At 64.5% G+C, this 55462-nt stretch carries 56 protein-coding genes, 1 rRNA gene and 1 pseudogene (1 of these 58 cut by a window edge); 30 read left to right on the top strand and 28 right to left on the bottom strand.

Annotated features, from left to right (window positions below):
• Together AC56KW_RS08440 and AC56KW_RS08435 are read left to right on the top strand one after the other, a co-directional pair.
• Positions 1-421 carry the 3' end of an alpha/beta hydrolase gene (locus AC56KW_RS08440; protein WP_497170290.1) on the top strand. 605 nt of this gene lie to the left of the window's left edge, so the window shows 421 of its 1026 coding nt (coding positions 606-1026); its start codon lies beyond the left edge, outside the window; the stop codon is at positions 419-421.
• Between the two features lie 583 nt (positions 422-1004).
• Complete coding sequence (locus tag AC56KW_RS08435) at positions 1005-2165, top strand: MFS transporter (protein WP_497170289.1); 1161 nt, start codon at positions 1005-1007, stop codon at positions 2163-2165.
• Between the two features lie 113 nt (positions 2166-2278).
• Here AC56KW_RS08435 and AC56KW_RS08430 read toward each other — a convergent pair whose 3' ends face one another.
• The 4 genes from AC56KW_RS08430 to AC56KW_RS08415 all read right to left on the bottom strand — a co-directional run bounded on the left by AC56KW_RS08430 (position 2279) and on the right by AC56KW_RS08415 (position 7687).
• Complete coding sequence (locus AC56KW_RS08430; RefSeq protein WP_497170288.1) at positions 2279-3103, bottom strand: AraC family transcriptional regulator; 825 nt, start codon at positions 3101-3103, stop codon at positions 2279-2281.
• Positions 3104-3437: 334 nt separating this feature from the next.
• A complete protein-coding gene (locus tag AC56KW_RS08425) occupies positions 3438-4490 on the bottom strand; it encodes a glycosyltransferase family 9 protein (protein ID WP_497170287.1) in 1053 nt (350 codons plus the stop codon).
• 153 nt (positions 4491-4643) lie between these two features.
• Positions 4644-6050, bottom strand: a complete 1407-nt coding sequence (locus AC56KW_RS08420) for a N,N-dimethylformamidase beta subunit family domain-containing protein (protein ID WP_497170286.1) — start codon at positions 6048-6050, stop codon at positions 4644-4646.
• The gene (locus AC56KW_RS08415; protein ID WP_497170285.1) at positions 6047-7687 is read right to left on the bottom strand and encodes a carbamoyltransferase C-terminal domain-containing protein; all 1641 of its coding nucleotides are present in this window, start codon (positions 7685-7687) and stop codon (positions 6047-6049) included. The genes AC56KW_RS08420 and AC56KW_RS08415 overlap by 4 nt, the downstream gene beginning before the upstream one ends.
• Before the next feature lie 217 nt (positions 7688-7904).
• Here AC56KW_RS08415 and nudC point away from each other — a divergent pair, with 217 nt between their 5' ends.
• Positions 7905-8726 (top strand): NAD(+) diphosphatase, encoded by an 822-nt coding sequence (gene nudC / locus AC56KW_RS08410; protein WP_497170284.1) that lies wholly within the window; start codon positions 7905-7907, stop codon positions 8724-8726.
• Here the strand turns inward: nudC and AC56KW_RS08405 are convergent.
• Complete coding sequence (locus AC56KW_RS08405; RefSeq protein ID WP_497170283.1) at positions 8723-9646, bottom strand: hypothetical protein; 924 nt, start codon at positions 9644-9646, stop codon at positions 8723-8725. The two genes, nudC and AC56KW_RS08405, sit on opposite strands and share 4 nt — an antisense overlap.
• A 143-nt stretch (positions 9647-9789) precedes the next feature.
• Between AC56KW_RS08405 and folE the strand changes: the two genes are divergently transcribed.
• The 3 genes and pseudogenes from folE to AC56KW_RS08390 all read left to right on the top strand — a co-directional run bounded on the left by folE (position 9790) and on the right by AC56KW_RS08390 (position 11483).
• Positions 9790-10356, top strand: a complete 567-nt coding sequence (gene folE / locus AC56KW_RS08400; RefSeq protein ID WP_497170282.1) for a GTP cyclohydrolase I FolE — start codon at positions 9790-9792, stop codon at positions 10354-10356.
• Between the two features lie 80 nt (positions 10357-10436).
• Positions 10437-10712, top strand: a pseudogene (locus tag AC56KW_RS08395) (transposase); the annotation flags it as partial.
• Between the two features lie 162 nt (positions 10713-10874).
• Complete coding sequence (locus AC56KW_RS08390) at positions 10875-11483, top strand: phosphatase PAP2 family protein (protein WP_497170281.1); 609 nt, start codon at positions 10875-10877, stop codon at positions 11481-11483.
• Between the two features lie 92 nt (positions 11484-11575).
• Here the strand turns inward: AC56KW_RS08390 and AC56KW_RS08385 are convergent, their stop codons facing one another.
• Entirely contained in the window at positions 11576-11998 is a 423-nt protein-coding gene (locus AC56KW_RS08385; protein WP_497170280.1) for a hypothetical protein, read from the bottom strand.
• Positions 11999-12109: 111 nt separating this feature from the next.
• Here AC56KW_RS08385 and AC56KW_RS08380 point away from each other — a divergent pair, with 111 nt between their 5' ends.
• Positions 12110-13345, top strand: a complete 1236-nt coding sequence (locus tag AC56KW_RS08380; RefSeq protein WP_497170476.1) for an RtcB family protein — start codon at positions 12110-12112, stop codon at positions 13343-13345.
• Between the two features lie 30 nt (positions 13346-13375).
• Positions 13376-13579 (top strand): hypothetical protein, encoded by a 204-nt coding sequence (locus tag AC56KW_RS08375; RefSeq protein ID WP_497170279.1) that lies wholly within the window; start codon positions 13376-13378, stop codon positions 13577-13579.
• 9 nt (positions 13580-13588) lie between these two features.
• Here AC56KW_RS08375 and AC56KW_RS08370 read toward each other — a convergent pair whose 3' ends face one another.
• Positions 13589-14224, bottom strand: a complete 636-nt coding sequence (locus AC56KW_RS08370) for an HAD hydrolase-like protein (RefSeq protein WP_497170278.1) — start codon at positions 14222-14224, stop codon at positions 13589-13591.
• 111 nt (positions 14225-14335) lie between these two features.
• On the opposite strand from AC56KW_RS08370, the gene AC56KW_RS08365 reads away from it, so the two are divergent.
• Positions 14336-14638 carry a hypothetical protein gene (locus tag AC56KW_RS08365; RefSeq protein ID WP_497170277.1) on the top strand — a complete coding sequence of 101 codons (303 nt, stop codon included), beginning with the start codon at positions 14336-14338 and terminating at the stop codon, positions 14636-14638.
• 4 nt (positions 14639-14642) lie between these two features.
• Here AC56KW_RS08365 and AC56KW_RS08360 read toward each other — a convergent pair whose 3' ends face one another.
• Together AC56KW_RS08360 and AC56KW_RS08355 are read right to left on the bottom strand one after the other, a co-directional pair.
• Positions 14643-15572 carry an AraC family transcriptional regulator gene (locus tag AC56KW_RS08360; protein ID WP_497170276.1) on the bottom strand — a complete coding sequence of 310 codons (930 nt, stop codon included), beginning with the start codon at positions 15570-15572 and terminating at the stop codon, positions 14643-14645.
• Positions 15573-15705: 133 nt separating this feature from the next.
• Entirely contained in the window at positions 15706-16098 is a 393-nt protein-coding gene (locus tag AC56KW_RS08355; protein WP_497170275.1) for a hypothetical protein, read from the bottom strand.
• A gap of 101 nt (positions 16099-16199) precedes the next feature.
• Between AC56KW_RS08355 and AC56KW_RS08350 the strand changes: the two genes are divergently transcribed.
• Both AC56KW_RS08350 and infA read left to right on the top strand, forming a co-directional pair.
• Positions 16200-17837, top strand: coding sequence for an ATP-binding domain-containing protein (locus tag AC56KW_RS08350; RefSeq protein ID WP_497170274.1), 1638 nt, complete (start codon positions 16200-16202; stop codon positions 17835-17837).
• A 377-nt stretch (positions 17838-18214) separates the two neighbouring features.
• Positions 18215-18481: a translation initiation factor IF-1 gene (gene infA, locus AC56KW_RS08345; protein ID WP_005664553.1), complete on the top strand. Its 267-nt coding sequence runs from the start codon at positions 18215-18217 to the stop codon at positions 18479-18481.
• A gap of 57 nt (positions 18482-18538) precedes the next feature.
• Here the strand turns inward: infA and leuA are convergent, their stop codons facing one another.
• Entirely contained in the window at positions 18539-20221 is a 1683-nt protein-coding gene (gene leuA, locus AC56KW_RS08340; RefSeq protein ID WP_497170475.1) for a 2-isopropylmalate synthase, read from the bottom strand.
• Positions 20222-20787: 566 nt separating this feature from the next.
• Between leuA and AC56KW_RS08335 the strand changes: the two genes are divergently transcribed.
• Positions 20788-21906, top strand: a complete 1119-nt coding sequence (locus tag AC56KW_RS08335; protein ID WP_497170273.1) for an NHL domain-containing protein — start codon at positions 20788-20790, stop codon at positions 21904-21906.
• Between the two features lie 140 nt (positions 21907-22046).
• Positions 22047-22418, top strand: coding sequence for a nuclear transport factor 2 family protein (locus AC56KW_RS08330; RefSeq protein WP_497170272.1), 372 nt, complete (start codon positions 22047-22049; stop codon positions 22416-22418).
• Between the two features lie 159 nt (positions 22419-22577).
• Here the strand turns inward: AC56KW_RS08330 and AC56KW_RS08325 are convergent, their stop codons facing one another.
• Entirely contained in the window at positions 22578-23015 is a 438-nt protein-coding gene (locus AC56KW_RS08325) for a hypothetical protein (protein WP_497170271.1), read from the bottom strand.
• Between the two features lie 249 nt (positions 23016-23264).
• Between AC56KW_RS08325 and AC56KW_RS08320 the strand changes: the two genes are divergently transcribed.
• Genes AC56KW_RS08320 through AC56KW_RS08310 form a run of 3 tightly spaced genes read left to right on the top strand, consistent with a single transcriptional unit; the run spans position 23265 to position 25581 of the window.
• Positions 23265-24566: an MFS transporter gene (locus AC56KW_RS08320; RefSeq protein WP_497170270.1), complete on the top strand. Its 1302-nt coding sequence runs from the start codon at positions 23265-23267 to the stop codon at positions 24564-24566.
• Positions 24567-24626: 60 nt separating this feature from the next.
• On the top strand, positions 24627-25256 hold the full coding sequence (locus AC56KW_RS08315) for a hypothetical protein (RefSeq protein ID WP_497170269.1): 630 nt from the start codon (positions 24627-24629) through the stop codon (positions 25254-25256).
• A gap of 10 nt (positions 25257-25266) precedes the next feature.
• Positions 25267-25581: a hypothetical protein gene (locus tag AC56KW_RS08310; RefSeq protein WP_497170268.1), complete on the top strand. Its 315-nt coding sequence runs from the start codon at positions 25267-25269 to the stop codon at positions 25579-25581.
• Between the two features lie 94 nt (positions 25582-25675).
• On the opposite strand, the gene gyrB is transcribed toward AC56KW_RS08310, so the two are convergent.
• The 3 genes from gyrB to dnaA all read right to left on the bottom strand — a co-directional run bounded on the left by gyrB (position 25676) and on the right by dnaA (position 30874).
• Entirely contained in the window at positions 25676-28177 is a 2502-nt protein-coding gene (gene gyrB, locus AC56KW_RS08305) for a DNA topoisomerase (ATP-hydrolyzing) subunit B (RefSeq protein ID WP_497170267.1), read from the bottom strand.
• Between the two features lie 71 nt (positions 28178-28248).
• Positions 28249-29355 carry a DNA polymerase III subunit beta gene (gene dnaN / locus AC56KW_RS08300; RefSeq protein ID WP_497170266.1) on the bottom strand — a complete coding sequence of 369 codons (1107 nt, stop codon included), beginning with the start codon at positions 29353-29355 and terminating at the stop codon, positions 28249-28251.
• A gap of 97 nt (positions 29356-29452) precedes the next feature.
• Positions 29453-30874 (bottom strand): chromosomal replication initiator protein DnaA, encoded by a 1422-nt coding sequence (gene dnaA, locus AC56KW_RS08295; RefSeq protein WP_497170265.1) that lies wholly within the window; start codon positions 30872-30874, stop codon positions 29453-29455.
• Between the two features lie 366 nt (positions 30875-31240).
• On the opposite strand from dnaA, the gene rpmH reads away from it, so the two are divergent.
• The 11 genes from rpmH to AC56KW_RS08240 all read left to right on the top strand — a co-directional run bounded on the left by rpmH (position 31241) and on the right by AC56KW_RS08240 (position 40314).
• Positions 31241-31375, top strand: coding sequence for a 50S ribosomal protein L34 (gene rpmH, locus AC56KW_RS08290; RefSeq protein WP_040378179.1), 135 nt, complete (start codon positions 31241-31243; stop codon positions 31373-31375).
• A 31-nt stretch (positions 31376-31406) separates the two neighbouring features.
• The gene (gene rnpA / locus AC56KW_RS08285; protein WP_497170474.1) at positions 31407-31814 is read left to right on the top strand and encodes a ribonuclease P protein component; all 408 of its coding nucleotides are present in this window, start codon (positions 31407-31409) and stop codon (positions 31812-31814) included.
• Positions 31811-32074, top strand: a complete 264-nt coding sequence (gene yidD / locus AC56KW_RS08280) for a membrane protein insertion efficiency factor YidD (protein WP_123067961.1) — start codon at positions 31811-31813, stop codon at positions 32072-32074. Before rnpA ends, yidD begins: the two co-directional genes overlap by 4 nt.
• A gap of 8 nt (positions 32075-32082) precedes the next feature.
• On the top strand, positions 32083-33768 hold the full coding sequence (gene yidC / locus AC56KW_RS08275; RefSeq protein WP_497170264.1) for a membrane protein insertase YidC: 1686 nt from the start codon (positions 32083-32085) through the stop codon (positions 33766-33768).
• Between the two features lie 85 nt (positions 33769-33853).
• Positions 33854-35242: a tRNA uridine-5-carboxymethylaminomethyl(34) synthesis GTPase MnmE gene (gene mnmE / locus AC56KW_RS08270; protein WP_497170263.1), complete on the top strand. Its 1389-nt coding sequence runs from the start codon at positions 33854-33856 to the stop codon at positions 35240-35242.
• A gap of 106 nt (positions 35243-35348) precedes the next feature.
• Positions 35349-35816, top strand: coding sequence for a hypothetical protein (locus AC56KW_RS08265; protein WP_497170262.1), 468 nt, complete (start codon positions 35349-35351; stop codon positions 35814-35816).
• Positions 35817-35959: 143 nt separating this feature from the next.
• The gene (locus tag AC56KW_RS08260) at positions 35960-36703 is read left to right on the top strand and encodes a hypothetical protein (RefSeq protein WP_497170261.1); all 744 of its coding nucleotides are present in this window, start codon (positions 35960-35962) and stop codon (positions 36701-36703) included.
• A complete protein-coding gene (locus AC56KW_RS08255; RefSeq protein ID WP_497170260.1) occupies positions 36700-37818 on the top strand; it encodes a hypothetical protein in 1119 nt (372 codons plus the stop codon). The genes AC56KW_RS08260 and AC56KW_RS08255 overlap by 4 nt, the downstream gene beginning before the upstream one ends.
• Positions 37815-39182 carry a caspase family protein gene (locus AC56KW_RS08250; RefSeq protein WP_497170259.1) on the top strand — a complete coding sequence of 456 codons (1368 nt, stop codon included), beginning with the start codon at positions 37815-37817 and terminating at the stop codon, positions 39180-39182. Before AC56KW_RS08255 ends, AC56KW_RS08250 begins: the two co-directional genes overlap by 4 nt.
• Before the next feature lie 70 nt (positions 39183-39252).
• On the top strand, positions 39253-39822 hold the full coding sequence (locus tag AC56KW_RS08245) for a DUF1439 domain-containing protein (protein WP_497170258.1): 570 nt from the start codon (positions 39253-39255) through the stop codon (positions 39820-39822).
• Between the two features lie 330 nt (positions 39823-40152).
• Entirely contained in the window at positions 40153-40314 is a 162-nt protein-coding gene (locus AC56KW_RS08240; protein WP_497170257.1) for a hypothetical protein, read from the top strand.
• A 34-nt stretch (positions 40315-40348) separates the two neighbouring features.
• Here the strand turns inward: AC56KW_RS08240 and AC56KW_RS08235 are convergent, their stop codons facing one another.
• A complete protein-coding gene (locus AC56KW_RS08235; RefSeq protein ID WP_497170256.1) occupies positions 40349-40876 on the bottom strand; it encodes an Hpt domain-containing protein in 528 nt (175 codons plus the stop codon).
• A gap of 74 nt (positions 40877-40950) precedes the next feature.
• Entirely contained in the window at positions 40951-41922 is a 972-nt protein-coding gene (locus tag AC56KW_RS08230) for a CAP domain-containing protein (protein WP_497170255.1), read from the bottom strand.
• A 142-nt stretch (positions 41923-42064) separates the two neighbouring features.
• On the opposite strand from AC56KW_RS08230, the gene pssA reads away from it, so the two are divergent.
• Positions 42065-42844: a CDP-diacylglycerol--serine O-phosphatidyltransferase gene (gene pssA, locus AC56KW_RS08225; protein ID WP_497170254.1), complete on the top strand. Its 780-nt coding sequence runs from the start codon at positions 42065-42067 to the stop codon at positions 42842-42844.
• A 7-nt stretch (positions 42845-42851) separates the two neighbouring features.
• Here the strand turns inward: pssA and AC56KW_RS08220 are convergent, their stop codons facing one another.
• From AC56KW_RS08220 to AC56KW_RS08170, 11 genes are all read right to left on the bottom strand, one after another.
• The gene (locus AC56KW_RS08220) at positions 42852-43163 is read right to left on the bottom strand and encodes a metal-sensitive transcriptional regulator (RefSeq protein WP_497170253.1); all 312 of its coding nucleotides are present in this window, start codon (positions 43161-43163) and stop codon (positions 42852-42854) included.
• 1 nt (position 43164) lies between these two features.
• Positions 43165-44088: an aldo/keto reductase gene (locus AC56KW_RS08215; RefSeq protein ID WP_497170252.1), complete on the bottom strand. Its 924-nt coding sequence runs from the start codon at positions 44086-44088 to the stop codon at positions 43165-43167.
• A gap of 132 nt (positions 44089-44220) precedes the next feature.
• Positions 44221-45366, bottom strand: coding sequence for a D-alanyl-D-alanine carboxypeptidase family protein (locus tag AC56KW_RS08210; protein WP_497170251.1), 1146 nt, complete (start codon positions 45364-45366; stop codon positions 44221-44223).
• 104 nt (positions 45367-45470) lie between these two features.
• Positions 45471-46100 (bottom strand): alpha/beta hydrolase, encoded by a 630-nt coding sequence (locus AC56KW_RS08205; RefSeq protein ID WP_497170250.1) that lies wholly within the window; start codon positions 46098-46100, stop codon positions 45471-45473.
• A 16-nt stretch (positions 46101-46116) separates the two neighbouring features.
• On the bottom strand, positions 46117-46440 hold the full coding sequence (locus AC56KW_RS08200; RefSeq protein ID WP_497170249.1) for a (2Fe-2S) ferredoxin domain-containing protein: 324 nt from the start codon (positions 46438-46440) through the stop codon (positions 46117-46119).
• Between the two features lie 59 nt (positions 46441-46499).
• Positions 46500-47645, bottom strand: coding sequence for a VanZ family protein (locus AC56KW_RS08195; protein ID WP_497170248.1), 1146 nt, complete (start codon positions 47643-47645; stop codon positions 46500-46502).
• The gene (locus tag AC56KW_RS08190; RefSeq protein WP_497170247.1) at positions 47642-48268 is read right to left on the bottom strand and encodes an ABC-type transport auxiliary lipoprotein family protein; all 627 of its coding nucleotides are present in this window, start codon (positions 48266-48268) and stop codon (positions 47642-47644) included. The genes AC56KW_RS08195 and AC56KW_RS08190 overlap by 4 nt, the downstream gene beginning before the upstream one ends.
• 8 nt (positions 48269-48276) lie before the next feature.
• Positions 48277-49224: an MlaD family protein gene (locus tag AC56KW_RS08185; protein WP_497170246.1), complete on the bottom strand. Its 948-nt coding sequence runs from the start codon at positions 49222-49224 to the stop codon at positions 48277-48279.
• 2 nt (positions 49225-49226) lie between these two features.
• Positions 49227-50096, bottom strand: coding sequence for an ABC transporter ATP-binding protein (locus tag AC56KW_RS08180; protein ID WP_497170245.1), 870 nt, complete (start codon positions 50094-50096; stop codon positions 49227-49229).
• Positions 50096-51229 (bottom strand): MlaE family ABC transporter permease, encoded by a 1134-nt coding sequence (locus AC56KW_RS08175; RefSeq protein ID WP_497170244.1) that lies wholly within the window; start codon positions 51227-51229, stop codon positions 50096-50098. Before AC56KW_RS08175 ends, AC56KW_RS08180 begins: the two co-directional genes overlap by 1 nt.
• Positions 51230-51292: 63 nt before the next feature.
• Positions 51293-52795 (bottom strand): B12-binding domain-containing radical SAM protein, encoded by a 1503-nt coding sequence (locus AC56KW_RS08170; protein WP_497170243.1) that lies wholly within the window; start codon positions 52793-52795, stop codon positions 51293-51295.
• Positions 52796-53001: 206 nt separating this feature from the next.
• Here AC56KW_RS08170 and rrf point away from each other — a divergent pair.
• Positions 53002-53114 (top strand): 5S ribosomal RNA (gene rrf, locus AC56KW_RS08165).
• Between the two features lie 169 nt (positions 53115-53283).
• Here the strand turns inward: rrf and AC56KW_RS08160 are convergent.
• Positions 53284-54162 (bottom strand): aldo/keto reductase family oxidoreductase, encoded by an 879-nt coding sequence (locus AC56KW_RS08160; RefSeq protein WP_497170242.1) that lies wholly within the window; start codon positions 54160-54162, stop codon positions 53284-53286.
• Positions 54163-54258: 96 nt separating this feature from the next.
• Here AC56KW_RS08160 and AC56KW_RS08155 point away from each other — a divergent pair, with 96 nt between their 5' ends.
• The gene (locus AC56KW_RS08155) at positions 54259-55176 is read left to right on the top strand and encodes a LysR family transcriptional regulator (RefSeq protein WP_497170241.1); all 918 of its coding nucleotides are present in this window, start codon (positions 54259-54261) and stop codon (positions 55174-55176) included.
• Positions 55177-55462: the final 286 nt, after the last annotated feature.

Below are 55462 nucleotides of genomic sequence, written 5' to 3'. Positions count from 1 at the left end.
GAAACTGCGCTACCAGGTACTGATGTGGCCGGTGACCGATGCCAACTTCGAGACCGGTTCGTACAAACAATTTGCGGACGGCCACTTCTTGAGCCGCAATATGATGAAATGGTTCTGGGACAGCTATACGAAGGATGCCGCCAAGCGCAAGGAGATCTACGCTTCGCCGCTGCAAGCGACCTTGCCGCAATTGAAGGGCTTGCCGCCTGCGCTGATTCAGGTCGCCGAGAACGATGTGCTGCGTGATGAAGGCGAAGCCTACGGCCGCAAACTGGACCAGGCCGGCGTGGATGTGACCGTCACCCGCTACAACGGCATGATCCATGACTTTGGCCTGCTCAATCCGCTGGCCACTGTGCCGGGCGTACGCTCGCAAGTGCTGCAAGCCGGTACCGAACTGAAGAAACATCTGGCCAAGTAAGCGTTGCTGACTCCTGTTTGGGTCGCCTGAGGGCGGCCCTTTTTTTTATATACAGCTCATGCGTATCTCGAATTCGGTGTCGTTCCGATGCAAGGATTTAACAATTGAGCCGACATCTTTTGGCGAACTCAGCAGAAAGTACGCATGAGAGGGAGGCGAAGCTGAGTTGACTGAATAGTGATTTCAAGGAGCAATCCGAGCCTGTTCGGATACGTAAAAATACGCTGTTCTTGCGCAAAAATGCTGCAATGCAATAATCCATCGGTGTCCTAAGAATCACCGTCCTGTCCTCATGTGCTCAGCAATAACTGGTTACATCTACGCCTATTTCCTTACTTCTCCCTTGGGAACTCATGGGGTGCCGACAATGTTCACTATGTATCTTGCAAGTAAGTTGTCGTTTTTGTGTCAGCGCAATACAACGTCTCAAAATATTTTTCCGCGCGGAAAACAAAAGCCAAGAAAGGTGTTTAGAATTGCCGTCCATCAGCTTCCTGACGTAAATATTTCAGACGCGTCCGGACTGTAGAAAGCACACCCGCAATTATTTGACGCTTCAAACAATTTAACATTTCGCGCCTTCATGCAAACCACTGTTTCTGTTCCACGTCGTTCCTCTTCCGTCCTCGTACAAGGCCAGCTGTTCTCGCTGCCGGTCGTGTTTGCCCTGTTCGGTGTGATCATGGGCTCGTGGGCCGGCCGTATCCCGGCCCTGGCCGCCGGCGTCAACGTATCGCATGCGGCGCTGTCGATGGTGCTGCTGTGCGGCGGACTCGGCGCCGTGATCTCGTATCCGATCTCGTCGTTCCTGATGGCCCGCTTCGGCGCGCGCAAGACCATCATGATCGCGGGCCTGGCCCTGTTGTGCGTGCTGGTGTCGATCGGCATGGCGCCGGACGTGTCGCGCCTGATGATGGCGGTCCTGATGCTGGGCATTACCGCCAGCACCTTCGACGTCGCCATGAACTCGGCCGCCGCCCGCCGCGAAAAGCAGAGCGGCAAGTCGGAAATGTCGCGTCTGCACGGCCTGGCCTGCGCCGGCGGCCTGGTCGGCGCCACGCTGGGCAGCCTGATGGCCAGCATGAAGATTGCACCGGCTACCCACTTCCTGATGCTGGCCGGTCCGCTGGCCGTGCTGCTGTGGCTTGCCGTCAATCTGCTGGAAGCCGATGAAGCCGGCGAGAAGGTCGAAAAGAAAAAGTTCGCACTGCCGCGCGGTCCGCTCGTCCTCCTGGGTCTGCTCGGCTTCTTCGGTTCGATGGCCGAAGGCAGCATCGCTGACTGGAGCGGCGTATTCCTGAAAGAGCACTTCGGTGCGTCGGACGCCCTGGCGCCGCTGGCACTGTCTGCGTTCTCGCTGATGATGCTGATGTCGCGCATGGTCGGCGACAAGATGAAGGAACGCTACGGCGCAAAGCGCCTGGTGACCCTGGGCGCAATGGTCGCCGCATGTGGCCTGTTCTTTGCAGTGCTGGCGCCGAGCGCCTATATCGCCCTGGGTGGTTTCGCCATCGCCGGCGTCGGCCTGGCCCTGGTGTTCCCCTTCGTGTTCAGCGCTGCCGGCGCGCAAGGCCCGGCTGCCCTGGCGGCAGTAGCCAGCATGGCCTACAGCGGTAGCCTGATGGGCCCGCCGGCCATCGGCGCCGTCGCCCACTTCGTCGGCATGCAGGCAGCAATTACCTACGTCGGCGGCCTGTCCCTGGTGATCGCGATAGTGGCGTGCCGCACCCGCCTGCTGAAGTAATCGAGATGGCGGCCGTGACAGCCGCCTGGTAATGCACAACGCAGACGCGCCCGCCAAGGCACGTCTGCGTTTTTATTTGGTACCTATCGGGATAGGCTCGTCGGCTCTGGGTATCAGGCGGTCGCCTGCTTGAGCCATTCGCGCGGTGACGCGCCCATCATGGTGGTGAAGGCGCGCGTGAACGTGGATGGACTGGTATAACCGGTGCGGCTGCTGACCTGCTTGACCGGCATGCCCTGGCGCAGCAGGCGGCTGCCGACGCCGATGCGCCAGCGCGTCAGGTATTCGCCCGGCGGGATGCCCATCACGTCGCGGAAGCGCTCGGTGAAGGCGGCGCGCGACATGCAGGCGACCTGGGCCAGCGACTGCAGGCTCCAGGGCTCGTGCGGGCGCTCATGGATGGCGGCCAGCGCCAGCGACAACTGACGGTCGGACATTCCGGCCAGCAAACCCACCGACAGCCTGCCGCTATGGAATTCGCGGCGGATGACCTGGATCAGCAGGACGTCGCACAACCGGTCCAGGATCACTTCGCGTCCTGGCTCGCTGCGAGCGGCTTCGTCGAACAGCAGGTCGAGCGTGGGTTGCAGGCCGGCGATCTCGCTGAGCGGGAGCACCAGGCATTGCGGCAAGATGCGCGCCAGCGGATTGCTCATGCCATCCTGGAAGACGATGTGCGCGCACAGCAGGCTGGCGCTATGGCCCGATATCACCTGCAGCCGATGGCTGGTGCCGCGGGGATAGAATAAAAGGCTGGGCTCGGTGATGCTGGTAACGGCGCCATCGTCATGGATGAAGTCGACGGGGCCTTCGCGTACCACGTGCAGCTGACCTGACACACCGTCTTCCGGGAAATGATTGGCGTCGCAAAACATCCCGTTATAGAAGATGCGGGCGTTGAAGGAGTGGCGGCCGACCAGCGATGAAAGTTTGTCCATAAAAATAATGATGTGACGTTACCCAGCCATTCTGATGAGAAAATAGTTTGCCGTGTGGGAATTGGTGAGAATCCATCCAGAATACAACGTTTTCACAGCACGCTACCCAGGCTGGGTGAGCCACGGCCAACGCGAACCTGACGAACGCGCACATCAGGATCAGTGAGTTACGTCAGGATTCCAGAGCATTCAACATACACGTGAACGACATGCTTTTGTGTCAAGCTTGGAATAACGGCGGGTCATAGGCTGTTCAGTCATACATGCTTGCTAAACAGGCAAGCATTGCACCATCATGCGCGTTGATAAACAATAAAATACCGTTGTGATGGCTTTACCAGTAAGGCCACATCCCCGCCGCCCGTTGCCTGCTGGGCTCGGCGCCGGTGAGCAGGGCGCGCGCGTGCTGGAGGACGACAGTGGCGCGTTCGGCGCCAGGATCCCAGATGCAGCGATGGCGCAGGCGGTCGAGCGGCGCCCAGCGCGCGATGTCGGCTTTGCTGAAGATCACCACGCTTTTCAGCCCCAGTCCGGCTGCGATGTGCGACACACCGGTGTCATTGCAGATCAGCAGGCGCGCGCGGCTCATCAAGGCCGCCATGGCGCCGATCGAGATCGCCGCGGCGGCAATGACGGCAGGCACGTGCATACGATCGGCGACCGCCTGCGCGAGCGGCGCCTCGTCGGCCGAGCCGGTCAGGACGATGCGCATGCCGAACTCGTCTGCAAGCCGGTCGGCCACGCTGGCGAAGCGCGCCGGGGGCCAGCAGGTGTCGCGCTGGCGCGCTCCCGGGTGCAGGCAGATATAGCTCCCGGGCTCGAGCCCAGCCGCGAGGCCGCTGGCGGCAAGTTCATCCTCGTCTTCGCGCCGGATGGGAAACTCGAGGTGGGGGCCGGCCGCCGGCGCACCGAGCTGGTCGACCAGGTGCAGCAGGCGTTCCGGTTCGGCGCCTGTCTCGGGGCAGGGCGCCAGGACGGTTTTTTCGGTGACCATCGGCTTGCCGCGGCAATGCCCCGCCATGGCGGCCGCGCCGAAACGGGAGACGATGTGGTTCGCGATGTCGCCGCAGCCGTGCAACTGTACGGCCAGGCAGAATTCGCGCGCGCAGACCGTGGCATAGAAGGACGGCAGGTCGTCATGGTGCACGGTTTGCTCGGGCAACAGCGGGTGGCCGGGAAAGGGCAGGAATTCATCCAGGTAGGCCGAGAAACGATGGGCGAACTGCGCTGCCCACGGCAGGCCCACCAGGGCGATGTGGGCCTTGGGCAGGGCCGTGCGCAGGGCGCGCAGGGCCGGCACCGCGCACAGCATGTCGCCAAGATGCAGGGCACGGAATACCACGATGGACTGGACATGGAAACGATGCAGCAATGGTCGCCGGTGCATGACACGCTCTCCTCTCACGATCGTTATCGTCGCGGCGAATTCTTGTCGTTCCCCGCGGTTCCTGCCTGTTGCCCCGATGCTAGTTGCCTTGCCTTGCCTTGCCTTGCCTTGCCTTGCCTTGCCTTGCCGCGCGTGGCGACGGCGTGCGCCGCGTCAGGCCAGCAAGCGGTCCAGCACATTGCGCGTGATGCGTTCGACACGGCGGTCGCGCGGCCCGTCGATGACTTGCGCCCAGTCGGTGGTGCCGGCCGAGAATACGGTGCCGCCGCGCTGGTAGATGCCCAGGGTGGCGGCGTGGATGCCTTCGCGCGCGGCATGCCGTTCACGCGGCGGTAGTTCTTGCCAGTGGCGATCGAGGTGGCAGGCGGCGAGCACCTGGTAGCCGTGCGGCGTGCCGGCGCGGTCGCACCAGGTCGACAGGATCGCCTGGCCGCTGTCGTGGTCGAAGGCGGCCAGCGGGGCACCGTCGCATGCATGGCCGACCAGCGGCGGCCAGGTATCGTGGCCGAAGCGCTCACCCCGCGCCAGGCCGGTGCCGGCGAATACCCAGTGGCTGGCATCCTGTACCCGGAAGCCGCCGGTCTGGCGCGGACCGTCGCGCCAGGCGCCGCCGTGGCGGTAGCTGGCGCCGCTCAGACGGTCTTCGGGCCGGGCCGCGCCGCCCGGTCGCCACCAGTGGTCATGCGCATCTTGCGGACCATCTTGTCGGCAGACCAGGGCCGTTCCGCCATCGACCAGGTGGATGCGCCACCAGCACAGCTTGCCGCCGAAGAAGGCGACATTGCCGCCGGCTTCGACGAACGCTTCGACGGCGTCACGACGGGTTTCGGTCCAGTATTCGTCATGGCCGGCCCCGACCAGCAGCCGGTAGCGGCCGAGCAGGGCAGGATCGTCGTGGATGTCGAGGTCGGTGCAATAGTCGACCGCGTAGCCGCTGCGCTCGAGCCAGCGTACGAAGCGGGCATCCCAATGGGCGAAGGTCTGGCGCGGCGAGCGGCAATCGTAATGGTCGGGCGCGCCCCAGACCGGGCCGCCGATGCCGCCGCCGGGACGGCGCAGCGAGACGCGCGCGCCGGACGGCATTCCGGAGCGGTACGGCGTGGCGTAATAGCAGCCGCCACCGCTGTTGTTGTAGGCGTGGTAGGTGGCCAGCGGCAGCTTGTACAGCAGCCGTCGTCTGGGGCCGTGGCCGGCGTCGGCGGTAGCGCATGTGACCGGCGCTGGCAATGTGTCGGGCTCGGGTTTCACCACGAACAGGGCCGCGCCGGCATCCTGCTCGAGCCGGGGCGGACGCGGGCCTCCGTCTTCGAGCTGGGCCAGGTAGACGCCGGAACGCAAGGAAGGCCCCAGCGCCAGCGAATAGTCGGGCCAGTGCCAGTCGTCGGCCGGCCCGGCGTCAAGCGCATGCTTGCCCGGCAACCACTCGCTGCGCATGATGGGCTCGAAGCCATCGCCCCAGCGGTAGACTGCGGCGCGAAAGCGCGGCCGGTCGGTCGACACGTGCAGTTGCAGGCGCTCGCCGGGCCGGATGCTGGCATGGCGTGGGTAGCCGCGGATCATGCCGGCAACCCGGGTTCGTGGCGCTTCATGACGAGGTAGGGCGGCATGGCCAGGCCGTGCAGCGGCAGGCGACGGAAGGTGGCGACGGCCTCTTGTGGGGTCTCGACGAGGGGCTCGTCCTTGCCGCGCAAGGAGGCTGCCAGCAGGACAGGCACGCCGGTGCGCACTTCGAAGCCGGCCAGCAGGGCGCGCAGCACCGGATCGTCGCTCGGGCCGATCGTCTGCAGGCGCGCGCTGCCGTCGACATGGGTGACCGCCGCCAGCAGCGGCATCACGCTGCTGCGCACAGGGACCGCGAATTGCATGAAGGGCGACGGCGCCTGCAGGTCGAAATATTGGGAGGCGCGCTCTTCGGCCACCATCGGTGCGAAGGGGCGGAACCATTCGCGTTCCTTGACGCGGGCGTTGATCCAGTCGCGCATGCGCTCGCGGCGCGGATCGGCCAGGATGCTGCGGTGGCCCAGTCCGCGCGGTCCGAATTCGCTGCGGCCCTGATAGAGCCCGACGACCCGCCCCGAACACAGCAGGTCGAGCATGCGCGCGCATAGGGCGTCGCGCCCGCGCGGATGCTCGACGATGAGGTCGCTCGCGCCATCCAGCGCCGCCTCGATATCGGCCAGTTGCGGCGCCGGGCCGAGGTAATCGTGCGTCCAGCGAAAGTCGGCGCTGCGCCCGGCCAGCTCGAGCAGGCCGCAGATGGCGCAGCCGAGGGCGGCGCCGGCCGCGCCGGGGGCGGGGGGGGCGAAGATGCGCTTGAATGGGCCGTCGCGCAGCAGGCGCGCATTGGCCGCGCCATTGAGGGCGGCGCCACCGGCCAGGCACAGGTCGTCCAGGCCCGTGCGCAGGTGCAGCCAATGGCCCAGTGCCAGCAGGGCGTCTTCGAAGGCGCGCTGGCCGGCCGCCGCCAGGTTGGCGCAGTCGGTGAAGCTGGCCTGCAAGGCTCCGAAGCGAAAGCGCGCGGCTTCGCCCAGCAGGGATTGCCAGGCGTGGGGAACCTCGACCTGCATGCCATCGATGTCGAGCGACGACAGGCCGAGCGCGTGCGGGTCGCCGTAGGGCGCCAGGTCGCTGACCTTGCCCTCGTTGCCTTCGCCGGGGAACAGCGCCTGGGTCAGCCGGAAATAGAACATGCCGAGCCCCGCCGCGCGGCGGTTGTTATCGTCCGCGACCTGCTGGCCGATGCGGGTGATGCGCTCGCGGTCGACGCGGTAGCATGAGGCCACCTGGTGCCGGCCGTCCGGCCCGGCGCTGCCCTGGCCGCCCAGGACCATGACGGCCGCCTCGCGGAACGGTGAACGGTGGAAGACGCTGTAGACGTGGGCCAGGTGCTGCGGGATACGGGCGCGGCGCACGCCATGGGCGAAGGCGAGCGCATGATCTCCTTCGAGGCCGGCGCCTTCGGTGGTGCCAGCGACTTCGCCGGCGCTCAGGCAATCGACCAGCACATCGATCGGACGCTCGAGCCCGGACAGGTGCGGCAAGTAGATGGCGTCCACGTCGCCCGGCTCGCCCGGGTGGTGTCGGCGACGCGTCAGGCGCTCTTTCTGGATCGCCCATTGCACACGCGCACCATGCATGAGGCAGACACTCGCGTGCCGGTCGCGGTTTATGCCGAGCACAACGGGGGTATCGTCCATCGGGGTCTCCTGGTTGGTGCAGCGGCGAACCGAGGATCGCAAGCGAAAGAGCATGCAGCGGTCAGCCATACTTTGAGCGCGGCCGTTCAGGTTAGTTCGCGGTCGGGCGGTGAATTCAGGCAGCTGCGCGAAGGCCCCCAGGGACGCCGAGGGAGCGCCTGAACGTTGCCGGGAAAGACGGTATGATCGGTGGATTCATCCCACCATCACATCGACCATGCTCCAGACACCCGCCGCCTTCACGCCGCTGTTCGCACCGCATTCCGAGCCGGAACCCCTGAGTTTCCTGTTCCATAAGGGACAGCTCCTGGTGCGCGAAGACGGGCCCGCCTTGCCGGACGCGGCAACCCTGGAGCGCATGGGCGTGGCGCGCGAGACCCTGCAGCCGCTTGGTCTGCTGGATGGACGGTATTGCCAGGCCGGCTGGTTCGACCTGGAGCCGGTCCTGCCGCCAGGGTATACCTGGCGCGGCCTGCGCGCACTGTTCGGCGTGATCGACGAGGCGCTGGTGGGCGTGGCGGGACGCGCAGCCCAGGTGGCCGAGTGGGCGCGCACCCATCGTTTCTGCGGCGTGTGCGGGAGCGGCACCGTGCTGGCCGTGGGCGAGCGCTGCTTCAAGTGCGTCAACTGCGGCCACATGGCGTATCCGCGCATTTCGCCGGCCATGATGGTGCTGATCCGCAAGGGCGATTCGGTGCTGCTGGCCAAGCACCTGCAGCACGCGACGCAGCGCTTCGTGCCCCTGGCCGGTTTCCTGGAAGCGGGTGAATCGATCGAGGAAGCGATCCACCGCGAAGTGTTCGAAGAGGTGGGCCTGCGCGTGCACAACCTGCGCTATTTTTCCAGCCAGTCCTGGCCGTTCCCGCATTCGTTGATGCTGGCCTTCACGGCCGACTACCTCGATGGCGAGATCCGCGTGGACACCAGCGAGATTGCCGAGGCGCGCTGGTTCGGCCCCGACGACGAATGGCCGGAACGGGTGCCGCAGATGTCGATCTCGAGCGTCCTGGTGGACGCCCACCGCCCGCCTGGCCGCTAGGGCTGGAGCGGCGCCACCACCACGGCCACGCCATCGCTCGTGCGGGTGGTGGCCGGCGCGGCAGATGAGACAAGCGCCGGCGCCACGGCCTGTTCGGTATTGAGCGGGGCCGGCTTGGCGCCGGTGCCGCGCAGCTTGATCGCGCGCTGCAGGACGTCGAACCAGAACGGCGCCCCGAACAGGGTGGTGCAGGCGGTGACCAGCCAGCCGGAAGCCTGCAGTACAAAGCCGGCGTCGAGCACCGGCGGGAAGACTTGCCAGCCGATCGGCAGCACCCACAGCTTGGCCATCACCTCGGCATCCAGACCGCCTGGGACGGCGGTGATGTGGGCCGCCATGGCGGGATATTGCCACAACGTCTGGAACAGGTGGATGCTGTCGATGTTGAACAGGATCGTCAGCAGCAGCGAGACCAGGAACGAGATCAGGAGCTGGCGCCGTTTATAGACGCCGGACAGGCGTTCCATGGCGGTTTCGAACCAGCCGGCAAGCGCCGCCTGGAAGCGCTGCAGGTCGCCGCCGGCCTGGTGGTAGAGGGCATGCAAGCTGCGCCGCAACTGGGGGGCGGGGACGGCGGCGATGCCGGCCTCGAGCGAACCGTGGTTGCCGCGGACGGCGTCAACCAGCGCGATCGCGAAGTTCGCTGGTTCGATGTAGGATGGACTTAGCCTGGCCGGCCGGCGCGCGGCGGGATCAAGCGCGCCGGCGCGTGGGTTGACCATGGGATGCGCGTACAGTACCCGCGCCATGCCGTCGAAGCGTGGGTCGTTCAGCATGAGCTTGATGGCGTCTTGCAGCATGCGCGCACGCAGACGGAAGCTCGCGGCCAGGGCCTCCTGCAAAGTGGTGACGACCAGCGCCAGGGCGCCATAGCAAAATGCCAGGCCGATGGCGACTTCCAGAACCGTGCTGCCGAACATAGCGCTCTCCCAGGCTGGAACCACGCTCAACGCTAAGCCATCTGTGTCATATCGGATTTAATTTTGCTCAAGAACAGGGCAGTCGCCGACTGGCTACAGAGCTTTTCTATATACTTGCGGCAATCGTTTTTTTAAGGTGCACCATGTCTGACAAAGAAGCTTTCACCGAACACGACTGGCGTCGTCTCCTGACCAGCCTGGGCGAAAATCCGGAACGTCCGGGCCTGGTCGAAACGCCGGCGCGCGTCGCGAAAGCCTGGAAACACTGGACCTCGGGCTATAACCAGGATCCGGTCGAAGTACTCAAGGCGTTCGAGGACGGCGCCGAGGAATACAGTGAACTGATCGTCGTGCGCGGCATCCCCGTCTACAGCCACTGCGAACACCATTTGGCGCCGTTCTTCGGCAAGGCCACCGTTGGCTACCTGCCGAACGGCAAGATCGTGGGCCTGTCGAAGCTGACCCGCCTGGTCGATATTTTCTCCAAGCGCCTTCAGGTGCAGGAGCGCATGACGATGCAGATCGCCAACGCGTTGATGGAAGTGCTGGAACCCAAGGCCGTCGGTGTCGTCGTCAAGTGCCGCCATATGTGCATGGAAAGCCGTGGCATTCGCGCCATTGGCGAGGAAACCATCACCTCGACCCTGCTGGGCGAGCTGCAACCGAACCTGGCGCTGCGTACCGAGTTCCTTGCGCTGGCGCGCGACTGAAATGTCGGGAATCGGTTAGGCTGTAAATACAACGGGAACCTGTTCCAGATCAGGACCTCCAAGTTGTTTTGGAGGTCAACATGGATCGTCCAGCCTATCCCAGCGATATTCCCCGCGAGCAGTTCGAGACCGTGCGCGCCATGCTCGAAGCGGCCAGGCGCAAGACGCGTCCGCGCAAGCATGATTTATACGATGTGTTCTGCGCCGTACTGTACTTCTTGCATACCGGCACCACCTGGCGCGCAATGCCTCCCGGTTACCCGCCCTGGCGCACCGTGCACGAGTATTTCACCCAATGGACGATGCAGCGTGAAAACGGCCAGTCGTTACTGGAAAGCGTGTTGGAGAGAGCAGGCAGGCAGGCCGAACTGACCCAGTTGCGTAACTTGCTGCACAGGCGCTAGGCGCTGACACTCTGTCATCTTTTGTCACATTCTGTTGCACATTGCCAGGGCCGCGCAAGAATGGATGGGCTAAGCTAATGAAAAAGTTATCAATTTTTCATCACTCCCACTCCCATGTTCGAGCACGTCAACCTGACCCTGTTTTCCGTCCTTAATGCACATGCTGGCCTGACTGGCTGGCGCTTATTGGGCGCCTTGTTTGTGGCCGAGTGGCTGATTTTCCTGGTGCCTTTGTGTCTGGTGCTATTGTGGGCCAGCGGAACCGGGCCGGGACGCGAAGTGGCGCTGCGCGCCTTCCTGGCGGCGGCATCCGCATTGAGCCTGAACGCCATGATCGGGAACCTGTGGTACAGCCCGCGCCCCTTCGTGGCCGAGGTCGGCCATACCTTCCTGCTGCATGCGCCCGACAGTTCTTTCCCCAGCGACCACGCGACCAGCATCTTCTCGGTGGCGCTGGTGCTGGCCTTCAGTCGGGTGCCGGCGGCGCGCAGCCTCGGTCTGGTGATGCTGCCGCTGTCGCTGCTCGTGGCCTTGTCGCGGGTCTATCTCGGCGTGCATTGGCCGAAGGACATGATCGGTGCGCTGCTGGTGTCAAGTGGGGTTGCGCTGCTGGCGTATACGCCGCTGGCGCGCAGCATCTGTGCGCAGGCCTTGCCGGCGCTCGAGCGGGTCTATCACCGGTTGCTGGCGCTGCCGATCGGGCGCGGTTGGCTGCGGCCGTGAATGGTGGCAGACAGCTGATCATCCAGTGCGATGACAGAACCGATCATGATCACCGCGCCGGCGCCGAAGCCGGCCGCGCGCCCCGGCCGACCCTACGAGGCTTCTGGCTTCTCGAACGTCAGTTTGTTGTCGTCGCCGAGCTCGAAGATTCCTAGCGGCAGGCCGGTGACCGCGTCGGCGTCGGGCGCTGCCAGTTCCCTGCAATCGGTGGTGTCGATCTGCCAGGCCTGGTCGTCGGCGCGCAAGGTATAGACGTTGTTGCCGTTGCCGAATAGCTCGACCTGCAAATCGGACAGCCACACCGCGCCCAGCTCGAGCTGGCGCTGGCATTCCGGCAGGCGCGACAAGGTCACGCGCAGCGTCCCTTCCTTGGCCCAGAAAGTTCCCTTTTCGACCCTGACCGTGATCGCGTGATCGGTATTGGGGTCGATGGAATAGGTGGCCGTCTCGATGAAGCAGCCGGTCAGCAGTAGCGGAGCCAAAAGGATGAAAGGAAGGCGCATCGGCAGGTTCATTGTTCATTCGTGCAACAGTGTGGTGGGCCGAGTATAGCAATAGCGACAAGGACAGGGCCGATTCGGTCAGGCGAACACCATGGTTCGCCGATTTGCGCCATCATGCGCCGCATGGAACAGAACGACTACGAAGTGCTCGGCGCCGGCCGCGACGCGCGCGTCAAGATGTGGACCAAGGGCGTCCCGGTCGAGCCCGAAGCGAAGGAACAATTGTCGAAACTGGCGCAACTGCCTTTCGTCTTCCACCACGTCGCCGTCATGCCCGACGTCCATGTTGGCAAGGGATCGACGATCGGCAGCGTGATCCCGACCCTGGGGGCGGTGATCCCGGCGGCGGTCGGCGTCGATATCGGCTGCGGCATGATGGCGGCCAAGACGACCCTGCGCGCCGACGATCTTCCCGACAACCTGGCCCGGTTGCGCAGCGCCATCGAGCAAGCGGTGCCACATGGGATGTCGCCCAGAACGCGCAATGCGAAGGGCCGCGACGTCGGTTCCTGGAACAATCCCCCGCCCGCCGTCGATGCCGGCTGGGCCATACTGAAGGATGAGTTCGACGCCATCTGCCGCAAGTATCCGAAGCTGCGTCATGCGAACCACTACAAGCACCTGGGCACGCTGGGCAGCGGCAACCATTTCGTCGAGGTCTGCCTGGACGAGGAAAACTTCGTCTGGCTGATGCTGCATTCCGGCTCGCGCGGCGTGGGCAATGCGATCGGCACCCATTTCATCGAGCTGGCGCGCCAGGACATGCGGCGCCACATGGTCAACTTGCCCGACCAGGACCTGGCCTACCTGGAAGAGGGCACCCAGCACTACGACGACTATGTCGAAGCGGTCGGCTGGGCCCAGAAGTTCGCGCGCATCAACCGCGAAGTCATGATGCAGAACCTGATCCACGCCGTGCGCAGCGTTATCAAGAAGCCGTTCGAGACGCATGTGGAAGCCGTTAATTGCCACCACAACTACGTGCAGCGCGAGCGCCACTTCGGCAAGGACGTCCTGATCACGCGCAAAGGCGCGGTATCGGCGCGCGAAGGCGAGCTGGGCATCATTCCCGGTTCCATGGGCGCGCGCAGCTTCATCGTGCGCGGCAAGGGCAATCCAGACAGCTTCAATAGCTGCAGCCATGGCGCGGGACGCGTGATGAGCCGTACCGAAGCCAAGCGCCGCTTCACGGTGGCCGACCAGGAGCGCGCCACGCGCGGGGTCGAATGCCGCAAGGATGAAGGTGTGATCGATGAAATCCCGATGGCCTACAAGGACATTGACGCCGTCATGCACGCCCAGCGCGAGCTGGTCGACGTGGTTCATACCCTCAAGCAGGTGGTGTGCGTGAAAGGTTAGCGCCCAGCCATCCATGAAGCGAGCCTGTCCATGCCTGAAGATCCATGCCTGATTGCCCGTCCCGGCGCCATGCCGGCCATGCCTCGCGCCGGCGCCGATCCCGGGGCAGGCGCTGCCGGGCGCATGCCGGCACCCTGCCGCGAGCCCGGCAGCCTGTGGCGCGGCGGCAGCTATGCCGGCATCGTTACGGCGGTGCGCAAGGCGGTCGAGCGCAAGGCCGCCTGCGGCAGCTGAAGCCGGGCGCTAGCGCCGCGCAAGCGACAGCAGGTCGGCCGGCGCGCCGAACTCGCATTCCGGGGCCACCCGGCGCAAGGTCTCGATCGGGACGTAGCCCCAGCTGACGGCGCCGAAAGCGATGCCGGCGCGCCGCGCGGCGTCGGCATCCGTGGTCTGGTCGCCCACGTACAGCGCCTCGGACGGCGGCGTGCTCGCCAGCCGTACCACCTTGCGGATGCGCGCGGCCTTGCCGAAGATCGACATGCCGCATTCGCACTGCCCCATCAGACCAGCCAGCTCGGGCCCGAGCACGGCGCGCACGTTTTCCTCGGCGTTCGAGGACACCACCGCCAGCCGCACGCCGGCCCGGTCGAGCGCGCGCAGGGTCGGGCCGATGTCGTCGAACAGCGGAATGTGGCCGGTCCTGGTGACGGCGCGCATGCGCTCGATGAAGGAGCGCGAGGCGAACGGCAGCTTCCAGGCCGGCATGCCGACGTGGCGCATGACATCGCGCGGACCGTAGTGGCGCAGCCGCTCGGCCTGTTCGGCGTCGATCCGCCGGAAGCCGTGCTGGTCGGCGATGTCGTTGAACACGCTCAGGAAGAACGGCCAGGAATCGGCCAGTGTGCCGTCGAAGTCGAAGATCGCCAGGCGATAGCTCATGGGCGGACCGCACGAAAGGATGGGTTCATGCCGCGATTATATGAGAGCGCGGCGCGCGGACGGTGCGGTTGCCTGCCGAATGGCATGTGTCTTGTTTGCCAGAAAGCAGTCTTGATTGACCATCCATGCATCCCACCCGCGCGCAGTATGCGCTCGACCTCTTGGTACGCAACCTGTTCGAGCGCACGGCCGCCGCTGGCTTCCTGGCGGCCGACCTCGACCTGTGCTGCGTTTTGGTGTGCCTGGCTGCCGGTGCAGCGCCCGAGCGCGCGGCGGTGCGGCGGCGGCACGACCGGACTGGCGCTCGACGATGGGGCGCTGTCGTCGAACCTGATCCAGGCGAATGGCGGCGCGCTGCCGATCCAGGAGCTCAGCGCGCAACGTATCGTCGAGCGGTTTGCGGCGTGTCGATGACCGCCTAGCGCATCGCCTGCAGCAGCCCGGCGCCGCCGTCCAGCAGCGACTGGCGCAGGCGCGTCGAATCGCGTCCCGGCGACAGGCCGAAGAAGCGCGCGTACTCGCGCGAGAACTGCGAGCTGCTCTCGTAGCCGACCGCATGGCCGGCGCGGGCCGCGTCCTTGGCGCCGGTGAGCATCAGGCGCCGCGCTTCCTGCAGGCGCAGCTGCTTCTGGTATTGCAGTGGGCTCATCGAGGTAACCGACTTGAAGTGCTCGTGCAGGGTCGACGAGCTCATGCCCACGTCGCCGGCCAGGCGTTCCACGCTCAGCGGGCGATCGAAATTGTCCTTGATCCAGCAGATCGCCCGCGTAACCTGGGCCATGCGGCCCTCGCCGCGCGCGATGTGGCGCACCACTTCGGCGTGTTCGCCGGTGAGCAGGCGGTAGTGCAGTTCCTTCAACAGCAGCGGGCCCAGGACCGGGATGTCTTGCGGCGCATCGAGCAGGCGCACCAGGCGCGCCGCGACATCGGCCAGGCTGGGCGTGGTCTCGCTCAGGAACAGGCCGCGCGAGAATGGCGTGCCGCGCGCGCGCGGTGCCGGATGGGTCGGCAGCTCGAGGTCGAGCGCGGCCAGCATCTGCGGATCGAGGTCGACCCGCAGGCACAGATAGGGTTCTTCCGCGCTGGCCTGGGTGACGCAGCCGGTCACCGGCAGGTCGACCGACACCACCAGGTACTTGGCCGGGTCGTAGGTGTAGTCGCTGCCGGCCAGCGACACCAGCTTGGCGCCCTGGGCGATGATGCAGACCGCGGGCGCATGCACCACATGCAGCGGCTCGGTAGTGCGGTCGCTGCGGATCAGCCACATGCCCGGCACGTCGGCGCGGTGCATGCCCTCGTCGGGCGCGTGCCGGGCAATCAGGTCGGCGAGTTCGCGGATCGCTTGCATGAAAGGCTTCTCCTGGCGGTAAAGGTTCGATTTTGTCATTACACCGCAAAACGCCGGTGCGATGGTCCACGAAGATTGCACAATCCTCCGGAAAGGTCGTCTTCAGATCACCTCTTGTTGCAACTGACTCTGCTCAAAGCAGAACTGTTTGGCGGCAGTCATGCAGACCGCCAGACCCGTGCCGCTCTACATAGTCCGGTCGCGGGACGCTGTCGTTGTCCGGGTCGGCGCCATCGCGACTGCAGGCGATGGGCTGGATCCGGTCGATGTGCTTCACGGTCGGCGCCAGCTGCCCGGCGCCGTCGGTATGCTCGCCTTCGCGGTAGATGCCCACCTTGGACGGGTCGATCCCGCTCGGGTCGATGGCGCCGCTGCTGGTCAGGCCTGCACAGGCGCAGCGCTGGAACCGGAATCGCGGTAGCGACGGAAGGAAATCGCACGACGATCCTGATGCTGGCGTAATGCCCGACAGCGTGCACTGGATTGCCGCCAGACGACCGTAAGTTGTCGATTGAGCACGGTCCAAGCCGCTTTCTCGGCCAATTGTGCGTTCCGTGGACAACGGTGTGTGGCTATGATGGAAACAGTCTTACAATAGTTTCCACCTTACTAACGCGTGCGGACATCATGGCCCACATCCAACCTGCCGGCTGGCGCGAGATGGCCGTCACCGGCGCTGCCGCGCGCGAAATCGAAACCCTGGCCTACCTCGAGCAGCGCCTGGCCGACACGCCGTATGTCATCTACCATGGCGTGCACTGGACCAATGTCGAGCAGGGATACTCGGTGTATGGCGACGTCGACTTCATCGTGCTGGCTCCGAACGGCCGCATCGTGGTGATCGAGCAGGTCGCCGGCTTTTTGAACGAGACTCCTGAAGGCCTGGTGAAAAGCTACCAGGGCAAGCCCCGCAAGATCCGCAGCCAGATCCTGTCGACCATCGAGGGGCTGACCAAGCGCTACCACGGCGACCTGTCGGTGGATTATCTCCTCTACTGCCCCGACTACATCGTGCGCGACCAGCAGCTGGCCGGGATCGATCCGGACCACATCATCGACGCCACCAACAAGCCCAAGCTGGCGCGGGTGATCCGCGAGGCGCTGCCGGTTACCGACCGGACCGACGAATTCGACAGGGTCACGCGCTTCCTGGGCGATACGCTGAACCTGCGGCCCGACCCCAGCGCCATGATCGGCAACGCAGTGAAGATGGTGACACGGCTGTCGGGCGGCCTTGCCACCTGGGCCCGGCGCCTCGAGTTTTCACCTTTCCGCCTGCACGTGATCGGCACCGCCGGCAGCGGCAAGACCCAGCTGGCGCTGGCCGAGTACATGGCCGCGATCGACGCCGGCCTGCGTCCGCTGTACGTTTGCTTCAACCGGCCGCTGGCCGACCACATCGAACGCCTGGTCCCGGCCGGCGGACGGGTGGCCACCTTCCACATGCTGTCCGACGCCTGGCTGCGCGCGCAGGACGTCACGCCCGACTACGGCGCGGCGGATGTGTGGGACAAGATCGAAACGTCGATGACGGATGCCGAGCTGCCCGAGACCTGGCAGTTCGACGTGGTCATCGTCGACGAGGGGCAGGATTTCTCGGTGGCCTGGCGCGATATCGTGCTACGCATGCTCAAGGAAGGCGGGCGCGCGATCTGGATGGAAGACCCGGACCAGAACCTGTACGGCCGCGCGATGGTGCCGCTGCCAGGCTGGGTCACCTTGCATTCGCACACCAACTATCGCAGCCCGCGCCAGATCGTCCACATGTTGACGGAGCTTGGCGCCGCGCACCAGCCGGTGGAGGCGGGCAGCCCGTTCAAGGGCGCCGACATCGAAGAACTGACGTATCCGGAAGGGGATGAAGAGGCGATGCTGGCGCAGACGCGGCGCGCGGTGACCTCGTGCCTGGCGGCGGGTTTCGGGCGCCAGGACATCGCGCTGTGCGCGTTTCGTGGGCGCGAGAAGTCGGCCATCCTGCGCCTGGACCGCCTGAGCGATGCGCACACGCTGCGTTCGTTCACCGGGGCCTACGATTTGTTCGGCAACCCCGTGTTTCGCGAAGGGGGATTGCTGGCGGAGTCGGTGTACCGCTTCAAGGGGCAGTCGGCGCCGGCCCTGATCTTCACCGAGATCGATTTCGAGGAACTGGACGAGCGCGCGCTGCGCAAACTCTTCGTGGGCATGACGCGCGCGCGCCTGAAGCTGGTGCTGGTCATGAGCGAGCGGGCTTCGTTGCAGATACTCGACCGGATGAGTGGGCGCTGACGGGGCTGTAAAATATATTTTGTGCGGCGCACAAAAATGCTGTTATACTCTGTTGCTGGATGAGGCAGCGTCTCTTCCAGGTCCTCCGACACGTGACCGCGCCTGTGCAGTGCGCGACTTTCCGGGGGCCGTGTTTTCGGTATGTCAGTCAGCCTGTACAGCGGACGCACCGCGCAGATAGCGCGGGCGCCCACAGCTCCGGCACCACGCAGATAGCATGGGCGGGAGCGGCGATAAATCGGTAATGCTTTGAAACGAAGCCCGCAGGATGCGGGCTTTTTTTTCATCCCTCTCCTGGCGTTGCATGCCGGGCCCAACGCTCCCCCCGCATCAACGACGCCCGGCGCCCGCCGGTGCCGCACACCAGGAGAACCTGCATGGCAAAAGAAGAACTGATCGAAATGAATGGCCTCGTGTCCGAAGTGCTGCCCGAACTGCGCTTTCGCGTCGAGCTCGAAAACGGCCACAAGATGATCGCCTATACGGCGGGCCGCATGAAGAAGAACCACATCCGCATCTTGATGGGCGACCGCGTCACGCTAGAGCTGTCGCCCTACGACCTGACCAAGGGCCGCATCGTGTTCCGCCACCTCGAGTCGCGCGGACCGGCCGGCCCGCGCCGCGCGCCGCAGCGCCGCCGCTGATCGGTCGGCGGTATCGGCAGGGCGCCCCGCGCCCTGCCGCGTATTTCAGACTACAGCTCAGGCCGCCAGCGCGGCCGATCCTTCTGCGCTGGCCTCCACATGGCGGTTCACCGCCGACAGCACCGACTTGAACGACGCCGTCACGATATTGCTGTCGATGCCGACGCCGAACAGGGTCGGTCCATTCCCCACCCGCAGCTCGACGTAGCAGGCCGCCCGCGCATCCGCACCCGAGCCGATCGCGTGCTCGTGGTAGTCCATCAGGCGAATTTCCAGGCCCAGCGCGCTCACGAAGGCGTCGATCGGACCGTTGCCGGTGCCGGCGAAGGTCTGCGGTACATGGTGGCGCGCCACGTTGACGTCGAGCTGGACTTCATGCTCGCTGTCTTCGACCATGCGGTGCGAGATGTAGTGATACGGTTCAATCTGCTCCAGGTACTCGCGCGCGAACAGCGCGTGCAGGTCGCCCGCGTTGATCTCGCGGCCGCTCTCGTCGGCCACACGCTGCACGGCGCGCGAGAATTCGATCTGCAAACGGCGCGGCAGCTGCAGGCCGAATTCCTGTTCCAGCAGATAGGCCATGCCGCCCTTGCCGGACTGGCTGTTGACGCGGATGACGGCGTCGTAGCTGCGGCCGAGGTCGGCCGGGTCGATTGGCAAATACGGCACTTCCCAGATCGCATCCGCCTGCTGCTTGGCGAAGCCCTTCTTGATCGCATCCTGGTGCGAGCCCGAGAACGCGGTGAACACCAGGTCGCCCGCATACGGATGGCGCGGGTGCACCGGCAGCTGGTTGCAGTCTTCCACCAGCTGGCGCACGGCGTCGATGTCCGAGAAGTCCAGTCCCGGATTGACGCCCTGCGTGTACAGGTTCATCGCCAGCGTGACCAGGTCGACGTTGCCGGTGCGTTCTCCATTGCCGAACAGGCAGCCTTCGACGCGATCGGCGCCTGCCATCACGGCCAGCTCGGCGCTAGCGACGGCGGTGCCGCGGTCGTTGTGCGGATGGACGCTGACGATCAGCGATTCGCGGTTGTTCAGGTTACGGCACATCCACTCGATCTGGTCGGCGTAGATATTCGGCGTGGCCGCTTCGACCGTCGACGGCAGGTTGACGATCATCTTGTTGTCGGGCGTCGGCTGCCACACGGCGCTGACCGCATCGGTGATCTGCTTCGAGAAATCGAGCTCGGTGGTCGAGAACGATTCTGGAGAATACTCCAGGCCCCACTGGGTCTGCGGATGCTGGGCCACCAGTTCCTTGATCAGCTGGACGCCCTTGACCGCGATTTGCACGATCTCGTCGCGCTCCATGCCGAACACCACGCGGCGGAACACCGGCGCGACCGAGTTGTAGACGTGGACGATGGCGCGCTTGGCGCCGACCGCCGAGTCCACGGTGCGGCGAATCAGCTCGTCGCGCGACTGGGTCAGCACGATGATGGTGACGTCGTCGGGGATGTGCTTGTCTTCCACCAGCATGCGCACGAAGTCGAAGTCGGTCTGCGAGGCCGACGGGAAGCCAACCTCGATTTCCTTGATGCCGATCTTGACCAGCATCTTGAAGAAGCGCAGCTTCTTCTCGACGCTCATCGGCTCGATCAATGCCTGGTTACCGTCGCGCAGGTCGGTGCTCATCCAGATCGGCGGCGTGGTGATGGTGCGGCTCGGCCACTGGCGGTCGGCCAAGGGGACGGCGGGGAAGGGACGGTATTTGGTGGCTGGATTGGTCAGCATGATCGGGGCTCCTGATGGGGTGGTCACTGGGCGACCTTGTGGGTCTGAAGGGTGGCGACAGGCTGCCGGACGGGCCACGAAAACGCTAGGCCCGGCAACCGATCGGTAGCTTTAGCAGCAGGCGGATGCCTGCGCGCGCGCCGGCCGCCAGGACGAACCCGGTGGAAAAAATCGATGGTGCGAAAATTGGCGTGGTAGACATCGGGGCGAATCCTACTGCTGCTGGGGGGCCGGCGGAACCGGGACGTACGGCGGATTTACGCGCGTAGTAGCAGGGCAGCCAGCGATAGCGCGCCGGCGGCTGGTAGGGTGGTCGACAGATGCAGGGTGAAAGACATAATTTCGACTTTAAGCAAGTCTCGGCCGTATGTCAAGCGGGCAATTGGCAATTGTGGAAAAGAAAGTACGGAGAATTGCCTGGGTTTCGCGCTGGGATTACCGGATGCAAGTGCCGCTTCGATGCTTCTCAAGGCGCACGGCTTGCAGTTTATGCTTGCTTCATGGCCGAGAACAGGGGTCGATAGTTTCACGCGTGATAGCATCGACGACGGACCTTTCTGGAGAGTTTCATGACCCGCCGTTCCGTGACCGATACCGCCCCCGATACTGCCCGCTTTCGCCTGAAGCTGTGTGGCGCCGCCGCCCTGATGCTGCTGTGCTCGGCCTGCGGCGACGGCATACCGAAGGACAAGGACGATGAAGAGGGTGGGGACCCGCCGCCCGCGCCTGTGGCCGCGCTGTCGGTCCTGGCGGGCGATGCGACGATCGAGGGCACGATGGACGGCACCGGCACGGCCGCGCGCTTCAAGTCGCCGCGGGGCCTGGCGATCGACAGCAACGGCAACCTGTATGTCGCGGACACCGGCAACTTCGTCATCCGCAAGATCACGCCTGAAGGCGTGGTCACCACCGTGGCCGGCGCGGCGGGCTCGAGCGACTTCGTCGACGGCAATACGGGCAACGCCCGTTTCAACAATCCGGTGGCGGTGGCGGTGAACAGGGGCGGGACGATTTATGTTGCCGATAATCTGCGTATCCGAAGCATTACCACTGCTGGACGGGTCACCACGGCGGCCCTGATCCCGATCGGAACCAATGTCAGCGGCGGCAGCGTGACAGCCGTGACGCCTGGTGCGATCGCCGTCGATGCCAATGACAACCTGTTCGTTACCAATAGCTACGGTACGCGCAGGATTGCTGGCGGCGACACGCTGATGCTGGAGGGCCAATCCGTCGCGAACGACCTCGGCGGCACCCGGCAGCTCGAACCGCGCGGCGTGGCGACGGACAGCAACAGTAATGTGGTCGTGTTCGACCTGGAGCGCGAGATCAGCCGCTGGAACCCGAATGGCGCGCTCAACGCCAACAACCTGGTCACGCTGGCCGGCGCACCGAATGCCCGGGGATCGTCCAATGGCAGCGGCAACGCGGCGCGCTTCGAGCAGGTAGTGGGGCTGACGGTCGACCCGCAGGGCAATGTGTATGCGGCGGATGCGGTCAATAACCTGGTGCGCAGGATCACGCCGGCCGGCGTGGTCACGACGGTGGCAGGGGCGACGCGCTCGGCGACTTTACGCACCGGCGACCTACCGGGAAGCCTGGCCGATGTGCGCGGCATCGTCACGGATGGCAAGGGGAATCTGTACGCTACATCCGGAAATGCGGTGGTGAAGATCAGGTTGCAATAAGAGGTTTGTCCGCATCGCTGGACGATCGTGCATTTGTTCCGGACTTTTTGACTATCAGTTCCCAGCTACGGCGTCGCACAGTATCCGAAGGTAGAAGAGCCGTGCAGCTCCTCCCTTCAACGATCTTCAAGGAGTGCGAGATGGAATTCTTTCGATTCGGTCCGGGTGCGGCGTCACATTGGCTTGCTGCCTGCTTCCTGATGGGAGCACTGGTCTGCTCCATGGCGCCGGCGCGCGCCGGCAGCGGCTCGGCAGGGACGCAGCGCAACAAGGAAGCGGTCGGCGAGGCGTTCGCCGCCTGGGCGGCAGGCGGGCAGACCTTCTTCGACGACATGCTGGCGCCGGAAGTCGTCTGGACCATCAAGGGCAGCAGCCCGACCGCAGGCGTGTACCGCGGCAAGCAAGCGCTGGTCGAGAAGGCGGTCAAGCCACTGTCGACGCGCCTGCAACGCCAGATTCGGTCCACGATCCGCAAGCTGTGGGCCGATGGCGATCACGTCATCATCGAGTGAGATGGTGAAGCGGTTGCCAGGGACGGCAAACCATACCGCAACAGCTATCTGTGGATCTTCCGCATGCAAGGCGGCCGCGCGACCGAGGTGACGGCTTATCTCGATCTTGCACCTTATGATGATGTGCTGCGGCGCGTTCCGGCCCCGCAATAAGCGCGATCAGGCTGGCATCACAACCGCCTGGCTCCCGTACTCGACCATCCGGCCACCGTGCTCACGCTGCCAGGCGGCAGCGGTCGGCTTGTCTGCAAACCAGATGTGCTCATGGTCGCCGAATGCGCCGAGATCGAGCCGGAAGCGGTCCAGCACTTCCGGCGGTCGACGGTCGATATCGCGCTTGCAGGCATCCCAGGTCGCGTAACCCAGCTCTGCCGCAAGCGTGCGGAACATATGCTTGAGCTGCAGCGTGGTGCGCGCGTGGTACAGCTCGGCCACGCGGGGACCAGTCACTGCTGCTGCACTGTGCACGCGGCGCACGATGGGCAAGGCCTTGCTGGGCTGGTCCGAATGCACGCTGCGCAGCATGCCACGCGCGTAGCGGCGCAGGAAATCGGTATTGGTATCGGGAACGGTATTTCGGTGGGGATGGGGGCGCATGCCAAGTCCTTTTCACATGGTGTCGCCGCTCTCGCTACGGCATCAGTGAATGAACAGGTATGAACTCCTGGCAAACGATCACGTCATCATCGACGTTGGCAGGTGCGCTGGCTTTCGCGAGAGTGGGCGTCCTGCACAGCCCGGAGCGGATGGTATCACGAGTCATGCGTCTTGTAGCCATGGTGTTGCTAACTCGCCATGGTAAAAAAGGCGCAACCGGTGGCCGGCGCACTTTGATACCATCCCGAAATGAACGTTACCTCTACTCACCTGGTCGCCACTTCGCGCCTCCGTCATCGCCAGAACCTGGCGCTGGTCCTGCTGGTCGTTACCGGCGTCATCAACTACCTCGACCGCGCCACACTCGCTGTCGCCAATGAGTTCATTCGCGCCGATCTCGGGCTCTCGCTGGGCGAAATGGGCCTGCTGCTGTCGGCATTCTCGTGGAGCTATGCGCTGTGCCAGTTGCCTGTCGGCGCCCTGGTCGACAAGATCGGGCCGCGCTGGCTGCTCGGCGCGGGACTGGTGCTCTGGTCGCTGGCCCAGGCCGCTGGCGGGCTGGTGTCGACCTTCGGCTGGTTCGTCCTGGCGCGGATCGTGCTCGGCATCGGCGAAGCGCCGCAATTCCCGGCCGCGGCGCGCGTGGTGAGCAACTGGTTCCCCTTGCGCGCGCGCGGCACCCCGACCGGCATCTACAACTCGGCCTCGCCGCTGGGTTTTGCACTGGCGCCGCTGTGCCTGTCGCCGCTGATCGCCGCGACCAGCTGGCATTGGGCCTTCTTTATTACGGGTGCACTGGGCATCATTGCAGCCATTGTCTGGGTCATCCTGTATCGCGACCCGGTGCGCGGGGAATTGACCGAACAAGAGCGTGCCTACCTGGACGAAGGCCAGACCCTGGAAGCCGCGCCGGCGACAGGATTTGCATCCTGGCGCGCACTGTTCCGCCACCGGGCCACCTGGGGCATGCTGCTCGGCTTCTTCGGATCGGTCTACCTGAACTGGGTGTTCCTTACCTGGCTGCCGGGCTACCTGCGCACCGAACGCCAGATGGACGTGGCCTACGTGGGCGTGGCGGCGACGATCCCCTTCCTGTGCGGGTTCCTGGGCGCCCTGTCGGCCGGCTGGGCGTCCGACCAGATCACCCGCCGCGCGAAATCGGTTGTCGCGGGTCGCCGCACGGCGGTGGTGCTGTCCATGCTGGGCATGGTGGCGTTCACCATTCCTGCTGCGCTTGTAGAGAGCAATACTGCGGCGATTGCCTGTATCTCGGTCGTGATCTTCCTGGCCAACGCGGCGTCGGCTTGCTCATGGTCGCTCGTGACCGCAGTGGCGCCGCGTAGCCGCATTGCTTCACTCGGTGCGATTCAGAATTTCGGCGGGTTCATCGGCGGCGCGCTGGCGCCGATCTTTACCGGCTATATCGCGCAGGCCTGGTCGTTCGTGCCGGCGTTGCTGACGGGCGCCGGCATCGCTTTTCTTGGTGCCATGTCATACCAGTTCCTGGTGGTCCGGCCGATTCCAGAGCAGGACTCACAGATTGTGCTCTAGCACAATGCATTGCATGTAAGGCTCATCTTTAATAGATAGGTCTTTTTTCATGGAGTGCTTATGTCCAATGATCGAATTGTCGGGACACGAGAAAGAGGTAGGCCAGCGGGAAATTTCGCGCTGAGTGGTCATCGTTGGGTTTCGCAGTATCTTGGCGCAAATCGTCTTCAGGACTTACGACAGCCTTTCCGCAGCGATGCCGAAGCCTTCGTCGGTGCGCTGCGCGCTGCAGGAGCGAATGTGACGATCAATGCGACATACCGACACCCGAAGCGTGCTTATCTGATGCATTGGTGCTGGAAAATAGCAAAAAATCGTGTCAGCCCAGAAGATGTTCCTGCAATGGAAGGCGTATCCATATCTTGGAAGCATTACGATAAAGGCGAAAAATATTCGCAAGATCGATCCATTGAAGCCGCGCGCGCGATGGTCCGCGCATTGCAAATGGAGCGACTGGGCGTGGCGCCGTCACTCCAATCGCGACACACGCTCGGATTTGGCATCGATATGACGATCAGCTGGAATGGACAGCTGACATTGCCAGATGCATACGGTCATATTGTCAGGATCACGTCCTTGCCTCGCACGGGAATGAATCGGGAGTTGCATCGCGTAGGGGCGAGTTATGGTGTCGTCAAATACAACCGCGGCGGTCGCGACGATTCGCATTGGCCGGACACAGGGGCTTGACCATGAAAAAATGTTGGAAGCTGCAGGCTTCGTGCTTGGCATGATTTTTGGCTCAGTGAATGCCGCAGAAGAGAAGCTTGCTAATGATGTGGCCAAATACGTAGAACAGCGCGAAGGCTGTGACCACTTCCGCGGTGAGGTTCCAGACCCCCCTGATGCGCAGCGGATGAGAGAGATAGAGAGAGAAATCCGCAAGCTCTGCACAGGCACCGATAAGAAGCTCAGTGAGCTGAAGCGCAAGTACGCCAAACACCAGGCGATAATGACGCGCTTGAATGAGTTTGAGGAAAATATCGAGATGTCGGCATCAACGAGCAGGCCATAAGGTGAACCGGGCCCACGCTTGAGTTCCTTGATCCAGTTGGCACAAATACAAACGGCCTCACGAAGAGGCCGTTTTGAGTTGCAACGCTGGACGATTAAACGTCGATATTCCCCGCCCGCAGCGCATTACTCTCGATGAAGTTCCTCCGCGGCTCAACCTCATCCCCCATCAGCGTCGTAAAGATCTGATCCGCCGCAATGGCATCCTCGATCTGCACCTTGAGCAAACGACGCACGGTCGGATCCATCGTGGTCTCCCACAACTGCTCGGGATTCATCTCGCCCAGCCCTTTATAGCGCTGCTTGGACACGCCACGCTCGGCTTCTTCGCGCAGCCACTCCATCGCCTGGTGGAAATCGCGTACCGCGAATTCCTTCATGCGCTCGCCTTCGCCACGACGCACGATCGCGCCGTCGCCCATCAGGCCCTGGAAGGTCGCTGCCGAATCCGCCAGCACGCCGTAATCTGCGCCCGCCACGAAATCGGCATCGATCGCCGTCACCTGCACGTTGCCGTGATAGATGCGCTCGATACGCAGGCCATGCTTCTCGGACAATTCATCCGATCTCACCTTGACCTTCACCGCCGGATCGTTGATCGCCGCTTCCATCGACTTGGCGGACGCTTCCGCGTTTTCGAGCGTGCCCAGGTCCAGCGTCACGCCGCCGCTGAAGATCGCGGTCAGGGCGGCGCGGTCGATCACGCGCGCCAGGCGCAGCATGATGGCATTGGCCAGGTTGTACTTGCGCGCCAGCTCGCCCAGTGCTTCGCCGCTCACCGGTTCCATGCCTTCCTTCGGGATCAGCGACGCGGTGTTCAGCGCGAAGTTCATCATGTAGCTGGCTTCTTCGACGTCATCCTTCAGGTAACGCTCGTCGCGCCCGGCCTTGACCTTGTACAGCGGGGGCTGCGCGATATAGATGTGGCCACGCTCGACCAGCTGCGGCATCTGGCGATAGAACAGCGTCAGCAGCAGGGTACGGATGTGGGCGCCGTCGACGTCCGCGTCGGTCATGATGATGATGCGGTGGTAGCGCAGCTTGTCGACGTTGAACTCGTCCGGGCCGATCGAAGTGCCGAGCGTTGCGATCAGGGTCGTGATCTGTTCCGACGACAGCATCTTCTCGAAGCGCGCCTTCTCGACGTTCAGCACCTTGCCGCGCAGCGGCAGGATCGCCTGGAACTTACGATCGCGGCCCTGCTTGGCCGAACCACCTGCCGAGTCACCCTCGACGATGTACAGCTCGGCCAGCGCCGGGTCGCGTTCCTGGCAGTCTGCCAGCTTCGACGACAGGCCCAGGCCGTCCATCACGCCCTTGCGGCGGGTCAGGTCGCGTGCCTTGCGCGCCGCTTCGCGGGCGCGGGCGGCTTCGACGATCTTGCCGCAGATGATCTTCGCGTCATTCGGCTTTTCCATCAGGAAGTCGGTCAGCGTCTTGGCGACGATTTCCTCGACCGGGCCACGCACTTCGGACGACACCAGCTTGTCCTTGGTCTGCGACGAGAACTTCGGCTCAGGCACTTTCACCGACAGCACACAGGTCAGTCCTTCGCGCATATCGTCGCCCGAGATCTCGACCTTGGCTTTCTTGGCGAAGTCGTGCTCGTCGATGTACTTGTTGATCACGCGCGTCATCGCCGCGCGCAGGCCGGTCAGGTGGGTGCCGCCGTCGCGCTGCGGGATGTTGTTGGTGAAGCACAGCACCTGCTCGTTGAACGAGTCGTTCCACTGCATCGACACGTCGACCGAGATATTCGTGTTCTGGTCCGACATGCGGTCGCCCGTTGCCTGGAACACGGTCGGGTGCAGCACGGTCTTGGCCTTGTTGATGTACTCGACGAAGCCGCGGGTGCCGCCCTCGAAGGCGAACAATTCTTCTTTGCCCGTGCGCTGGTCGGTCAGCTTGATGCTGACGCCATTGTTCAGGAACGACAGCTCGCGAATACGCTTCGACAGGATTTCATAGTGGAATTCGACCAGCGTGAAGATCGTTTCATCGGCCCAGAAATGCACCTCGGTGCCGCGCTTGTCGGTCTCGCCGATCACCTTCATCGGAGAGACTTCGAAGCCGTCGCGGATCTCGATCAGGCGATCCACCGGGACGCCGCGCGTGAATTCCATCTGGTGCACCTTGCCGTTCTGGCGCACGGTCACGCGCAGCAGCTTCGACAGTGCGTTCACGCACGACACGCCCACGCCGTGCAGGCCGCCGGACACCTTGTAGGAGTTCTGGTTGAACTTGCCGCCGGCGTGCAGCTCGGTCAGGGCGATCTCGGTCGCCGAGCGCTTCGGCTCGTGCTTGTCGTCCATCTTGACGCCGGTCGGGATGCCGCGGCCGTTGTCGGTGATCGAAATCGAGTTGTCGGAGTGGATCGTGACGTGGATTTCGGTGCAATAACCTGCCAGCGCTTCGTCGATCGAATTGTCGAGGACCTCGAACACCAGGTGGTGCAGGCCGGTGCCGTCCGAAGTGTCGCCGATATACATGCCAGGACGCTTGCGCACCGCTTCCAAACCTTCCAGGATCTGGATCGAGGACGCGCCGTAATCATCCGCGCTTGGGGAGGGCTGTTCTGCTGGGATATTCTCGGACATGGACTGCTTTCTATAAGACTAACTAGTTCAGGCAAATGCATGCGGGCCGCCGGAGCGGCCCGCGCGACGCGTCAGATACGCATCGGCATGACGACGTACTTGAAGTCGCCATTGTCGGGAATCGAGATCAGCGCCGACGAGTTCGAGTCGCCCAGGGCGATGTTCACCTGCTCGCACTTGAGGTTGTTCAGCACGTCGAGCAGGTAGGTGACGTTGAAGCCGATGTCGATCGAATCGCCGCCGTAGTCGATCTCGAGTTCTTCGACCGCTTCTTCCTGGTCGGCATTGGTCGAGCTGATCTTCATGACGCCCGGCTCGATGATGCAGCGCACGCCCTTGAACTTATCGCTGGTCATGATCGCGGCGCGCTGCAGCGAGCGCAGCAGTTCATCGCGGCTGATCGTGAAGTCGTTCTTGTAGCCCTTCGGGATCACGCGGGTGTAGTCAGGGAACTTGCCCTCGACCAGTTTCGAGACCAGCTCGATGTCGGCGAAAGTGAGCTTGACCTGCGAGGCCGCGATGTCCAGGCGCACGGTTTCATCGCTTTCTTCCAGCAGGCGCTGCAGCTCGATGATGGTCTTGCGCGGGATGATGACTTCCTGGCGCTCGAACTGCTGCTCGGTTTCCACCTGGCAGAAAGCCAGGCGGTGACCGTCCGTCGCGACGGCGATGATGTTGCTGCCGTCCAGCACCAGCAGCAAGCCGTTCAGGTAGTAACGGATGTCTTGCTGGGCCATCGAGAAGTACACCATATTGAACAGGTGCTTCAGCGTTTTCTGCGGCAGGGTCACCGAGGCGTTGTGGGTGTCGGCCACCGAAACGGTCGGGAATTCCTCGGCCGCCAGGGTTTGCAGCGCGAAGCGCGACTTGCCGCTCTGGACGGCCAGGCGCTTGTTCTGCAGGGTCATCGTGACGTCGCCGGACTCTGGCAGCGCGCGCAGGATGTCGAGCAGTTTACGTGCGGCCACCGTGGTGCCGGTCACGTCGTCGCCCGAACCGATATTGGCGTGCGTGGTGATCTGCACTTCGGTGTCGGTCGACAGGAAGGACACGCTCTCGCCGTTCTTGCGAATGAGGATATTGGCCAGAATCGGCATGGTGTGCCGACGCTCGACAATACCGCTCACAATCTGCAGTGGCCGGAGAAGCGTGTCTCGGGTGGTTTTGACCAATTGCATAGTTATCCTCAGTACGTTTGTAAGGTGAAATTATTACTAAAGCGATATTGTGCCATTGCCGGAGGCAAACACACAAAAACTGCTCAAGGGCGGGGGATCAGCCCTTGAGCGTCTGTTCCAGCACGTGCAATTCGTGGTTGCACTCGGGATTTTTCTGGCGGTCGCCGGCGATCTTGCGCACCGCGTGCAGCACGGTCGTGTGGTCGCGGCCGCCGAACAGTTCGCCAATTTCCGGCAGACTCTTTTGAGTCAATTCTTTTGCCAGGTACATGGCGATCTGGCGCGGACGGGCGATGTTCGCCGGCCGGCGCTTCGAGTACATGTCCGCGACCTTGATGTTGAAGAAGTCGGCCACTGTCTTCTGGATGTTTTCCACCGAGATCTGGCGGTTCTGCACCGACAGCAAATCCTTGAGCGCTTCTTTCACCACGTCGATGGTGATGTCCTTGCCGTGGAAGCGCGAGTAGGCCAGGATCTTGCGCAGCGCGCCTTCGAGCTCGCGCACGTTCGAGCGCAGGTGCTTGGCCACGAAGAAGGCGACGTCGTCCGACAGCGTCACGTCTTCGGACTGCGCTTTTTTCAACAGGATCGCCACGCGCATCTCGAGCTCGGGTGGCTCGATCGCCACTGTCAGGCCGGAATCGAAGCGCGAGATCAGGCGGTCGTCCATGCCCGTGATCTCTTTTGGATAAGTATCCGACGTGATGATGATCTGCTTCTTGGCCGCGATCAGCGCCTCGAACGCATAGAAGAATTCTTCCTGCGTCCGGCTCTTGCCCCCGAAGAACTGAATATCATCGATCAGCAGCATGTCGAGCGAATGATAGTAATGCTTGAAGTCGTCGAAGCCCTTGCGTTGGTAGGCGGTGACGACGTCGCGCACGTATTGCTCGGCATGGATGTAGCGGATGCGCGCGTTCGGCTGGTCGGCCATGACCTGGTTGCCGATCGCGTGGATCAGGTGGGTCTTGCCGAGGCCGACGCCGCCGTAGAAGAACAGCGGGTTGTACGACACGCCCGGGTTGTTGGCGACCTGGATCGCCGCGGCGCGCGCCAGCTGGTTGGCCTTGCCGGTCACGAAACTGTCGAACGTCAGCTCGGTGTTGATGCGGCTCTGCTCGCGCTTGGGCGAGTTGGCGATGTTCAGGTTCTGGGTCTGGCTCGGGCTGGCGGCCGGGCTCGGGTTCTCGGCGCCCGGCGCGGGGCGCGGGGCGTTGAAGTCGACCGTGGCCGTGTTGCCGGACGCGCCTGCGCTCGGCGCATTGCGGGCCGGATGGTTCTTGGGGTCGAGCACGAACTGCACCTCGACCGGCGCTTCCCAGTATTGGGCTGCCAGCTCCGTGATGCGGGTGGCAAACTGTGTCTTCACCCAGTCGAGCTTGAAGCGGTTGGGCGCGGCGATGCGCAGCTTGCCGTCTTCATAGTCGAGGGCGACCAGCGGTTTGATCCACGCGCTGTATTGCTGCGGCGTGAGCTCAAGCTCGAGCTGCGCGGATGCTGTCTGCCAAAAATTTTCCATACTTCGCTTTTGATTCGTAACACGCTATTTTACCTGTCTCGGCCGAAGTTATCCACAGGCGCTGCACATATTTTCCACCGAAAAGGTCAGGCGCGTCCTCACCTTGCCAAGCTGGAAACGCACGCCGGTGGCGCTTGCCGAAACAACAGTCGCCTTGACAGTGGCGGTCGAAATGGAGTCTAATTCAGGGTTCCCCGTCCGTGCGCCAGGCCAGGCTGTCTTTTTTCAGCGGCTGGTGGTTGGGCGAAGAGAGACTTGCTGTGGCATGACGCTGGCGTAACATCGAGCGAAATTGTCATCGGCGCCGAATCTGACGATGACGTCAGACCCGATTTTGCATCTTATTTTGCTTTAAGCGAGACCACCATGAAACGTACTTACCAACCTTCCGTCGTCCGTCGCAAGCGCACGCACGGCTTCCGCGCACGTATGGCTACCCGTGGTGGCCGCCAAGTCCTGAACGCTCGCCGCGCCAAGGGCCGCAAGCGTCTGGCTGTCTAAGTCACGCACCGCAGATCGATTGCGGTCGGTGATGACAGGCGAAGGTTCGCACGACTTCGCGCGCGTTCGGCGCATCGTTAAAACGGATGAATTTTCATCCGTTTTTCGTTTGCGGCCAACGCAAAAAACGGCGCATTTCGTGCTCTACACGCGTCCAAACGACCTGCCGCATGCGCGGCTGGGCGTCGTTGCGGCCAAGCGTTTCGCGCCGCGTGCGGTGACCCGCAATACGATCAAGCGCATGACGCGCGAGCTGTTCCGTATGAGCAGCCTGGCGCCGGTCGATTGCATCGTCCGCCTGTCGCGCCCCGTCAATACCAAGGACGGCCCGGCCACCACGCGCGCCCTCAAGGCCGCGCTGAAGGTGGAATTGACGCGCTTGTTCGCTGCACAGCAAGCCCGGCAGCGGCCACAGCCCGCGCCGGCAAGCACGCCATGAAGACGCTGCTCGTCTGGTTGCTTCGCGGCTACCAGCTGCTGCTGTCCCCGATGCTCGGGCCGCGTTGCCGGTTCTATCCCAGCTGTTCCAATTACGCAATCGAAGCGCTGCGCGTCCATGGCGCCGCACGCGGTTCCTGGCTGGCCGCGCGCCGCGTGGGCCGCTGCCATCCGTGGAATGCGGGCGGCGTCGATCCGGTGCCGCCCAAAGACGGCCCCAAGGAATCCCATTCAGCCGCTTGCGGTTGCAACCACTCCTGAAGACTCCAATGGAATTCAATAAACGTACTGTCCTGTGGATCGTGTTCGCCATCTCTCTGATTGTTCTCTGGAACAATTGGATGGTGGCTAACGGCAAGCAGTCGCTGTTCTCGGCGCAACCACCGGCGCAAGTGGCCCAGCAGAATAAACCGTCGGACGTGCCGGCCGCCGCGCAGCCGGGCAGCGCCGCCGTGCCGGGCACGCCTGCGGGCGCCCCCGCCAATGCTGCCGCGGCGCCGGGGGCACCTGCCGCCGCACCGGCCAGCCAGATCGTCACCGTCACCACCGACGTCGTCAAGGTCGACATCGACTCGGTCGGCGGCGTCATCAGGCGTCTCGAACTGTTGCACTATCCGGATCACTTCGACAAGACCAAGAACCAGGTCCTGTTCAACGTGGGCGGTCCGAACGTGTACCTGGGCCAGACCGGCCTGATCGGCACCAGCGCCGCCGGCGTGCTGCCGAACCACACGACGCCGTTCACCGTCAAGTCGGCCCAGACTACCCTGGGCGGCAATAACCAGGCGCAAGTCGTCCTGGAAGCCGAGCAGGGCGGCGTGCGCCTGACCAAGACGCTGACCTTCCGCAAGGGCGATTACCTGGTCGGCGTGCGTCATGACGTCACCAATATCAGCGCCGCGCCGGTCCAGCCTTCGCTGTACCTGCAGCTGCAGCACGACGGCAACAAGCCGGCCACCGATTCGTGGTTCATGCCGAGCTACACCGGCCCGACCCTGTACACCGACGCCGACAAGTACCAGAAGCTGACGTTCGAGGAAATCGAAAAGGGCAAGGCGGATCACTCGACCAAGGCCAATGACGGCTGGGTCGCGATCTCGCAGCACTTCTTCGTCTCGGCCTTCATCCCGGCCGACAAGGCGCCGCGCGACATCTTCACCAAGAAGATCGCCAACAACCTGTATGCGATCGGCACCGTGCAGTCGCTGGGCACCGTGGCGCCTGGCGCGACCGTGTCGACCGACACCCGCCTGTATTCGGGTCCGCAGGACGAGCAGATCCTGGAAACCATCACCCCGGGCCTGGAGCTGGTGAAGGACTACGGCATGCTGACCGTGATCGCCAAGCCGATCTTCTGGGTGATGACCCAGCTGCACTCGATGCTGGGCAACTGGGGCTGGACCATCGTCGCCCTGACCATCCTGATCAAGCTCGCGTTCTTCCCGCTGTCGGCGGCAGGTTATCGCAGCATGGCCAAGATGCGCGTCGTGACGCCGAAGATGCAGGCAATCCGCGAACGCTACAAGAGCGATCCGGCCAAGATGCAGCAGGCCACCATGGAGTTGTACAAGACCGAGAAGATCAATCCACTGGGTGGCTGCCTGCCGATCCTGGTGCAGATGCCGGTGTTCTTCGCCCTGTACTGGGTGCTGCAGGCGTCGGTCGAGATGCGCGGCGCGCCATGGATCCTGTGGATCCAGGATCTGACCCAGCCCGACCCGTACTACATCCTGCCGGTGATCTACGCAGTGTCGATGTACATCACGACCAAGCTGAACCCGCAGCCGACCGATCCGGTGCAGGCCAAGATGATGCTGTTCATGCCGATCGCGTTCTCGGTGGTGTTCTTCTTCTTCCCGTCCGGCCTGGTGCTGTACTGGGTGGTCAATAACATCCTGTCGATCGCCCAGCAATGGGTCATCACCCGCAAGTTCGAGACCGGCGCGGCCAAGTAATTTTGCTGCCTTCTCATCAAAAGCCCGCGCTTGATTAGCGCGGGCTTTTGTTTTTGACGCTTCCGTTTCCCCGTACAATCGCTCCATGAAACTCGATACTTCCCCCATCGCCGCCATCGCCACCGCCCCCGGCCGCGGCGGCATCGGCGTCGTGCGCGCCTCCGGTAAATCGCTTGCCTTCCTCATCGACGCCCTGTTCCCCGGCGTGACCCTGGCGCCGCGCCACGCCACCTACATCCCGTTCAAGGCCGCCAGCGGCGACATCATCGACGAAGGCCTGGCCCTGTATTTCAAGGGACCGCATTCGTACACCGGCGAAGACGTGCTGGAACTGCAGGGCCATGGCGGCCCGGTGGTGCTGCAGATGCTGCTGGCGCGGGTGCTGGAGGCCGGCGCACCGTCCGGCCTGCGCCTGGCCGAACCGGGCGAATTCACGCGCCGCGCCTTCCTCAACGACAAGCTCGACCTGGCCCAGGCCGAGGCGGTGGCCGACCTGATCGACGCTTCCACCGAAGCCGCGGCGAAGTCGGCGTCGCAGTCGCTCTCGGGCGCCTTCTCGCATGTGGTGCACACGCTGGTCGAGGGCACGATCAACCTGCGCATGCTGGTCGAGGCCACGCTCGACTTTCCGGAAGAAGAGATCGACTTCCTCGAGAAATCGAATGCGCGCGGCCAGTTGGCCGGCATCATCACGTCGCTCGACAACGTGTTTCGCCAGGCGGCGCAGGGTGCGTTGCTGCGCGAAGGGCTGAACGTGGTGCTGGTCGGGCAGCCGAATGTGGGCAAGTCCTCACTCTTGAATGCGCTGGCCGGGGCCGAGGTCGCGATCGTGACGCCGATCGCCGGCACCACGCGCGACAAGGTGAGCGAGACGATCCAGATCGAGGGCATCCCGCTCAATATCATCGACACCGCCGGCATCCGCGCAATCGGGGAGGGGGGCGACGAGATCGATGTGGTCGAGCGCATCGGCATCGAGCGCACCTGGGGCGAAGTCGGCAAGGCCGACGTGATCCTGCACCTGCTCGACGCCAACCTGGGCCCGAGCGCGGCCGATGAGGCGATCGTCGCGGCCTTCCCGCCGAACGTGCCGGTGGTGCGCATCTGGAACAAGATCGACCTGTCGGGCCACACGCCGTCGAAGGACGAGAGTGCGGACGCGGTCCACCTGTACCTGTCGGCGCACGAGAAGCTCGGCATCGACCTGCTGCGCGCCGAACTGCTGCGCATCGCCGGCTGGCAGCAGACCGGTGAATCGCTGTACCTGGCGCGCGAACGCCACCTGATCGCACTGCGCGCCGCGCGCGAGCACCTGGAGCTGGCGCGCCAGCACGCGATGCAGGACGACCAGTCGCTCGACCTGTTCGCCGAAGAGCTGCGCCTGGCCCAGGATCAGCTTTCCAGTATCACCGGCCAGTTCACCCCCGACGACCTGCTGGGAGTGATCTTCAGCCGCTTCTGTATCGGCAAGTAAGCCGCAGCCGGTCCGCCCGGGACAAAAAAACCTGAAAAATCCCGGGCGCCCGCGTTCTCTGGTCAGATGCGCCACCACGGTGGTGGCGACTTGACGGGAGAAGACGATGAGCGGTCTAGGGGCGAGCAACACCAGGACGATGCTCGAGACGCGGGCGCAGCAATACCAGGAGTGGATGTGCGAGGAAGGCTACCGCGCCAGGGATCCCGTGTGGGACGAAGCCGCCGATACCTGGGATGTCCAGGTCAAGTATGAGGGCGCCACCCTCGTCGTCGTGTTCGACGTCGACGACACCGGCTTCGTGCGCATCCTGATGCCCAATTTCTGGTCCATCGAGCCGGCCGCCCTGGAAACGGCGCTGGCCGCCCTCGACCTGGCCAACAAGAAGTGCAAGTGCGCCAAGGTGCACCTCAATCCGCGCCGCGACGACACCACGGCGTCGGTCGAATTCCTGGACCAGGGCGACCAGATGCGCCCCGCGACGCTGCTGCGCTACCTGGCGATGGTGGTCAATGTGGCGAAATTCTTCGCCAGCGCGATGCAGGAACAAGCCGAATCGATGCAGCCCGCATGAAATGGGCCTGCGGGTCCTTTTATAGCGGTCATCGAAGGCAAAAACAGTTGCCGAGAATTTACAGGAATTGAGCGGCAGTCTATGCTGCGGGTCCCGGCCCACGCGCAGGCATGGGCCGGCTTCGCACAAGGATCCACCACGACATGGACAACAACGACGGTTTCGATTATGGCAATGCGCGGATCGTGGAGTACTGGAATCGCAGGCGCCAGGGACTCGACAAGAAGGAGTGGGAAGACTTCTACCGGCTGATGCTGCCGGTCCTGCTGCGCACACGGCTGCCGAGCGACTTCAACGACGACCGCAAGCGGCTGGAACTGGTCAACGACTTCTTCCAGGACAAGGTGCTGGTCAACGCCGCCACCTCCAACGCCGGCGCGCTGCAAAACGTGCATGCCCTGCATAGCTACCTGAAGAACTACGCCTTGCAGCGCCTGCGCGAGCCCGACACCGAACCGCTGCCCTCGCCCGAGACGCTTGAAGACCGTGCCGCCGACGATGCGCCGGCCGCGCTCGCGCGCCTGCTGGGCGAAGCCGGCATCGATCCGAAGGCGGTCATGCTCAGCGCCGACCGTTTCGTCGACGCGCTCGATCCGGGCGAAGTGGCGCTCCTGCGTGGCCATTCCTGCGCCGATGGCGACAAACCCGAGCCCATGTCGGCGATTGCCGAACGTACCAGCATGAAGACCGCCTGGTTTACCCGGGCCAAGGCGCTCGGCATCACCCGCAGCAAGGGCGAGACCTTTCGCGGCTACGAGCGCACCAAGATCGGCCGCTGGCTGCGCTCGAACGGCGCCGAGCTCCACCCCGACTGGCGCGAGGAGGTGGCGGCCCTGATCATGCTGCTGTGCCAGCGCGTCCGCATGCATCGCCGGGAGACCCCATGAAACACGACCTGTATCCACCGCTGGCAGTGCTGAAGGCCGACCTGTTCGCGCCGGCCGCGGACGACACCGCGTCACCACAGGACGTCGCACAAGACGCACCGGCGCCGGCGCCGGACGACCTGTCGATGCCCGCCTACCTGAAGGAGCTGGTGCAGCGCCGGGTCGATGCCGAAGCCGCCTATCCGCAAGAATCTCCGGCGGTCGGCCAGGTACGGCGCCTCGACGCAGTGTCAGGCCTGGACGGCGCCAGGCGCGTCGTGGGCCGCAGCTTCGGCGTGCTGCTGGGCGCCAGCCTGGGCGGGCGCCGCTGGGCGGGCTGGCTGGTCGCGCAAGAGGGCGACTATGCGAGCGAGCGCGATCTGGTGCTGCAGGAGGACGACGGCATCGCCGATCCGGTGGCGGTGATGGTGCAGGCCTGGAACCCGGTCGAGGTGGCGCTGCGCGGCGACGAAGTCATCATCGGCAAGCTGCCGGCGGCGACCCTGGGCGCGGTCGCGCGCCTGGGCGATCCCGGTTTCGCCCCCGACGACTTCGTCGCGTCGCGTCCCGGTCGTATCGGCGCCTGGGACCTCGATCGCGACACCACGGTCGTCACCGGCACGCCGCTGGGCGAGCAGGACGATCCACGCCACGGCTACCGCGAACTGTATCGCGCACTGGCGCGCGAGGTCAGCGCGGCGGCGCAGGCGCAACCCGCCGGCACCAGGCCCCGGCGCGCGGGATGGCTGCACTGGCTGCAGGATACCTTCGTGCGTCCGGCCTGGACCTTCGGCGCGCTGGCCGTGGTCGTGCTGCAGGGCGCCTGGATGCTGGGCCTGCACGCCCCGCCGTCGGACGAGGGCCTGGTCTATCGCAACTTCCCGGCGCCGCTGGCCCAGGCCTGCGAGCCCAGGTTGCGCGTCATGTTCCGGCCCGATGCAGTGTACGCCGACGTGATCGTGACCCTGCGCAGCCTTGATGCGACCCTGGTCGACGGCCCGTCCGAGACGGGTGAACTGTGGATCGCGCCGGCGCGCGACCAGGCGCCGCAGGAATTGGCTGACATGCTGCGCCAGAGCCGCCTGGTGGAGCACGTCGACCTGGTCGAACCCGATCCGCGCCTGTGTCGCCCATGAAGCGCTTGCATGTCCTGGGCGCCCTCAACGCGCTGGTGTTGCTGCTGGCGGCCGGCCTGGCGCATGCGGCGCCCGCCGTCGGCGCCAGGATGGCGCTGGTGATCGGTAACGGCCGCTATGCGGCGCCGTCGGCGCTGTCCAACGCCGGCAATGACGCGCGCCTGATGGCCAGGACCCTGGCGGCGCTGGGCTACACGGTCACCGAACGGCATGACCTCAACCGCGCGCAGCTCGACGAGGCGGTGACGCGCTTCGCCACTAGCCTGCCGCAGGGGGCCACCGCTTTCGTCTATTACGCCGGGCACGGCATGCAGATCGAAGGCGGCAACTACCTGACGCCGGTGGACATGGTGCCGAGCAGCCCGGCCGCGGCCCAGGTGCATTCATATTCGCTCAAGGCGATGCTCGAGCGGCTGTCGCGTTCGCGGTCGGCGGTCAATATCGTGGTGATGGACGCCTGCCGCAACAACCCGTTTCGTCCCTCGGGCGAGCGCTATCGGAGCTTTCGCGAGCTGGGCTTGTCGCAGGTCGTGGCGCCGCGCGGCACCTTCATCGCCTATTCCACCGCGCCGGGACAGCTGGCGCCGGACGGCAAGGACGGCAACAGTGTGTACACCCGCACCCTGGCCGGCGTGATGCGCGAGCCGGGACGCGATATCGAGGGTGTGTTCAAGCGCACCGCTGAACTGGTCCGGCGCGCCACGCTGGACGACCAGATGCCGTGGTACGAGTCGTCGCTGGCGGGCCGGCTGGTGCTGTCGGAGGCAGCGCCGCTGGCCGCGGCGCCGGCGCGCACCGGCGCCGGCGGTGGCGGCCAACCCCAGGGCAGCCGCGGCCTCACGGCGCCGGCGCCGGACGAACCGGCCTGGTATCGCGAAGTGGGCGCGGCCGAGTGGAGCCGGGTGGACTGGGAGATCCAGCAGCGGGTCAAAAACCTGACGCCGGACGAGATCCCGGCGCTCAGGCACAAGGCCGGCGCCGGCAGCGTGGTGGCCCAGACGGTGCTTGGCCTGGCCTACCGCGAGGGCATCGAGCGCGCGAAGAACGGCGGCAAGACGATCCGCCTGCGCGCGAACAATACCGTGGCCTGGTCGTGGCTCAGGAAAGCCGCCACGGCCGGCTTCCCGGTCGCCCAGGCGGAAATCGGCGAGATGTATTACGGCGCGCACGGCGTCGAGCGCGACCTGGCCGCGAGCCGGCACTGGCTGGAGCAGGCGGCGGCGGCCGACTACCCGCGCGCGCGCCTCGACCTGCTGCAGCTGAACCTCGAGAGCAACCCCGACCCGCGCCGCCTCGGACCGCAGGCGCAGGAGGCGCTGCGCTCGCTGTTCGACAGCATGGGCGTGCCGCGCCAGGAGCGGTAATGCGTGATGGCACACGGCGCGCCCGCCGCGCCTGTGCTACGCTGGCCTGCCCGACTGACGACCAGACCGCATGAAACCGTACTTCGCCACTCACCGCCGCCGCGCCTTCGCCAGGGTCCTGGTGGGCAGCGCTCTGGCCGGCCTGCTCGCTTCCTGTTCCAGCCTGATCGGGCCGCGCCAGGTCGAGCTGCCGCTGCACAAGCTGCAGGCTGGCCTGGACAAGCGTTTTCCCATCAACGAGCGCCTGATGGAACTGTTCGATGTCCAGCTCACCCGTCCGCAACTGGCGATCCAGCCAGAGCAAGACCGGGTCGCCCTGGCCGTCGATGCCTCGGTCGCGCCGCCGTTCGCGCGCGCCTGGACCGGCAATATCGCCTTTTCGGGCCGCCTGTATGTCGACCCGGGCCGCGCCGCCGTCCTGATGGCCGAGCCGCGCGTCGATCGCCTGCAGCTCGGCAATCCCGAAGCCGAGCGCCAGCTGACCCGGGTGGCCAACGGCCTGATCAATACCGTCGCGCGCGATATGCCGGTGTATACGTTCGAGCAGAAAGACTTGCGCTACGCCGGCGTGCAATTCGTCCCGACCCGGATCCAGACTACGCGTAGTGGCTTGCTGGTGACGCTCGAGCCGGCGAAATAAGTCGCCGCAGGCAAGCGCGCGGCCAGTAGTTGGCTTTACACTACGATTTTTGGCGGTGCACTTTGGCTCATGCAGCGGAAACGTTGCACGCACGTCAAATCGGTCCTTGGGAGCAGGCAGGGGATTGCACCCGCCTGGCATTGGGAGCACACTGATACGCAACGAAAGTCGTGATGGGTTCGCCTGTCGCGGTCCGGCTTGCGCTTTCTCATGCACACGGAGTTCCGCTGAAGTAATCTTTCTCTGACTTCAGGCTGCCGTGTTAGGGGGTGGATCTTGGAAACGACACACGAGAGTTTTCCGGACAGTGGGCTGCCCGCCGAGCCGCCCGTGGCCGTCTCAGTTGCCGCTACGGGCAGCATGCCTACGCGCGCCAGTCTTCCGGCCAAGGGCTCGTGCTGGTACTGCGAAAAGCCGCTCGACAGCGTGCGGCGCTTTTGCGGCAAGTCCTGCGCCGACGCGTTCGACGAAGAAGCCGAGTTCACGCGTTGACGCGTGCCGCGCAACGTGTCCCCGATGTGTGCGGCTAGCGCCGCTCGGCCTGCTCCAATAGCGCCAGCGCGCCTTCGAAATCGAAGCGCCTGATCGCCGCATCGAACACCGTCACCTGTTCGCTTCCCATGCTCGCCAGCAGACGTGGACGCAGCCGGGCCGCCAGGTCCAGGGCGCGGCCGTCGCCGATGTCGAGCATGCCGCGCAGGCGCGCCAGGTCGGCCGGATCGGTGGACGGCGTGGCTCCCTGCTCCTCGTGCGCCTCTTGCGCCGCCAGCAGCATGTCGACCTGGGCCAGTACCCGCGCCAGCTCCTCGTCCAGTGCCGCTACCAGCGGCAAAGGCGCCGGACCGCCGGCCTTCAGCGCCAGTTCGGCCTCCAGCGCCAGCCGGCGCAGGCGGGCCGCCTCGATCATCCCGGCCGCCCCCTTGAGTGTATGCACGATGTGCTGGGCCTGCACGGTGTCGGAGGAAGCAAGCGCCGCATGCAGGCGCGCCGCCAGGTCGCGGTAGTCGCCGGCGAAGCGTCCCAGCACGCGCAGGAACAGCGCGCGGTCATCCATTACCCGCTCCAGGCCCGCCGCCAGGTCGATGGCGGGCCCGATGGCAGGCTCTGTGGGTATTGCGGCAGCGCCGCTCACCGCGTCGTAAACGACCAGGCGCGCGTGAGCGCCGCGCCGTTGACCGTACCGGTGAAATCGACCTCGTAGGTGGTGGCCGCGCGCAGCGGGAGCAGGGGCACGATGGACGCCGCCGTCTTGGCGCCGATCGGATCGACGCGCAGCACCTGCAGCACGGCGCCGCCGCGCGGACGCACCGTGAAGCTGGTCACCGCCAGCGTCGCATCGAGGTTGGCGTGCACGCTGATCGGATACCCGACTTCATTGCGGTCCGGGACCGGATCGGGTTGCTCGGTATTGCTGAAGAAGTTGGGAGCGACGCCGGTCTGGCCGTTGAACGGCCAGGTGACGAGCGCGCCGCGCGCGATGCCGGGACCGTAGCCGTTGCGGCTCGCGAAATCGGCGGTGAAATAGTTGTAGCCGCTGGCGGAGGTGGCGGCGCCGGTGCCGAGTTCGCGGAACATCGGCTCGAAGATCACGAAACGGTGGTAGATCGCCGTGATCAGTTCTTCGACCATGAAGAAGCCCGAGCGGTTATTGGTGCCCGAGATGACTTCGCCATAGGCGAAGCCGCGCTGCCGGTCGAGCGTATAGCCGGCGGCGTTCAGGCGGTCGCCCAGGTCGGCGCCGGTGAAGCCCTGGCGGCCCGGTTCCTGGTCATGGCTCATCAGGTTGTTGGCGCGCAGGTATTCCGAGTGCCCGAGCGCGGCGTTGTCGATCTGGACATTCTGGGTTACCGCCGGCACGCCGGCCTGGGTACGCCGGTAATTAATCCAGTTGCGGCCGTCGAGGGCGATATTGCCGGTCAGCGCAGGCGCGCTGGTGCCCGAGGTAGGGGTCGGTTCCGGCGCGGCCGGGCTGGGCGCGACCGCCTGGCCGCCGCCGACGACCGGAGCCGCGGGGCTGTCGCTGACGCCATCGCCGCATGCGGTCAGGGCCAGGGCGGCCAGGATGACGGTGATCGCCCGCCAGCGTGGCATATAGCTCATTTATCAACTCCTGTCAATACGTATCCGTGGAGCGTCATTCTAGGGCAAAACGGAAGATCGTGAGCGACGCTGCGATCATCGCGCAACACCCTTGTAGGCCACCCTGTAGAATAAGCCAACATTTGCCTTGTCGAGTCGACCATTGAAGCTATCTAACCAGCAACGCCTCGCGCGCGCCAAGTTCGCCCTGCCCAGTTTCGTGACGTTGCTGTCGATCGCCTGCGGCTTCGGCAGCATCGTGATCTCGGTCGATAACGCGCGCATCGGCGACCCCGGCGACTTCCGCCTGGCGGCGATCTTGCTGGTGCTGGCCGGCGTGTTCGACGCGCTCGACGGTTTCGTGGCGCGCGCCACCAATACCCAGTCCAGCTTCGGGGTGCAGCTCGACTCGATCGCCGACGTGATGAACTTCGGCTGCGCGCCCGGCCTGCTGCTGTACTGCTACGGCTTCACCCAGCTGGGCGACGTGCACCCGACCCTCGAGCGCATGGGCGGCCTGGCCTGCTTCGTGTTCGTCACCTGCGGCGCGCTGCGCCTGGCGCGTTTCAATATCAGCCATGGCCGCACCGACCCGCGCTACTTTGTCGGCATGCCGATCACCGCCGGCGCGGCCTGCGTGGCCTCGGTGGTGGTAGCCTGGCCCGACCCCGTGATCGCGGTGGCGCCCGCCTTCATGGTGTGCGCGCTGATGGTCTGCGTCGGTGCGCTGATGGTCTCGACCGTCCGCTTCCCCAGCTCCAAGCACCCGCAGGGCAAGGTGATGCTGGCGCTGCTCGGGGCCTGCGTGGTCTTGCTGGCGCTGCTGCAAGAGCGCTTCTTCGTGCTGTTCTTCCTGGTGTATGTGTGCCTGACGCTGCTGCTCAATATCGGCTGGAAGGTCGGCTGGCGCGGCGTGGCGCCACCGAAGGTGTTTGAAGACTAAGGACCGGTCACGCGAACTTGTCGAGCATCGCCGCCAGGTGCGCCGCGCGGGCGCGGGCGTCATCCAGGTCTTGCGCGTCGCCGGTCTGGGTCACGATCGATGAAGTCAGCAGTTGCACGAACGAGCGGTCGAGCGCCTTGCGCGCAGCCGCCATCTGCTGCGCGACCGCGTCGCAGTCCGAGGGCGAATCGGCCAGCGCGATCAGCTTCTGCACGCCGCGCAGCTGGCCTTCGATCCGGGCCAGCCGGTTCAGCAGATCCTTCTTCTGCTGCGCGCTGAGGGCTTTGCCCTCGACGATCCGGAGCGGGCCCTCGGCCATCTCAGGCCACCTCGTGTCCGCGCGCGGCGCGCAGGATGCGGAACCAGTCTTCGCGCTCCAGTTCGAAGCTCGCGCCCAGCACCGCTTCGCGGATCGCCGCGATGCGCCTGCTTCCGGTCAGCGGGATCGGACGGCAGGGCAGGCGCATGATCCACGCGAACACCACGCTGCAGAACGGTTTGCCGATGCGGTCGGCAACTTCCTGGATGGTCTGGCGCAGCGCCGCGCCGCGTTCGTCGCCCGCGTCGAACAGGCGGCCGCCGCCCAGCGGCGACCAGATCATCGGCGCGATGCCGAGGTCTTGCAGGCCGTCGAAGGTTTCGTCGAACATCGGCGCCGTGTGCAGCGGCGAGAATTCGACCTGGTTGGTGGCGAGCGGGATGCGGCGGTCGAGCGACTCGAACTGGTGGCGCGTGAAGTTCGATACGCCGAAATGCAGGACCTTGCCGTCCTGCTTGAGGCGGGTGAAGGCGGCGGCGATCTCGTCGAACTCCATCAGCGGATCCGGACGGTGGATCAGCAGCAGGTCGAGACGGTCGGTGCCCAGCTTGCGCAGCGACTCCTCGGCGGACGCCATGATATGGCTGGCGCTGGTGTCGTAATGCTGGATCGTGTGGCCCGGGCGCGCGGTCGACACCAGCTTGATGCCGCACTTGCTCACCAGTTCGATGCGGTCGCGCAGCGACGGCGCTGCGCGCAGGGCGGCGCCGAACAGTTCCTCGACGCCGTAGCCGCCATAGATGTCGGCGTGGTCGAAGGTGGTCACGCCCAGTTCGAGGCACTGTTCGATGAAGGCGACGCGCGCCTCGACCGGCATATGCCATTCGCCCATGCGCCACATGCCGGCCACGATGCGCGACAGTTCCAGGCCGCCGTCGCGCGTCGGGATGCGGGGGAAGGGGAGTTCGACAGGCGCTTGCGGCATCGTGGTTCTTTCGTCATGACGGGGTCCCATGATTATAGCGGCCTGCGACGCGCCTTGCCTCAGCCATCCGGCATGCAAAAAGCCCGTCCGGCATGACGCGCGGACGGGCTTTGACAGGCGACTGGAACCAGCTTACTGCATCCAGAGACGCATCGAATCCCAGGCACGGCCGAAAATGCTCGCTTCCTGCACTTCTTCCAGCGCCACCACCGGCAGCACCAGCAGCGGCTTGCCGTCGACGGTCATTTTCAGGGTGCCGACCTGGCCGTTCAGCGCCAGTGGCGCGACCAGCGGATCGCGGCGCTCCAGCACTGGCTTGAGCTTGCCCGCCACGCCCTTTGGCACGGTGACCAGGATGTCGCGCGTGAAGCCGATCTTGACGGTCGGCTGGGCGCCCTTCCAGATCGACGGGGTCTGGATCGCCTGGCCTTTCGAGTACAGCTTGACGGTATCGAAGTTCTGGAAGCCCCAGTTCAGGAGCTTCTGGCTTTCCTGGGTGCGCACATCGGTCGAGCTGGTGCCCAGCACTACCGAGATCAGGCGGCGCTCGCCGGTGCTGCCGTTCGGGCGGCGCGCCGAGGTGATCATGCTGTAGCCCGAGGAAGTGGTGTGGCCGGTCTTCATGCCGTCCACGGTCGGGTCCAGCCACAGCAGGCGGTTGCGGTTCTGCTGGGTGATCTTGTTATAGGTGAACTGCTTGATCGAGTCGATCTTGTACAGCTCGGGGAAATCGCGGATCACGTGGGCAGCCAGCTGCGCCAGGTCGGCCGCGGTCGAGTAGTTGTTCGCGTCCGGCAGGCCGTGCGGGTTGGCGAAGCGGGTGCCCTTCAGGCCCATGCGCTGCGCCTCGCGGTTCATCAGGGTCACGAAGGTGGCTTCGTCGCCGGCGACCGCTTCGGCGATGGCCACCGCGGCGTCGTTACCCGACTGGATCATCAGGCCATGCAGCAGGTCGTCGATCGAGACTGGCACGCGTGGATCGATGAACATCTTCGAGCTGCTGGAGTCGACTTTCCAGGCGCGCTCGGACACGTTCACCATCTGGTTCAGGGTGATGCGTTTGTCGCGGATCGCGGCGAAGGCGACATAGGCCGTCATGACCTTGGTCAGCGATGCCGGTTCGATGCGCATATTCTGTTCTTGCGAAGCGATGACCTGGCCGCTCGTCGCGTCGAGCAGCAACCACGATTTGGCGGCGATGGCGGGCGCGGGCACGGTCTGCGCACTGGCCGAGACCATCACCAGGCTGGCGGCGAATGCCGCTAACAGTTTTTTCATGGGGAGAATTTCGTCATTAAAGATAAGGCGGTGGTAAAGCGCAAGGCAATGATCCTTAAACCATTGCCTCAAGAGAAGGGATTAATTATAGGGGACTGTGACGACTAATTGTCGCGTCGCCACAGTTGAATCACGAGATTTTTAATGTGGCCGAGCTTGCGGTGGAAGAAGTGGTCTGCGCCTGTAATGACGGTGACAGGCAGGTCGAGCGGCCGTGCCCACTCGAAAACTTCCTTTAGGGTAATAGTATCGTCGAGCTCGCCGTGGATCAGGATGGTGTCTTCCGGTACCTGTGGCATCGGCCATTTGCCGGCCGCGGTGCCGACCAGCACCAGGCGCTCGGCCGGTTGGCCCTCGGCCGCCAGGCGCAGCGCGAATTGCGCCTGCACGAAGGTGCCGAAAGAGAAACCGGTCAGGGTGATCGGCAGGTTCGGGTATTTTTCGCGCATGTGCGCATACATGACGGCCATGTCGTCGACTTCGCCCCGGCCCTCGTCGTGCACGCCTTCGGATTCGCCCACGCCGCGGAAATTGAAGCGCACCGCCGCATAGCCCAGCGTCACAAAAGTGCGCGCCAGCGTCTGGGCGACCTTGTTTTCCATGGTGCCGCCATAAAGCGGGTGCGGATGCGCGACCAGGGCGACGCCGCGCGGCTCGCCTTCCGGCAGGTCGAGCAGGCATTGCATCTTGCCGGCGGGGCCGTCGAGTTGGAACTTGTGCGAATGGATGTTCATGGGCCTTCTTTGCAGATCAGATCTTGAGGCGGTCGACGACCTTGCCGCCGACCAGGTGGGTATCGATGATGTCGTCGATGTCGTCCGTGTCGACATAGGTGTACCAGGTGCCTTCGGGGTAGACCACGAGCACCGGGCCTTCCTCGCAGCGGTCCAGGCAGCCGGACTGGTTGATGCGCACCTTGCCCTGGCCGCTCAGCGCCAGTTCCTTGATGCGCTTCTTGGCATGCTTCTGCGCTTTTTCGGCGCCGCACTTGGCGCAGCTCGGGCGCGCGTCCTTGCCCTCGCGTTCGTTCATGCAGAAAAATACATGATGCTGGTAGTACGGTTGTTCATTCATGTCGTTCTCGTTGGAAAGATTAGCGTGGCATTGCGCCCAAAGCGCCATGATACGCGCTCTTATTGGCGATTGAGTTTATGCGAGGGCAGCAGCAGGAACCACAGGGCGATGAAGGGCCAGGCCAGTGACAGGAATTGTGCCGCCCCGTTGAAGTTAAGGAATTTGCCTTGTACCCAGCCTTGCAGGGTCGCCGAAAAATACGGGTTGACCGGAATGGTATTGACGACCACCAGCGCCAGGATGAGGGTCACGACCGCCAGCCGGCGCTGCGCTACCTGCGGCGCGAACACCAGGCCCGAGAGCATGATCAAGCCGATCAGGAAGCCGCCCTCGGCGCCTGGCGTGACCCAGACAAAGGCGTTATCGGGCCGGAACAGCAGCGAGCTGGAGAAGGCCTTCACCGCCAGTGCGCTGGCCAGCAGGGTCATCATCAGCCAGAAGCGCGGGGCGCCGCGCCGCACCAGGCACATCAGGGTCAGGGCGGCGCCGGTCATGCCGCAGGCGGTAATGATGGTTTCGGACAGCCAGTACTGCTCCACGCTCATGATGTCGTTGCCGGGACGTAGCAGCGCCACCAGGTCGATCTCTGTATCGAACCAGGACGACATCCAGCCGGACAGGATGGGCAGCACCTGGCCGTGGCCGAACAGGTAGCTCTGCGGGTAGATCTGGGCCAGCGGCCACATGGCGACCAGCACCAGGCCCTGGCTGGCGTGCGGCGCGAACCAGCGCTGGCGCAGCTTGAACAGGCGGCTGCGGTCCAGCAGGCCAGGGGCCCACAAGGCGCCGAGGATGGCGCCGACCAGGCAGCCGCCGGCATTGGTGGCGAAATCGAGGTTCGACGGCACCCGGCTGGGCAAGTAGGTCTGCACCGCTTCCATGACGCCAGTGGTGAGCAGGCCCGCGGCGGTCGCCAGCAGCACTCCCCATACGCCGCGCACGCGCGGATACAGCGACAGCACCAGCAGCATGCCGAACGGGATATAGCCGATGATGTTGACGCCGGCGTCGAAGCCGGTCCAGTAGCGCTGCTTGACCAGGTTCAGGAAGGCGAACGGCGAGATGCCGCTGTCGCGCCAGCCGGTAAACGGAAACCAGCTGGCGTAGACGATCAGGAGCAGGTAGGCCAGCAGCGCGGCGCGCACGATCGGCGAGCCGCGCGAGCGGCCGGCAGCTACCTCCGCCGTGACTTCCGTTTCGGTCATTTGCCTTGGGTGTCCAGGGATGCCAGCCAGGCCATGAGGTCGGCCGCCACCTGGTCGGTGCCTGCGGCCAGCGCCGCCACGCCGCCGGCGGCGTCCTGGCTCGGCGCGGGCGCATTGCGCTGGAAGCTGTGCTGGTCGACCAGGCGGTGCTCCTGGAATACCGAGGCGCGCAGCATGATCTGGCCTTCACTCTGGCCGGCGCTGGCGAAGGCGTGCACGAAGTCGTCGATCTCGATGCGCAGGATCGGTACGCCGGTGGCGGCGTCGGTGGCCGACAGCACCTTGATGCCCGACTGCGCCAGGCGCGCCTTGATGCGCTGGGTGACCAGGCTGACCGGGGTGGCGCTCCAGCGGCTGGTGGCGTAGGTGCGCGCCTGTTGGGCGTCGGCATAGTTCAGGCGGTAGAACATGCGCTCGGTATCGAGGGTGGCCGGGCCGGTGACGTCCATGACCACGATCGCGGCCGGCCTCGGCGTGCTGCTTGCCTGCATGGCCGGCGTGACCGGGCCGAAGTCGAAGACGGTATTCGACGCGCGCTCCTTGCTGGCGCAGCCGGCCAACAGCAGGGAGCAGGCGATGGCGATGGCAGCGGCAGACGGGATGCGGAAGGATGGGTAATTCACGGTGGTCCTCATTTGGTCGGTGGCGCGAAGCCTGGTTCGCCGGGGCCGGGCGCGTCGCCCGGATTGCCGAACAGGATGCTTTGCGGGCGATCGGAGAACGAGTTGGCGGTGCGCCGCACCGCGCGCAGCGAGGCGCGCGCCTCGTCGGTCATCTGCACCACATGCGGTAGCGTCTCCAGTTCCAGGTGGCTGGTGGCGGCGCCGAGCGCGCCGATGGTGCTGTTCAGGCGTTCGATCGGGCCGTCCTGGGCCTGCAGGCGGGTCGCCAGCTGGTCGTAGTTGCGGGTCATCGAGGTGGCGCTGTTGGCCAGCGTGTCCACCGAATCCATGCTGCGGTTGACCTTGGTCACGAGGCCGGGCAACTGGTCGAGCACGGGGTCGAGACGCGCGGGAATGGCGGCATAGGCCTCGGCGGCGCGGTCGACGCTCTCGAAGGCGCCGACCATGGTGGCCCGGTTCTCCTCGCTCAGCAGCTCGTCGAGGCTGGCAGTGACCTTCTCGGCCTTCTCGAGGATGGCCAGGCCGCGGTCTTCGAGCTGGTCGAGCAGGCCCGGGCGCAGCGGGATGCGGGCAATCCGATCGGCACCGGTGGCCAGCCGCGGCGAACCGGTGCGTTCGTCATCGAGCTGGATGAAGGCGATGCCAGTGACGCCCTGGTAACCCAGGGTGGCGTAGGTGGTGCTGGTGATCGGCGAGGCGGCGTCCACCGACAGGCGGATCAGGATCTGGCCGGTGACGCGCGGGTCGAAGATGATCTCGTCGACGCGGCCGACTTCCAGGCCACGGTAGCGCACCGTGGCTTGCGGATTCAGGCCGGGGATCGACTGGGTGGTGACGATCTCGTAGGGTACCAGCTCGGTCTTGTCGCGGTTGAACCAGAGGCCGATCAGGACGGTCGCCACCAGCAGCGCGATCGTGAAGATGCCGGTCATCAGGGCATGTGACCTGTTTTCCATAACTATCGATTCTCCGATTCATGCTGGGCGTGGCGCTCGTCGAGCACTTCGAGCGCCCGCTGGCCGCGTGGGCCCAGGAAAAAGTGTTTGATGAAGGGGTGCTCGACCTGCAGCACGTCGCACGACGGTCCCACCGCCAATACGTGCTTCTCGGCCAGCACCGCGATGCGCGAGGACAGCGCGAACAGGGTGTCCAGGTCGTGCGTGACCATCACCACCGTGAGCTTGAGTTCGCGGTGCAGGGTCTGGATCAGGGCGACGAAGGCGTCCGACAGGTCGGGGTCCAGGCCGGCCGTCGGCTCATCCAGGAACAGCAGCTGCGGCTCGAGGGCCAGCGCGCGCGCCAGCGCGGCGCGCTTGACCATGCCACCCGACAGGTCGGCCGGCATCTTGTTGGCGTGTTCCGGGCCCAGGCCCACCATATTCATCTTGAGCAGTACGGCGTCGCGGATCACGTCCTCGGGCAGCGCGCGCAGCTCGCGCATCGGCAGGGCGATGTTGTCGAATACGGTCAGTGCCGAGTACAGGGCGCCCTGCTGGAACAGCATGCCCCAGTGGTTGCGCATGCGCTGCAGCTGCTCGGGCGAGGCCGCGCTGATGTCCTCGCCGAACACGTGCACGCTGCCCTGCGAAGGCCGCTCCAGGCCCAGCATCTGGCGCAGCAGTACGGTCTTGCCGGTACCGGAGCCGCCGACGATGGTCAGGATCTCGCCGGCGTAGATCTCGAGGTTCAGGTCCTGGTGCACCACGGTGCGGCCGAATTTGGTCCACAGCTTGCGGATCTGGACTACCGGCGCGCCGACTTCCTCGTCGGGACGCAGGTTCAGTTGCTGCTTGCGGGGTTGCTTCGGTGTTTGTTCAGTAAGCGGCATCAGAAACCCGTCCCGCTGAAGATGATGGCGTACACCGCGTCGGCCAGGATCACCACCGTGATCGCGGTGACCACCGAAGTGGTGGTGCCGCGGCCCAGGCTTTCGGTATTCGGCTTGATGCGCAGGCCGAAGTGGCAGGCGATGAGGGCGATCAGCACGCCGAAGGTCGCGCCTTTCAGCAGGCCGATGGTGTAGTTCACGAAGGGCACGGCGTCCGGCAGCTTTTGCAGGAAGTAGCGGAACGACATGCCCATCTCGATCTTGGCCGACACCATGCCGCCCAGGAGGGCCATGGCGTCGGTCCAGACCACCAGCAGCGGCATCGAGATCGCCAGCGCGACCACCTTGGGCATGATCAGGCGATAGCCGTGCGAGACGCCCATCACCAGCATGGCGTCGAGTTCCTCGGTCACCCGCATCACGCCCAGCTGGGCGGTGATCGAGGAACCGGAGCGGCCGGCGACCAGGATCGCCGCCAGCAGCGGACCCAGTTCGCGGATCACCGCCATGCCCAGGATATTGACTAGATAGGCGTCGCCGCCGAACATGCGCAGCTGCTGCGACGACAGGTAGGACAGCACGATCCCGATCAAAAAGCCCACGATGGCCGTGATGCCCAGCGCCTGGAAGCCGGAGTGATAGATATTGGCCGAGATCTCGCGCCATGGCCCGGTCTGCGGGCGACGCAGGAAGCGGCCCAGGTCCTGGATCACGATCCCGATCAGGCCGATGAAGCTGCGCAGGTGTTCGAAGAAATCCAGGATGCCGGCGCCCAGCTTGATCACCCAATGGAAGGGGCTCGTGCGGTGGCGCGGCAATTTGATGTGGCTGGCCTCTTCGATGCGCTTGAACAGGTCTTCCTGGCGCGGGTCGAGCTTGAGGCGCTTGGGGCGTTCTTTGTTCCAGGTATTCCAGAACATCTGGGCGCCGATGTGGTCGAGGCTTTCGACGCCCGACAGGTCCCAGTCGCAGGTACCCTTGTCTTTGAGGCCGGCCAACTGGCGCGTGATGCCCTTGAGGACACCGCGCTGCGACAGACCGTGGACTTGCCACACGCCTTCTGCAATGACGGATTGGCCGGCTCCCTGGCCGGACTGTTGAATGGTTAATGTTGGCGCATTTTCAATCCGCATTGCGCCAGTGTAAAAGAGAATCGTTACTGTTGCCAGCCACGATCCTCTTGCGTGCTGGCCCGGTCAGGCGGCCAGGTGGCGCACCTGGCGCGTTGGGGCGACTGCTTTGGGCGCTTCCGCCGGCTGTTTCACGAGGTGGCCCGGGGCGTCGACCTGGCCCGCGTAGTCGCTGGCCAGCAGCGCCGCGGCCTCGCCCGCATCCATCCCGCGCACCTGCAGCCATTGGGCTACCAGCTTGGCCAGGCGGTCCAGCGCAATGCGGTGGGTGGCGTCGGTGTGCGCATAGATCCAGTCCGAGAACGCCATGAAGTTGTCGAACGGCGTCTCGCCCAGCAGCACCGGGATGGTGTTGGCGAAGCGGCCCGAGTTGGCCACCAGGTCCCAGTAGCGAGCGAAGCGCACCAGGCGCTGCATGGTGGCGAAGTCGATTTTGTTCGTCGCCAGGACGGTGTACGGCGGGTAGGGATCGTAGACCATGCCGAATGCTTGCGTATGGCGGATGATCGGCGTGCCGCGCAGGCGCTTGAGGATGCCGAACTGGATTTCTTCGGCGCCCAGGCTCACCAGGTGGTCGAAGCCGCGCGCGAAGCTGGCCACGTCCTCGCCCGGCAGGCCGGCAATCAGGTCGACGTGCAGGTGGGCGGTGGCGTGCTGCGTCAGCCAGCGGATGTTCTCGGCCGCCTTCTCGTTGTTCTGGCGGCGGCTGACCAGGCCTTGCACTTCCGGGTTGAAGCTCTGGATGCCGATCTCGAACTGCAGCGCGCCGGCCGGGAATTTGGCGATCGTCTCCTTCAGCGCTTCCGGCAGGTGGTCGGGCACCAGCTCGAAGTGGGCGTAGACCGGGTCGTGAGGGTTGGCCTCGATCTTGTCGAGGAAGAACTGCATGATCCGCAGGCTGGTCTTGACGTTCAGGTTGAAGGTGCGGTCGACGAACTTGAACAGGCGCGCGCCCTTGGCGTGCATCGCCTCCATTTCGGCCAGGAAGGCATCGAGCGGGAAGGGCCAGGCGGTCTTGTCGAGCGAGGACAGGCAGAATTCGCACTTGAACGGGCAGCCGCGCGAAGCTTCCACGTACAGCGTGCGGTGGGCGATGTCGTCCGCACTATATAAAGAGTAAGGCAGGACGATGTCTTCCATCGGCGGCTGCACGCCGGCATGGACTTTCATGATCGGCTTGGGGCCGTCCAGGATCTCGCGGCACAGCTTTGGGAAGGTGACGTCGCCCCAGCCGGTGACGACGTAGTCGGCCAGCTTCACGATTTCTTGTTCGCCCGTCTCGTGCGAGACTTCGGGGCCACCCAGGAGGATGACCAGTTGCGGTGCGACGCGCTTGAGCATGGCCACCAGGCGGGTGGTTTCTTCCACGTTCCAGATATAGACGCCGAAGCCGACGATGCGCGGCTGGTGCGCCAGGATGCGCTCGACCAGGTCGGTGGTCTTGGCGCCGATGACGAATTCCTGGATCGTCGTCTGGTCCTGCAAGGGGCCCATATTGGCCAGCAGGTAGCGCAGGCCCAATGAGGCGTGCGTATAGCGGGCGTTGAGGGTCGAAAGCAGGATCGTCATGGCGGGAACAGAAGGAAAGGCGGCGGGAAAGGCGGTATTTTACTGTGATTACAAGCACTTGCCTCTATAAGTAACATGTTGGGTAATAGGTCATTGTGGCTTGGCCGGCGATAAAGCTGGCGCTCCACAGGATTGCTTGTTAGAATGCTCGCCGGAATTCAGGAAGCCTGTTGCCCAGTAGAGGAACAGTTTTCCAGCAAGTTATGCCTGATGACCATAGCAAGTCGGTACCACCCCTTCCCATCCCGAACAGGACCGTGAAACGACATTGCGACGATGATAGTGCTGCAACCAGTGTGAAAGTAGTTTATCGTCAGGCTATTCAATAGAGAGAAAGCCCACCAGATGTCTGGTGGGCTTTTTTGCTTTCTGGCGTAGCGAAACCAGGTCGCCCTGTAGGCTGACCAGACCATGGTGTATTCGCGCAAGCAGTGGCCAAACCCCCTTTACACAAGCGGGAATCCGGGCCGATCGAAACTATACGACGCTCAGGCTGCAGGAGTAGCGATCGCCTCGAGTTGTGCCAGCACGTCCTTCGGCAAGCTGAGATTGGCTGCCGCCAGGTTTTCGCGCAGGTGGACGGGTGAAGAGGTACCGGGGATCAGCAGGATGTTCGGCGAACGCTGCAGCAGCCAGGCAATCGCCGCCTGCATTGGTGTCGCGCCGAGTTGCGCAGCGACGGCGGACAGGACCGTCGATTGCAGGGGCGAGAAGCCTCCGAGCGGAAAGAAAGGTACATAGGGAATGCCTTCGGCGGCCAGCGCATCGATGAGCGCGTCGTCATGGCGGTGGACCAGGTTGTACATATTCTGCACGCAGGCGATCGGCACGGTTCGCTGCGCCTCTTTCACCTGCTGGAGCGAGACGTTGCTCAGGCCGATATGGCGGATGAGGCCGCGCTGGCGCAGGCCGGCCAGGGTCTCCAGTTGCGCTTCGAGCGACCCTTCGGCCGGTTTGAACGGATCGAACATGGCGCGCAGGTTCACCACGTCCAATGTTTCCAGACCCAGGTTGCGCAGGTTGTCGTGTACGGCCTGTTCGAGTTCCTGCGCCGAAAAGGCGGGCAGCCAGCTGGCGTCTTCGCCGCGGCGTGCGCCGACCTTGGTGACGATGGTCAGGTCGTCACGATACGGATGCAGCGCTTCGCGGATCAGCTGGTTGGTGATGTGCGGGCCATAGTAATCCGAGGTGTCGATGTGGTTCACGCCGAGTTCCACGGCCTCGCGCAGCACTGCCCGCGCGGTATGGGCGTCCTTCGGCGGGCCGAAGACGTGCGGACCCGCCAGTTGCATGGCGCCATAGCCGAGGCGGCGGACGGTACGGTTGCCAAGAGAATAGGTGCCGGCTTGATCGATGGTGGTGGACATGGTATCGCTCCTTGTTGTTGGAGTGATCAAGATAAGTCGCGGCGACCTGTGTGACAATCTGGTCAAATCCACACGAGCTGTACTAAAAAGCGAACAATGAAAATCGAGCTGGGAGATCTGTCCGCCTTTGTCGCGGTAGCGCGCGCCGGCGGCTTTCGGGAGGCGGCCCGTGCCACCGACGGCAGTGCATCCGGGTTGAGCGAGGCCGTCCGGCGTCTCGAGGCGCGGCTGGGCGTGCGGCTGCTGAACCGGACGACGCGCAGCGTGGCGCCGACCGAGGCCGGCAGCAGCCTGCTGGCGCGCCTGGATCCGGTCTGGAGCGAAATCGACAGCGCCCTCGACGTGGTCAATGGCTTTCGCGATACGCCTACCGGCACGCTGCGCCTGAATGTGTCGATGAGTGCCGCGCGCCTGGTGCTGCCGTCGATCGTGCCGGCTTTCCTTGCCAAGTATCCGGAGATTCGCCTGGAAGTGGTGGCCGAGGAGAGCTTCGTCGATGTGCTCGCGGCGGGCTGCGATGCCGGCATCCGCTATGAAGAGCGGCTTGAGCAGGACATGATCGCCGTGCCGATCGGCCCGCGCACCCAGCGCATGGCGGCCGCGGCGTCTCCCGCCTGGGTGGCGCGGCATGGGATGCCTGCCCATCCGCGCGAGCTGGCACCAGGCGCGTGCATCCGGGCGCGCTTTGCCAGCGGTGCAATGATCCGCTGGACTTTTGAGCGCGACGGCGAGACGGTGACGATCGAGCCGAACGGGCAGTTGTTGGTGCAGGTGGGCGGTGCATTGGACCTGGCGATCGATTCCGCCATCCAGGGGCTGGGGGTGATCTACCTGTTCGAGGATTGGTTGAAGCCGTATGTCGAGCGTGGGGAGCTGCAACCGGTGCTGCAACCGTGGTGGCTGCAGTTCTCCGGCCCCTATCTGTACTATTCGGGCCGCCGGCTGGTGCCGGCGCCGCTGCGGGCCTTCGTCGACTTCATCCGCAACGACGCCGTTGAGGCCGTTTCGTCATGAAACTGAAAAATTAGGTGTTGACGAAGCTCAGCAGGTCGAGCATAATCTCATTCCTCTGCTGCTGACGAACACAACGCTTCGAAGCAAACAGCAGATGACGCAGTACCGAATAAAGTTCTTTAAAAATTAACAGTCGATAAGTGTGGGCGTTTGATGAAGGTGCCAAGAACTTCGGTTCTTGATTACTTAAATTATCAAATGTTCACGAAAAAGAAATACGTTATCTCAGCAATGAGGTGACGGTCAGTATTTTGAGTGAGCGACCCCTGCAGCAATGCAGGGTGAC

The organism is Telluria sp. RT2P19, from assembly GCF_059685725.1.
The sequence above is the reverse complement of the archived record's forward strand: the minus strand, read 5'-3'. Positions and strand labels throughout refer to the sequence as shown.

Bases quoted from the DNA above. Each gene is read 5' to 3' on its own strand.
- AC56KW_RS08230 (WP_497170255.1), bottom strand. From the start codon at position 41,922: ATGAGCTATATGCCACGCTGGCGGGCGATCACCGTCATCCTGGCCGCC.
- AC56KW_RS08310 (WP_497170268.1), top strand. From the start codon at position 25,267: ATGTTGGAAGCTGCAGGCTTCGTGCTTGGCATGATTTTTGGCTCAGTG.
- AC56KW_RS08370 (WP_497170278.1), bottom strand. From the start codon at position 14,224: ATGAGCTATCGCCTGGCGATCTTCGACTTCGACGGCACACTGGCCGAT.
- AC56KW_RS08390 (WP_497170281.1), top strand. From the start codon at position 10,875: ATGTTCGAGCACGTCAACCTGACCCTGTTTTCCGTCCTTAATGCACAT.
- folE (WP_497170282.1), top strand. From the start codon at position 9,790: ATGTCTGACAAAGAAGCTTTCACCGAACACGACTGGCGTCGTCTCCTG.
- AC56KW_RS08210 (WP_497170251.1), bottom strand. From the start codon at position 45,366: ATGAAAAAACTGTTAGCGGCATTCGCCGCCAGCCTGGTGATGGTCTCG.
- AC56KW_RS08430 (WP_497170288.1), bottom strand. From the start codon at position 3,103: ATGGACAAACTTTCATCGCTGGTCGGCCGCCACTCCTTCAACGCCCGC.
- AC56KW_RS08185 (WP_497170246.1), bottom strand. From the start codon at position 49,224: ATGGAAAACAGGTCACATGCCCTGATGACCGGCATCTTCACGATCGCG.
- AC56KW_RS08155 (WP_497170241.1), top strand. From the start codon at position 54,259: ATGAAAATCGAGCTGGGAGATCTGTCCGCCTTTGTCGCGGTAGCGCGC.
- AC56KW_RS08360 (WP_497170276.1), bottom strand. From the start codon at position 15,572: ATGCAAGCGATCCGCGAACTCGCCGACCTGATTGCCCGGCACGCGCCC.
- AC56KW_RS08195 (WP_497170248.1), bottom strand. From the start codon at position 47,645: ATGACCGAAACGGAAGTCACGGCGGAGGTAGCTGCCGGCCGCTCGCGC.
- dnaN (WP_497170266.1), bottom strand. From the start codon at position 29,355: ATGCAATTGGTCAAAACCACCCGAGACACGCTTCTCCGGCCACTGCAG.
- AC56KW_RS08405 (WP_497170283.1), bottom strand. From the start codon at position 9,646: ATGTTCGGCAGCACGGTTCTGGAAGTCGCCATCGGCCTGGCATTTTGC.
- AC56KW_RS08265 (WP_497170262.1), top strand. From the start codon at position 35,349: ATGAGCGGTCTAGGGGCGAGCAACACCAGGACGATGCTCGAGACGCGG.
- AC56KW_RS08335 (WP_497170273.1), top strand. From the start codon at position 20,788: ATGACCCGCCGTTCCGTGACCGATACCGCCCCCGATACTGCCCGCTTT.
- AC56KW_RS08260 (WP_497170261.1), top strand. From the start codon at position 35,960: ATGGACAACAACGACGGTTTCGATTATGGCAATGCGCGGATCGTGGAG.
- AC56KW_RS08415 (WP_497170285.1), bottom strand. From the start codon at position 7,687: ATGGACGATACCCCCGTTGTGCTCGGCATAAACCGCGACCGGCACGCG.
- AC56KW_RS08435 (WP_497170289.1), top strand. From the start codon at position 1,005: ATGCAAACCACTGTTTCTGTTCCACGTCGTTCCTCTTCCGTCCTCGTA.
- nudC (WP_497170284.1), top strand. From the start codon at position 7,905: ATGCTCCAGACACCCGCCGCCTTCACGCCGCTGTTCGCACCGCATTCC.
- AC56KW_RS08180 (WP_497170245.1), bottom strand. From the start codon at position 50,096: ATGCCGCTTACTGAACAAACACCGAAGCAACCCCGCAAGCAGCAACTG.
- AC56KW_RS08175 (WP_497170244.1), bottom strand. From the start codon at position 51,229: ATGCGGATTGAAAATGCGCCAACATTAACCATTCAACAGTCCGGCCAG.
- AC56KW_RS08250 (WP_497170259.1), top strand. From the start codon at position 37,815: ATGAAGCGCTTGCATGTCCTGGGCGCCCTCAACGCGCTGGTGTTGCTG.
- AC56KW_RS08215 (WP_497170252.1), bottom strand. From the start codon at position 44,088: ATGCCGCAAGCGCCTGTCGAACTCCCCTTCCCCCGCATCCCGACGCGC.
- AC56KW_RS08350 (WP_497170274.1), top strand. From the start codon at position 16,200: ATGGCCCACATCCAACCTGCCGGCTGGCGCGAGATGGCCGTCACCGGC.
- AC56KW_RS08255 (WP_497170260.1), top strand. From the start codon at position 36,700: ATGAAACACGACCTGTATCCACCGCTGGCAGTGCTGAAGGCCGACCTG.
- rpmH (WP_040378179.1), top strand. From the start codon at position 31,241: ATGAAACGTACTTACCAACCTTCCGTCGTCCGTCGCAAGCGCACGCAC.
- yidC (WP_497170264.1), top strand. From the start codon at position 32,083: ATGGAATTCAATAAACGTACTGTCCTGTGGATCGTGTTCGCCATCTCT.
- AC56KW_RS08420 (WP_497170286.1), bottom strand. From the start codon at position 6,050: ATGATCCGCGGCTACCCACGCCATGCCAGCATCCGGCCCGGCGAGCGC.
- AC56KW_RS08315 (WP_497170269.1), top strand. From the start codon at position 24,627: ATGTCCAATGATCGAATTGTCGGGACACGAGAAAGAGGTAGGCCAGCG.
- gyrB (WP_497170267.1), bottom strand. From the start codon at position 28,177: ATGTCCGAGAATATCCCAGCAGAACAGCCCTCCCCAAGCGCGGATGAT.
- AC56KW_RS08235 (WP_497170256.1), bottom strand. From the start codon at position 40,876: ATGGATGACCGCGCGCTGTTCCTGCGCGTGCTGGGACGCTTCGCCGGC.
- AC56KW_RS08220 (WP_497170253.1), bottom strand. From the start codon at position 43,163: ATGGCCGAGGGCCCGCTCCGGATCGTCGAGGGCAAAGCCCTCAGCGCG.
- yidD (WP_123067961.1), top strand. From the start codon at position 31,811: ATGAAGACGCTGCTCGTCTGGTTGCTTCGCGGCTACCAGCTGCTGCTG.
- AC56KW_RS08170 (WP_497170243.1), bottom strand. From the start codon at position 52,795: ATGACGATCCTGCTTTCGACCCTCAACGCCCGCTATACGCACGCCTCA.
- AC56KW_RS08245 (WP_497170258.1), top strand. From the start codon at position 39,253: ATGAAACCGTACTTCGCCACTCACCGCCGCCGCGCCTTCGCCAGGGTC.
- mnmE (WP_497170263.1), top strand. From the start codon at position 33,854: ATGAAACTCGATACTTCCCCCATCGCCGCCATCGCCACCGCCCCCGGC.
- AC56KW_RS08385 (WP_497170280.1), bottom strand. From the start codon at position 11,998: ATGAACCTGCCGATGCGCCTTCCTTTCATCCTTTTGGCTCCGCTACTG.
- AC56KW_RS08160 (WP_497170242.1), bottom strand. From the start codon at position 54,162: ATGTCCACCACCATCGATCAAGCCGGCACCTATTCTCTTGGCAACCGT.
- AC56KW_RS08425 (WP_497170287.1), bottom strand. From the start codon at position 4,490: ATGCACCGGCGACCATTGCTGCATCGTTTCCATGTCCAGTCCATCGTG.
- AC56KW_RS08320 (WP_497170270.1), top strand. From the start codon at position 23,265: ATGAACGTTACCTCTACTCACCTGGTCGCCACTTCGCGCCTCCGTCAT.
- AC56KW_RS08200 (WP_497170249.1), bottom strand. From the start codon at position 46,440: ATGAATGAACAACCGTACTACCAGCATCATGTATTTTTCTGCATGAAC.
- AC56KW_RS08205 (WP_497170250.1), bottom strand. From the start codon at position 46,100: ATGAACATCCATTCGCACAAGTTCCAACTCGACGGCCCCGCCGGCAAG.
- AC56KW_RS08325 (WP_497170271.1), bottom strand. From the start codon at position 23,015: ATGCGCCCCCATCCCCACCGAAATACCGTTCCCGATACCAATACCGAT.
- AC56KW_RS08375 (WP_497170279.1), top strand. From the start codon at position 13,376: ATGCCTGAAGATCCATGCCTGATTGCCCGTCCCGGCGCCATGCCGGCC.
- rnpA (WP_497170474.1), top strand. From the start codon at position 31,407: ATGACAGGCGAAGGTTCGCACGACTTCGCGCGCGTTCGGCGCATCGTT.
- dnaA (WP_497170265.1), bottom strand. From the start codon at position 30,874: ATGGAAAATTTTTGGCAGACAGCATCCGCGCAGCTCGAGCTTGAGCTC.
- infA (WP_005664553.1), top strand. From the start codon at position 18,215: ATGGCAAAAGAAGAACTGATCGAAATGAATGGCCTCGTGTCCGAAGTG.
- AC56KW_RS08330 (WP_497170272.1), top strand. From the start codon at position 22,047: ATGGAATTCTTTCGATTCGGTCCGGGTGCGGCGTCACATTGGCTTGCT.
- AC56KW_RS08380 (WP_497170476.1), top strand. From the start codon at position 12,110: ATGGAACAGAACGACTACGAAGTGCTCGGCGCCGGCCGCGACGCGCGC.